This window comes from Christiangramia gaetbulicola (assembly GCF_003054225.1).
In the GTDB taxonomy this organism is placed as follows: Bacteria; Bacteroidota; Bacteroidia; order Flavobacteriales; family Flavobacteriaceae; genus Christiangramia; species Christiangramia gaetbulicola.
Window position 1 is genome coordinate 345,446 of record NZ_QBKQ01000003.1, and the last position, 57,671, is coordinate 403,116.

At 39.1% G+C, this 57,671-nt stretch carries 55 protein-coding genes and 8 tRNA genes (2 of these 63 running past the window's edge); 44 read left to right on the forward strand and 19 right to left on the reverse strand.

Translation table 11 applies throughout. The features are described 5' to 3' along the window. The 6 genes from C8P64_RS13060 to C8P64_RS13085 all read left to right on the forward strand — a co-directional run. Window positions 1-49: the 3' portion of a LysE family translocator gene (locus C8P64_RS13060; RefSeq protein WP_108172528.1), read on the forward strand. Its footprint begins 566 nt before the window's first position; 49 of the gene's 615 nt are visible here — the last part of the coding sequence; its start codon lies beyond the left edge, outside the window; it ends in the stop codon at window positions 47-49. A 109-nt stretch (window positions 50-158) separates the two neighbouring features. Then, window positions 159-1,022 (forward strand): hydroxymethylglutaryl-CoA lyase, encoded by an 864-nt coding sequence (locus tag C8P64_RS13065; protein WP_108172529.1) that lies wholly within the window; start codon window positions 159-161, stop codon window positions 1,020-1,022. A 288-nt stretch (window positions 1,023-1,310) separates the two neighbouring features. Beyond that, window positions 1,311-2,519, forward strand: a complete 1,209-nt coding sequence (locus tag C8P64_RS13070) for a DUF4856 domain-containing protein (protein ID WP_108172530.1) — start codon at window positions 1,311-1,313, stop codon at window positions 2,517-2,519. Window positions 2,520-2,575: 56 nt separating this feature from the next. Next, on the forward strand, window positions 2,576-3,679 hold the full coding sequence (locus tag C8P64_RS13075; protein WP_108172531.1) for an imelysin family protein: 1,104 nt from the start codon (window positions 2,576-2,578) through the stop codon (window positions 3,677-3,679). 10 nt (window positions 3,680-3,689) lie between these two features. Further along, window positions 3,690-5,054: an HTTM domain-containing protein gene (locus C8P64_RS13080; protein WP_108172532.1), complete on the forward strand. Its 1,365-nt coding sequence runs from the start codon at window positions 3,690-3,692 to the stop codon at window positions 5,052-5,054. Continuing rightward, the gene (locus tag C8P64_RS13085) at window positions 5,035-7,500 is read left to right on the forward strand and encodes a TonB-dependent receptor (RefSeq protein ID WP_108172959.1); all 2,466 of its coding nucleotides are present in this window, start codon (window positions 5,035-5,037) and stop codon (window positions 7,498-7,500) included. Before C8P64_RS13080 ends, C8P64_RS13085 begins: the two co-directional genes overlap by 20 nt. Before the next feature lies 1 nt (window position 7,501). Here the strand turns inward: C8P64_RS13085 and C8P64_RS13090 are convergent, their stop codons facing one another. Then, entirely contained in the window at window positions 7,502-7,744 is a 243-nt protein-coding gene (locus C8P64_RS13090; protein ID WP_108172533.1) for a hypothetical protein, read from the reverse strand. A gap of 229 nt (window positions 7,745-7,973) precedes the next feature. Here C8P64_RS13090 and guaB point away from each other — a divergent pair, with 229 nt between their 5' ends. Then, complete coding sequence (gene guaB / locus C8P64_RS13095) at window positions 7,974-9,446, forward strand: IMP dehydrogenase (protein ID WP_108172534.1); 1,473 nt, start codon at window positions 7,974-7,976, stop codon at window positions 9,444-9,446. A gap of 66 nt (window positions 9,447-9,512) precedes the next feature. On the opposite strand, the gene C8P64_RS13100 is transcribed toward guaB, so the two are convergent. Together C8P64_RS13100 and C8P64_RS13105 are read right to left on the reverse strand one after the other, a co-directional pair. Then, window positions 9,513-10,046, reverse strand: coding sequence for an OmpH/Skp family outer membrane protein (locus tag C8P64_RS13100; protein ID WP_108172535.1), 534 nt, complete (start codon window positions 10,044-10,046; stop codon window positions 9,513-9,515). Window positions 10,047-10,115: 69 nt separating this feature from the next. Next, window positions 10,116-10,568 carry an SRPBCC family protein gene (locus C8P64_RS13105; protein WP_108172536.1) on the reverse strand — a complete coding sequence of 151 codons (453 nt, stop codon included), beginning with the start codon at window positions 10,566-10,568 and terminating at the stop codon, window positions 10,116-10,118. A 196-nt stretch (window positions 10,569-10,764) separates the two neighbouring features. Between C8P64_RS13105 and C8P64_RS13110 the strand changes: the two genes are divergently transcribed. The 7 genes from C8P64_RS13110 to C8P64_RS13140 all read left to right on the forward strand — a co-directional run bounded on the left by C8P64_RS13110 (window position 10,765) and on the right by C8P64_RS13140 (window position 18,766). Next, entirely contained in the window at window positions 10,765-11,625 is an 861-nt protein-coding gene (locus tag C8P64_RS13110; protein WP_245889704.1) for a peptidyl-prolyl cis-trans isomerase, read from the forward strand. Beyond that, a complete protein-coding gene (locus tag C8P64_RS13115) occupies window positions 11,588-13,036 on the forward strand; it encodes a peptidylprolyl isomerase (protein ID WP_108172538.1) in 1,449 nt (482 codons plus the stop codon). Before C8P64_RS13110 ends, C8P64_RS13115 begins: the two co-directional genes overlap by 38 nt. Before the next feature lie 8 nt (window positions 13,037-13,044). Continuing rightward, on the forward strand, window positions 13,045-13,995 hold the full coding sequence (locus C8P64_RS13120; RefSeq protein ID WP_108172539.1) for an AAA family ATPase: 951 nt from the start codon (window positions 13,045-13,047) through the stop codon (window positions 13,993-13,995). A 173-nt stretch (window positions 13,996-14,168) separates the two neighbouring features. Further along, complete coding sequence (locus C8P64_RS16760; RefSeq protein WP_479873406.1) at window positions 14,169-14,318, forward strand: hypothetical protein; 150 nt, start codon at window positions 14,169-14,171, stop codon at window positions 14,316-14,318. A gap of 177 nt (window positions 14,319-14,495) precedes the next feature. Beyond that, a complete protein-coding gene (locus C8P64_RS13130; protein WP_108172541.1) occupies window positions 14,496-16,763 on the forward strand; it encodes an aconitate hydratase in 2,268 nt (755 codons plus the stop codon). 620 nt (window positions 16,764-17,383) lie between these two features. Then, on the forward strand, window positions 17,384-18,154 hold the full coding sequence (locus tag C8P64_RS13135; RefSeq protein ID WP_108172542.1) for an XRE family transcriptional regulator: 771 nt from the start codon (window positions 17,384-17,386) through the stop codon (window positions 18,152-18,154). A 51-nt stretch (window positions 18,155-18,205) separates the two neighbouring features. Next, window positions 18,206-18,766: a TlpA family protein disulfide reductase gene (locus tag C8P64_RS13140; RefSeq protein WP_108172543.1), complete on the forward strand. Its 561-nt coding sequence runs from the start codon at window positions 18,206-18,208 to the stop codon at window positions 18,764-18,766. 3 nt (window positions 18,767-18,769) lie between these two features. Here the strand turns inward: C8P64_RS13140 and C8P64_RS13145 are convergent, their stop codons facing one another. From C8P64_RS13145 to C8P64_RS13180, 8 genes are all read right to left on the reverse strand, one after another. Beyond that, a complete protein-coding gene (locus C8P64_RS13145) occupies window positions 18,770-19,906 on the reverse strand; it encodes a lycopene cyclase family protein (protein ID WP_108172544.1) in 1,137 nt (378 codons plus the stop codon). A gap of 12 nt (window positions 19,907-19,918) precedes the next feature. Continuing rightward, window positions 19,919-20,368 carry a sterol desaturase family protein gene (locus tag C8P64_RS13150; protein ID WP_108172545.1) on the reverse strand — a complete coding sequence of 150 codons (450 nt, stop codon included), beginning with the start codon at window positions 20,366-20,368 and terminating at the stop codon, window positions 19,919-19,921. A gap of 12 nt (window positions 20,369-20,380) precedes the next feature. Continuing rightward, window positions 20,381-21,220: a phytoene/squalene synthase family protein gene (locus tag C8P64_RS13155; RefSeq protein WP_108172960.1), complete on the reverse strand. Its 840-nt coding sequence runs from the start codon at window positions 21,218-21,220 to the stop codon at window positions 20,381-20,383. Between the two features lies 1 nt (window position 21,221). Continuing rightward, window positions 21,222-22,688: a phytoene desaturase family protein gene (locus tag C8P64_RS13160; protein WP_108172546.1), complete on the reverse strand. Its 1,467-nt coding sequence runs from the start codon at window positions 22,686-22,688 to the stop codon at window positions 21,222-21,224. Window positions 22,689-22,697: 9 nt separating this feature from the next. After that, the gene (locus C8P64_RS13165) at window positions 22,698-23,600 is read right to left on the reverse strand and encodes a MerR family transcriptional regulator (RefSeq protein WP_108172547.1); all 903 of its coding nucleotides are present in this window, start codon (window positions 23,598-23,600) and stop codon (window positions 22,698-22,700) included. A gap of 202 nt (window positions 23,601-23,802) precedes the next feature. Further along, a tRNA-Leu gene (locus tag C8P64_RS13170) sits at window positions 23,803-23,886 on the reverse strand. 143 nt (window positions 23,887-24,029) lie between these two features. Further along, window positions 24,030-24,102, reverse strand: a tRNA-Lys gene (locus C8P64_RS13175). Window positions 24,103-24,134: 32 nt separating this feature from the next. Continuing rightward, window positions 24,135-24,207: transfer RNA gene (locus tag C8P64_RS13180), tRNA-Lys, on the reverse strand. 126 nt (window positions 24,208-24,333) lie between these two features. Between C8P64_RS13180 and C8P64_RS13185 the strand changes: the two genes are divergently transcribed. After that, complete coding sequence (locus C8P64_RS13185; protein ID WP_108172548.1) at window positions 24,334-24,855, forward strand: shikimate kinase; 522 nt, start codon at window positions 24,334-24,336, stop codon at window positions 24,853-24,855. Here the strand turns inward: C8P64_RS13185 and C8P64_RS13190 are convergent. The 3 genes from C8P64_RS13190 to C8P64_RS13200 are packed head-to-tail and all read right to left on the reverse strand — an operon-like array spanning window position 24,847 to window position 26,326. Then, window positions 24,847-25,347 (reverse strand): phosphoribosyltransferase family protein, encoded by a 501-nt coding sequence (locus C8P64_RS13190; RefSeq protein ID WP_108172549.1) that lies wholly within the window; start codon window positions 25,345-25,347, stop codon window positions 24,847-24,849. The two genes, C8P64_RS13185 and C8P64_RS13190, sit on opposite strands and share 9 nt — an antisense overlap. A gap of 3 nt (window positions 25,348-25,350) precedes the next feature. After that, window positions 25,351-25,926, reverse strand: coding sequence for a methyltransferase domain-containing protein (locus C8P64_RS13195; RefSeq protein ID WP_108172550.1), 576 nt, complete (start codon window positions 25,924-25,926; stop codon window positions 25,351-25,353). Beyond that, entirely contained in the window at window positions 25,919-26,326 is a 408-nt protein-coding gene (locus tag C8P64_RS13200; protein ID WP_108172551.1) for an RNA-binding S4 domain-containing protein, read from the reverse strand. The genes C8P64_RS13195 and C8P64_RS13200 overlap by 8 nt, the downstream gene beginning before the upstream one ends. 80 nt (window positions 26,327-26,406) lie before the next feature. Between C8P64_RS13200 and C8P64_RS13205 the strand changes: the two genes are divergently transcribed. After that, on the forward strand, window positions 26,407-27,351 hold the full coding sequence (locus C8P64_RS13205) for an FKBP-type peptidyl-prolyl cis-trans isomerase (RefSeq protein WP_108172552.1): 945 nt from the start codon (window positions 26,407-26,409) through the stop codon (window positions 27,349-27,351). Window positions 27,352-27,421: 70 nt separating this feature from the next. Here the strand turns inward: C8P64_RS13205 and C8P64_RS13210 are convergent, their stop codons facing one another. Then, the gene (locus C8P64_RS13210; protein WP_108172553.1) at window positions 27,422-28,192 is read right to left on the reverse strand and encodes a hypothetical protein; all 771 of its coding nucleotides are present in this window, start codon (window positions 28,190-28,192) and stop codon (window positions 27,422-27,424) included. Between the two features lie 98 nt (window positions 28,193-28,290). Beyond that, window positions 28,291-28,998 carry an SAM-dependent methyltransferase gene (locus tag C8P64_RS13215; RefSeq protein ID WP_108172554.1) on the reverse strand — a complete coding sequence of 236 codons (708 nt, stop codon included), beginning with the start codon at window positions 28,996-28,998 and terminating at the stop codon, window positions 28,291-28,293. On the opposite strand from C8P64_RS13215, the gene C8P64_RS13220 reads away from it, so the two are divergent. After that, window positions 28,998-29,489 (forward strand): YkgJ family cysteine cluster protein, encoded by a 492-nt coding sequence (locus C8P64_RS13220; protein WP_108172555.1) that lies wholly within the window; start codon window positions 28,998-29,000, stop codon window positions 29,487-29,489. The genes C8P64_RS13215 and C8P64_RS13220 overlap by 1 nt on opposite strands. Window positions 29,490-29,514: 25 nt before the next feature. Here C8P64_RS13220 and C8P64_RS13225 read toward each other — a convergent pair whose 3' ends face one another. Next, window positions 29,515-29,703, reverse strand: coding sequence for a hypothetical protein (locus C8P64_RS13225; RefSeq protein ID WP_108172556.1), 189 nt, complete (start codon window positions 29,701-29,703; stop codon window positions 29,515-29,517). Window positions 29,704-29,708: 5 nt separating this feature from the next. Continuing rightward, window positions 29,709-30,947, reverse strand: coding sequence for an exo-beta-N-acetylmuramidase NamZ family protein (locus C8P64_RS13230; RefSeq protein WP_108172557.1), 1,239 nt, complete (start codon window positions 30,945-30,947; stop codon window positions 29,709-29,711). A gap of 6 nt (window positions 30,948-30,953) precedes the next feature. Here C8P64_RS13230 and C8P64_RS13235 point away from each other — a divergent pair, with 6 nt between their 5' ends. The 9 genes from C8P64_RS13235 to C8P64_RS13275 all read left to right on the forward strand — a co-directional run bounded on the left by C8P64_RS13235 (window position 30,954) and on the right by C8P64_RS13275 (window position 41,033). Continuing rightward, entirely contained in the window at window positions 30,954-32,186 is a 1,233-nt protein-coding gene (locus C8P64_RS13235; protein ID WP_108172558.1) for an ABC transporter permease, read from the forward strand. 83 nt (window positions 32,187-32,269) lie between these two features. Next, on the forward strand, window positions 32,270-33,250 hold the full coding sequence (locus tag C8P64_RS13240; protein WP_108172559.1) for a PLP-dependent cysteine synthase family protein: 981 nt from the start codon (window positions 32,270-32,272) through the stop codon (window positions 33,248-33,250). Between the two features lie 128 nt (window positions 33,251-33,378). Then, a complete protein-coding gene (locus C8P64_RS13245) occupies window positions 33,379-34,074 on the forward strand; it encodes an SGNH/GDSL hydrolase family protein (protein WP_108172560.1) in 696 nt (231 codons plus the stop codon). A gap of 48 nt (window positions 34,075-34,122) precedes the next feature. Beyond that, window positions 34,123-35,406 (forward strand): DUF2851 family protein, encoded by a 1,284-nt coding sequence (locus tag C8P64_RS13250; protein WP_108172561.1) that lies wholly within the window; start codon window positions 34,123-34,125, stop codon window positions 35,404-35,406. Between the two features lie 9 nt (window positions 35,407-35,415). Further along, window positions 35,416-35,646 carry a PspC family transcriptional regulator gene (locus tag C8P64_RS13255; protein ID WP_108172562.1) on the forward strand — a complete coding sequence of 77 codons (231 nt, stop codon included), beginning with the start codon at window positions 35,416-35,418 and terminating at the stop codon, window positions 35,644-35,646. Then, window positions 35,643-36,653, forward strand: a complete 1,011-nt coding sequence (locus C8P64_RS13260) for a potassium channel family protein (RefSeq protein WP_108172563.1) — start codon at window positions 35,643-35,645, stop codon at window positions 36,651-36,653. The genes C8P64_RS13255 and C8P64_RS13260 overlap by 4 nt, the downstream gene beginning before the upstream one ends. A 149-nt stretch (window positions 36,654-36,802) precedes the next feature. Continuing rightward, window positions 36,803-38,887 carry an amino acid carrier protein gene (locus C8P64_RS13265; RefSeq protein ID WP_108172564.1) on the forward strand — a complete coding sequence of 695 codons (2,085 nt, stop codon included), beginning with the start codon at window positions 36,803-36,805 and terminating at the stop codon, window positions 38,885-38,887. A gap of 11 nt (window positions 38,888-38,898) precedes the next feature. Further along, a complete protein-coding gene (locus tag C8P64_RS13270) occupies window positions 38,899-39,774 on the forward strand; it encodes a ComEA family DNA-binding protein (protein WP_108172565.1) in 876 nt (291 codons plus the stop codon). Window positions 39,775-39,866: 92 nt separating this feature from the next. Continuing rightward, the gene (locus tag C8P64_RS13275; RefSeq protein WP_108172566.1) at window positions 39,867-41,033 is read left to right on the forward strand and encodes an acyl-CoA dehydrogenase family protein; all 1,167 of its coding nucleotides are present in this window, start codon (window positions 39,867-39,869) and stop codon (window positions 41,031-41,033) included. A gap of 214 nt (window positions 41,034-41,247) precedes the next feature. Here the strand turns inward: C8P64_RS13275 and C8P64_RS13280 are convergent, their stop codons facing one another. Then, window positions 41,248-42,138 carry an MBL fold metallo-hydrolase gene (locus C8P64_RS13280; protein ID WP_108172567.1) on the reverse strand — a complete coding sequence of 297 codons (891 nt, stop codon included), beginning with the start codon at window positions 42,136-42,138 and terminating at the stop codon, window positions 41,248-41,250. Window positions 42,139-42,287: 149 nt separating this feature from the next. Here C8P64_RS13280 and rpsU point away from each other — a divergent pair, with 149 nt between their 5' ends. From rpsU to C8P64_RS13370, 18 genes are all read left to right on the forward strand, one after another. After that, window positions 42,288-42,482 carry a 30S ribosomal protein S21 gene (rpsU, locus tag C8P64_RS13285; protein ID WP_026933820.1) on the forward strand — a complete coding sequence of 65 codons (195 nt, stop codon included), beginning with the start codon at window positions 42,288-42,290 and terminating at the stop codon, window positions 42,480-42,482. 97 nt (window positions 42,483-42,579) lie between these two features. Continuing rightward, a complete protein-coding gene (locus C8P64_RS13290) occupies window positions 42,580-43,470 on the forward strand; it encodes a tyrosine-type recombinase/integrase (RefSeq protein ID WP_108172568.1) in 891 nt (296 codons plus the stop codon). 33 nt (window positions 43,471-43,503) lie between these two features. Then, window positions 43,504-43,806, forward strand: coding sequence for a ribosome hibernation-promoting factor, HPF/YfiA family (gene hpf, locus C8P64_RS13295; protein ID WP_108172569.1), 303 nt, complete (start codon window positions 43,504-43,506; stop codon window positions 43,804-43,806). A gap of 103 nt (window positions 43,807-43,909) precedes the next feature. Beyond that, a tRNA-Thr gene (locus C8P64_RS13300) sits at window positions 43,910-43,983 on the forward strand. Window positions 43,984-44,182: 199 nt separating this feature from the next. Continuing rightward, window positions 44,183-44,265 (forward strand) — tRNA-Tyr (locus C8P64_RS13305). 126 nt (window positions 44,266-44,391) lie between these two features. Continuing rightward, a tRNA-Gly gene (locus C8P64_RS13310) sits at window positions 44,392-44,464 on the forward strand. Between the two features lie 197 nt (window positions 44,465-44,661). Then, window positions 44,662-44,733 (forward strand) — tRNA-Thr (locus C8P64_RS13315). Between the two features lie 57 nt (window positions 44,734-44,790). Next, window positions 44,791-45,978 (forward strand): elongation factor Tu, encoded by a 1,188-nt coding sequence (gene tuf, locus C8P64_RS13320; RefSeq protein WP_108172570.1) that lies wholly within the window; start codon window positions 44,791-44,793, stop codon window positions 45,976-45,978. A gap of 57 nt (window positions 45,979-46,035) precedes the next feature. After that, a tRNA-Trp gene (locus tag C8P64_RS13325) sits at window positions 46,036-46,108 on the forward strand. 18 nt (window positions 46,109-46,126) lie between these two features. Continuing rightward, on the forward strand, window positions 46,127-46,324 hold the full coding sequence (secE, locus tag C8P64_RS13330) for a preprotein translocase subunit SecE (RefSeq protein ID WP_108172571.1): 198 nt from the start codon (window positions 46,127-46,129) through the stop codon (window positions 46,322-46,324). Window positions 46,325-46,335: 11 nt separating this feature from the next. After that, a complete protein-coding gene (gene nusG / locus C8P64_RS13335) occupies window positions 46,336-46,887 on the forward strand; it encodes a transcription termination/antitermination protein NusG (RefSeq protein WP_026933825.1) in 552 nt (183 codons plus the stop codon). 73 nt (window positions 46,888-46,960) lie between these two features. Further along, the gene (rplK, locus tag C8P64_RS13340; protein WP_108172572.1) at window positions 46,961-47,398 is read left to right on the forward strand and encodes a 50S ribosomal protein L11; all 438 of its coding nucleotides are present in this window, start codon (window positions 46,961-46,963) and stop codon (window positions 47,396-47,398) included. A 19-nt stretch (window positions 47,399-47,417) separates the two neighbouring features. After that, window positions 47,418-48,116, forward strand: coding sequence for a 50S ribosomal protein L1 (rplA, locus tag C8P64_RS13345; protein ID WP_108172573.1), 699 nt, complete (start codon window positions 47,418-47,420; stop codon window positions 48,114-48,116). Window positions 48,117-48,125: 9 nt separating this feature from the next. After that, window positions 48,126-48,647: a 50S ribosomal protein L10 gene (gene rplJ, locus C8P64_RS13350; protein WP_108172574.1), complete on the forward strand. Its 522-nt coding sequence runs from the start codon at window positions 48,126-48,128 to the stop codon at window positions 48,645-48,647. A gap of 57 nt (window positions 48,648-48,704) precedes the next feature. Then, window positions 48,705-49,079, forward strand: coding sequence for a 50S ribosomal protein L7/L12 (rplL, locus tag C8P64_RS13355; RefSeq protein ID WP_108172575.1), 375 nt, complete (start codon window positions 48,705-48,707; stop codon window positions 49,077-49,079). Window positions 49,080-49,212: 133 nt separating this feature from the next. Further along, a complete protein-coding gene (gene rpoB, locus C8P64_RS13360) occupies window positions 49,213-53,025 on the forward strand; it encodes a DNA-directed RNA polymerase subunit beta (RefSeq protein ID WP_108172576.1) in 3,813 nt (1,270 codons plus the stop codon). 71 nt (window positions 53,026-53,096) lie between these two features. After that, entirely contained in the window at window positions 53,097-57,398 is a 4,302-nt protein-coding gene (gene rpoC, locus C8P64_RS13365) for a DNA-directed RNA polymerase subunit beta' (protein ID WP_108172577.1), read from the forward strand. Between the two features lie 73 nt (window positions 57,399-57,471). Then, window positions 57,472-57,671, forward strand: partial view of a DinB family protein gene (locus C8P64_RS13370; RefSeq protein ID WP_108172578.1) — the 5' portion only. Its footprint extends 256 nt past the window's final position; 200 of the gene's 456 nt are visible here — the first part of the coding sequence; the start codon lies at window positions 57,472-57,474; its stop codon lies beyond the right edge, outside the window.

Consider the following 57,671-nt stretch of genomic DNA (forward strand, 5'->3'; position numbering starts at 1 on the left):
GATGCAGGTAGTGATATTCATACTTATTGCGGTGCTAATTCTTCTTTGATCGGTTAAGGAATCTATAGTCTGAAATCTAAAAACCAGTGTTGAAATTTAATATTATCAATAAAACTATATTCTTTTTCAATTTTCTCTAAAATGCTATCTTTGGCCATATGGCGAAAGTAAAACTAATCGAATGTCCCAGGGACGCTATGCAGGGTATCAGGGAATTTATCCCTACCGAAAAAAAGGCTCAGTATATTCAGTCTCTGCTAAGATGCGGTTTTGATACCATCGATTTTGGGAGCTTTGTATCGCCAAAAGCCATACCTCAAATGAAAGATACCGCTGAGGTACTTTCCATGCTTGATCTTTCAAGGACCAGGAGTAAACTTCTTGCCATCGTAGCGAATACCCGTGGGGCAGAAGACGCTTCAAAGTTTCAGGAAATAGATTATCTGGGTTACCCTTTTTCTATTTCTGAGAACTTTCAGATGCGTAATACCCATAAGACCATTGCAGAATCTGTAGAGGTGCTTCAGGAGATCCTGGACATTGCTCACAAGACCGATAAGCAAGTAGTGGCTTACTTGAGTATGGGCTTTGGGAATCCATATGGTGATCCATGGAATGTGGAGATCGTAGGGGAGTGGACCGAAAAACTTTCGGCGATGGGAGTGAAGATCCTTTCGTTATCTGATACGGTGGGGACCTCAACACCTGAAATTATAGATTACCTGTTCTCAAAACTTATCCCGAAATATCCAAATATTGAATTCGGTGCACATTTACATACCACACCTTCCAAATGGCATGAGAAAGTAGATGCAGCCTATAAAGCGGGTTGTCATAGGTTTGATGGTGCTATACAGGGATTTGGCGGCTGCCCGATGGCTAAAGATGAACTTACCGGAAATATGCCTTCAGAGCGTATGCTTTCATACTTCAACGCAGCCAAAGCAGATACGAATATCAAAATGACCAGTTTTGAATCTGCCTATAATGAAGCCTCAAAGATATTCCAGGCCTATCATTAATATTCAAAATTACCTTCCATGTTTTCTTTAAATGAGGTTGAAATGAATGTTTCAGTTTTTATTTATTGCACACTTATTTTTCTTTTATCCTTTTTATCAGCTTCATTTTGAGAGTTTTTCTTACAAATTCCACAGTCTCTTAAGCCTCACTATTAATAAGAATTATAGCTTTTTATAGTACTATTGGAAAAAGTTATTTAAAATTAATCTAAATAAACTTGCTGCAACAAAAGCGGGTTTTTATATTTGCTGCCGGAAATTATTTTAAACTAGTCTAAATAAGCAAATATGAGAAAGCTGTTATTTTCAGCAATGATAGGAGGTCTAACCTTAGTTTCATGTACTTCAGATGATGCTCCTACCCCCGGAGGAAACGAAATTGAAATTCCCGTAAATTATACATTCGAAAGAGATAATAGTTCTACCGTGAGCTACGATGGTCAAACGACCAGACTGCAAATGACTTCAGAGTTATTATCGAATTTCACCGATTTTGATAATGCCTCAGAAGAATTATTATTAAACATGTTCGCAAACGAGAATGATCCATTCTCTAATGCGAGTCTTAACGAATCATCTAAAAGCGTAAGATCTAAAGTTGCAGCTTCTAACATTTACTTCTCTGCAAATACGGTAGAAGGAACTCAGATCAAGAATGATTTTGATGGTTTTATTTCAGAGCAGTTTTCTACGGTAAAAGATAATAGAGATATGCTGGCCGAAGCCGGTGTTGCTGGACAGATCGCTCAGGGATCAAGTATTCGTTACGTAAACGAAAAAGGTCTTGAGTTGAACCAGGCTTTTGCGAAAGGATTAATAGGAGGTTTGCTTGCAGACCAGATGCTTAACAATTACCTGTCTCAAGCGGTACTGGATGAAGCAGATAACCGTATGACCAATGACGAAGGTATGGTTGAAGAAGGTAAGGTTTATACTACTATGGAACACAAGTGGGATGAGGCTTATGGATACCTTTATGGAGATCCTTCAATTCCGGCAGGAGATCCTAATTCTGTGCTAAATGAAAGTGAAGATCATTTACTATTCAATTATCTAGGTCAGGTAGATAAAGACGAAGATTTTGCAGGAATTGCAGAAACTGTTTTCGATGCTTTTAAAACAGGTCGTGCTGCGATCGTAGCTGGAGATTATGATACTCGTGACGAGCAGGTAGCTATTATTCGTGAGAACATTTCTAAAGTGATCGCCGTAAGAGCAGTACATTATCTGCAAGGAGGAAAAGCTGCTTTAGCTGATAATAATATGGGAGCTGCATTTCATGAGCTTTCTGAAGGATTCGGATTCATTTACAGTTTAAGATTTACAAATAAGCCGGGCACTAACATGCCATACCTGTCTAAAGAAAAAGTAGACATGTTCAAAGAGCAATTATTAGATGGAAACGGTTTTTGGGATGTAACTCCTGAAACACTGGATAGTATTTCTGAAGAAATTGCCGCGGCATTTGACTTTAGCGTTGCAGAAGCAGCAGAATAAAACAATTAGCCGGAGTTAGACTTATATCTGCTCCGGCTTTTTAAAAAAAAATATCTATGATAAGGATTTCGAAAATTTTATTGATCGCTACACTTGTTTTCACAGCCTGTTCTACCGAAGATGATGGACCAGGAACCGATGGAGGTGGGGAAACCACTTCTTTTGATCGTGGAGCCATGTTGGAGAACTGGGCAGATAATATTATCGTACCTGCTTTCAGTAATTTTAAAAGCTCAACTCAGCAGTTAGAAGACCTCACGCTTGCCTTTACGGCAGAGCCAACCGAGGAAAATCTGCTGGCATTAAGGAGTCAGTTTGAAAGCTCTTACATAGATTTTCAAACCGTAGCGATGTTCGATCTTGGGAAGGCAGAGGAGTTAAGTTATCGTCGATTCTTGAATACTTACCCTTTGGCAGCTTCTGAAGTTGAGAATAAGATCGCCAGCGGTACTTACAATCTGGAATTACCGTCAAGCTTTAAGGAGCAGGGATTCCCGGCACTGGATTATCTTCTTTACGGAATTGGTGAAACCAATGCTGAGATCGTTGGGAAGTATTCTTCAGAAAATTACAGGAACTATCTTTTAGATGTTTCAAAAAGGATCAATGCACTTACTGCAGAAGTGAATGCTTCGTGGCAGGGTGATTACAAAGATACTTTTGTTTCTAATACCAGTTCTTCCAGTACAGGTTCGGTAGACAAGTTGACCAACAAATACATCATGTATTTCGAGACTTTTCTTCGTTCAGGTAAAATAGGATATCCTTCCGGAGTATTTACCGGTACACCTTCACCTATTAATGTTGAAGCTTATTATTCTAATGATCTTTCCAAAGAGCTTTATATGAAAGCACTGGAAAGCACTCTGAATTTCTTTAACGGAAGATCATTTAATGGAGGACAAACAGGAAAGAGCTTTAAGCAATACCTTGAATTTCTTGAACGTGGAGATATTGCTACAGATATCAACAATCAGTTCAATGGAATAATGTCTCAGGCTACTAATTTAAATGCCAGTCTTAAGAGTCAGGTAGAAACCAATAATACGGTTATGCTTGCGGCTTATGACGAACTACAAAAAGCGGTGGTTCTTCTAAAATTAGATATGGTACAGGCACTATCCATCAGTATAAACTACGTAGACTCAGACGGAGACTAGTTGGTGGTAGATGAGATCGGCCATCACTAAATATTTCAATTCATATACCGAAGCGGCCCCGCTGGCTGTATTTCGCATAGGTTTTGGAATAATGATGCTCGCCAGTATCATTCGTTTCTGGCTCAATGGATGGATCGAAAAACTTTATATAACACCGAAATTTCATTTTAGTTATTACGGATTTGAATGGGTGAAACCGCTTGGCGATTTCACCTATTTACTTTTTGTGATCTGCGGGATTTCGGCATTTTTTGTAGCTATAGGCTATAAATACCGAATAGCGATCATTACATTTTTCCTGAGTTTCACCTACATCGAACTCATGGATAAGACTACTTACCTGAATCACTATTATTTCATAAGCATTCTTAGCTTTTTGATGATATTTCTTCCTGCCAGTGTTTATTATTCTGTAGACGCCTGGAAGAATACCAAGCAGTCATTCCAGAGAATTCCTCGCTGGTGTATTGATGCAATTAAATTGATGCTGGGAATTGTATATTTCTATGCTGGTTTGGCCAAGATCAATTCAGACTGGTTATTCCGGGCGATGCCATTAAAAATATGGTTGCCTTCAAAATATGATATTCCTTTCCTGGGAGACTTCATGCAGCAGGAATGGGTGGCTTATGCTTTTAGTTGGAGCGGAATGTTATATGACCTGTTTATTCCCTTTCTTTTACTCTGGAAGCGAACCAGGCTTTTTGCATTTATCATGGTGATTATTTTCCATGTGATGACCCGGGTTTTATTCCCGATCGGGATGTTCCCCTATATCATGATCGTGAGTGCTTTGATCTTCTTTAGTCCTGAAGTTCATCATAAGATCCTTCAGAAGATCTCCAGATGGTTTAGGATTAGAAAAGAGAAATTTGATAATGAGCTGTCTTTAATTTACAAACCTTTCAAACGAAAAATATTGACCAGTATAGTAGCGGGATTTTTCGTTATTCAGATCTTATTTCCATGGAGGTATTTGTTGTATCCTGGCGAATTATTCTGGACAGAAGAAGGTTTCAGGTTTTCATGGAGAGTGATGCTCATGGAAAAAGCGGGCTATGCCGAATTTAAAGTTGTAGATGCAGAGACAGGCAAAAGATTCTATGTGAATAATTCAGATTTTCTCACTCCTTTTCAGGAAAAACAAATGTCTTTTCAGCCCGATTTTATCCTGGAATACGCACATTTCCTGGCAGATCATTTCAGAAAAGATGGTCATGAAAATATCGAGGTTTACGTGGAAAGCTATGTGGGTCTTAACGGGAGAAAAAGCGTGCCCTATATAAGTCCCGATGTTAATTTGCTTAATTTCGCGGACACTTTTAAACATAAAACATTCATTTTACCATTTAATGATGAAATTAAAGGTCTTTAGTATACTCTTCTTTTTTACCATGATCGTGAATGCGCAGTATTCATTAACTGGTAAGATCACGTCTTCAGCTTCTGGTGAACCAGTTCCCAATGCAGAGGTCTGGAACAAAACAACAGGTAAATTAACCGTGGCTAACGAAAATGGAGAATACCAGGTTTCTTCTTTAAAAGAAGGAACTTATGTTTTCGCGGTCTTTAGCTATGAATACGAGATCATTGAGCGCGAGATCAACATCACTCAAAATACCGAAGTTGATTTTCAGCTTTCACCTTTAGCCGAAAGTCTTAGTGAGGTGATGATCACTAATAGAAGGGAGCAGATCTTTGCTTTAAGAAAGTTGCGAAAAGTAGAAGGGACCGCGATCTATGCTGGTAAGAAAAGTGAAGTGATCTTAATGGACAAGGTTGCCGGAAACCTGGCTGCCAACAACGCCAGGCAGATCTATAGCCAAGTGGTTGGATTGAATATTTATGATAACGGTGATGCTGGTCTGCAGCTGAATATTGGTGGACGTGGACTTGATCCTAACCGAACCCAGAATTTCAACACCCGCCAGAATGGATATGATATTTCGGCAGATGTACTTGGTTACCCTGAAAGCTATTATACTCCACCGCCAGAAGCCTTAAGAGAGATCCAGGTGGTTCGTGGAGCTGCTTCTTTACAATATGGGACCCAGTTTGGTGGTCTTATCAATTTCAGGTTCAAGGAACCTGTACCAGATAAAAAAATAGAGTTGGTCTCCAGGCAAACGGTTGGATCTTACGATCTTTTTACCAGCTTCAACAGCCTTAGCGGTACCGTGGGTAAATTCAGTTATTATACCTATTATAATTATAAAGGAGGGAAGGGATTCCGTCCGAATTCAGAATATGATTCCAATAATGCCTTTGCGCATTTGGGATGGAAGTTCAATGAGAAGACCAATATTAGCTTTGAATATACTTTCCTGGATTACCTTGCGCAACAGCCGGGTGGTTTAACAGATTTCCAGTTTTATGAAGATCCGGATTTCAGCAACAGGGAAAGGAACTGGTTCGATGTGAACTGGAATCTTTTTAATGTGAAGCTGGAACACCAGTTTTCAAACCGAACAGATTTCAGCCTTAATGTTTTTGGTCTTAATGCGACCAGGAAGGCTTTAGGATTCAGGCAGAACAGGGTAGCACAGGCCGATGATCCTAATGAGCCAAGAGAACTTCTGGTAGATGATTTCTCTAACTGGGGAGCAGAAGCAAGGGTCTTGACCAGGTATGATCTTTTTGGTGAGGAATCGGTTTTGTTGCTGGGAAGTAAATATTACCAGGCATCCAATCAACAGCAACAAGGAGCGGGAAGTGCCGCTTCAGGTCCCGATTTTGAATTTGCAAATTCGGAATTTCCCGATTATGAAAGACAATCAGAATTTGAGTTCCCGAACAGGAATCTCGCGTTCTTTGGAGAAAATATTTTCAATATTACCAATAACTTTTCGGTAACCCCGGGTTTTAGATTTGAATATATCAATACCGAAGCAGATGGATTTTATAAGAACATCATCAAGGATAACGCGGAAAATACCTTGCTGAACGAAACCATAGAAGATGATAGAAAATTCGAGAGAAGCTTTATTCTTTTAGGTGTAGGAAGCAGTTATAATCTGAATGCATCTAATGAACTATACGCGAATTTTTCTCAAAATTACAGGTCGGTAACCTTTAATGATATCAGGGTGGTGAACCCAAGTTTTCAGGTAGATCCAAATATCAGCGATGAAGAAGGTTTTACTTCAGATCTTGGTATCCGCGGAAGGTTGAAGAACTTTCTATCTTATGATCTAAGTGTTTTTGCTTTAAAGTACAATGACAGGATCGGAGAAGTATTAAGACCTGAAGAACGGGTTAATGCGCAAGGTGAACTTGAAGAAACCGGAAGATTGGTAAGATTCCGAGGAAATATAGGAGACGCTTTTATTTACGGAGTGGAAACTTTCGCTGAATGGAATATTAGAAATAGCTTTTTTGAAACAGCGAAAGATTACCAGTTGAACGCTTTTGTAAATGCCGCTTTCACCAAGTCTGAATATATCGAATCAGACCAGGTGAATGTTGAAGGGAATGAAGTAGAATTTATACCGGAAGTCAATTTAAAGACCGGGCTGAATTTTGGATATAAGAACTTCCTGGCCGGGCTTCAGTATACTTATCTGTCCAGTCAATATACAGATGCGACCAATGCACCACAGGATAAAGATGAAAATAACAGGGGGATAGAAGGAGAAGTTCCTGCTTATGGTATCATGGACTTTTCAGCCTCATATACCTTAGGGAAATTCAGGCTGGAGGCTGGTATCAATAACCTTCTGGATAATTCATATTTCACGAGGAGAGCCACAGGATATCCAGGTCCCGGAATAATACCGGCACAACCTATAACCTGGTATACTACTTTACAAATCAGGCTGTAATCTAAGCTGAAGCTTGTGGAGCCCAGTGATTACAGAGCATTCCCGGTGCTGCCTTTTTAGGATTGGCACAGGTTGGTGAATGGTACCTGCTGCAATTAAGGCAATTCGGTTCATTCTTGATCGCCGCTTTCATCTTAAAGCTATCGCAGGTATGCTGGTAACCTACATTGGTTTCATGTTTTGTGCAGTAATTGTTCTTGAACCTTTCGCAATTCATGCAGCTGTTTCCTAATCTTATGCTCATGGCCTTTAATTTTATAGATAAATAAATTTACGACCACAGTTTTTAAGAAGCAATATAAATAACTTTACATCAGTGTGTTAAGTTGATGATTTGTTCTGAATTCAGTGATGCCGGGAGCTAGGAAACTTTAAAAAATGGATCCCGTAAGTTTATCTTCTCTTAACATATAAGAACCTCATTTTCTCACTTATTAACCCTATATTTGCATGCAATTAAATCCTTAATTGCAATGACCGCACACGAATCAAAAATACTTGGCGACGGACTTACCTACGATGACGTACTTTTAGTACCTGCGTATTCAGATGTTCTCCCAAGAGAAGTAAGCATTCAATCCAAATTCACACGTAATATCCCGATCAACGTTCCAATCGTTTCCGCAGCGATGGATACAGTGACCGAATCCCGCATGGCGATCGCTATGGCCAGGGAAGGCGGTATTGGGGTACTTCATAAGAACATGACTATAGAGCAGCAGGCTTTAAAAGTTCGTAAAGTGAAACGTGCCGAAAGCGGAATGATCATAGATCCCGTAACCCTTTCTATTACGGCGAAGGTTCGTGATGCTAAAGAATCCATGAAAGAGCACAGTATTGGTGGCATACCAATCATCGATGAAGATGGAAAACTTCTTGGTATAGTAACCAACAGGGACCTTAGGTTCGAAAAGAATTTAAATCGTCCTATCTCTGAAGTGATGACCTCTAAAAACCTGGTAACGGTTTCAGAAGGTACTTCTTTAGATGAGGCAGAAGATATATTACAGGAAAATAAGATCGAGAAATTACCGGTTATCAATAAGGATAAAAAACTGGTAGGTCTTATCACTTTTCGTGATATTACCAAGCTAACCCAGAAGCCAATGGCTAATAAAGATACTTTCGGAAGATTGAGAGTAGCTGCCGCGGTTGGTGTTACCGGTGATGCTGTAGACAGGGCAGAAGCTTTGGTGAATGCAGGTGTAGATGCAATTATTATTGATACAGCCCATGGTCATACCAAGGGAGTTGTATTGGTTTTAAAAGAGATCAAAAAGAAATTCCCAGACCTGGAAGTGGTAGTTGGGAATATAGCTACCGGTGAAGCTGCGAAATACCTGGTTGAAGCCGGAGCAGATGCAGTTAAGGTTGGAATAGGACCTGGTTCTATTTGTACAACCCGTGTGGTTGCAGGAGTTGGTTTTCCTCAGTTCTCTGCAGTGCTTGAAGTTGCTGCGGCAATCAAGGGATCTGGAGTTCCGGTAATAGCCGATGGAGGTATTCGTTATACGGGAGATATTCCTAAAGCGATCGCTGCCGGTGCAGACTGTGTTATGTTAGGTTCACTACTTGCAGGTACCAAAGAATCTCCGGGTGAAACCATCATTTTTGAAGGACGAAAGTTCAAGTCTTACCGCGGAATGGGATCTGTGGAAGCTATGGAAAAAGGTTCTAAAGATCGTTATTTTCAGGATGTGGAAGATGATATCAAGAAACTGGTTCCTGAAGGTATCGTTGGTAGAGTACCTTACAAAGGAGACCTGGAAGAAAGTATCCACCAGTTCATAGGTGGACTTAAAGCAGGTATGGGCTATTGCGGTTCCAAGGATGTGGAGACTTTAAAAGAGACTGGTAAGTTCGTAAGAATTACAGCGGCAGGGGTACATGAAAGTCACCCACACGATGTGACCATTACCAAGGAATCTCCAAATTATAGCAGATAAGAATTTATCATATATAAAAAAAGCCCTGAAGTTATTCAGGGCTTTTTTATTTGTTGTGGTTTGATCTTAATTCGAAGCGGCGCCTTGCGGAGCTGGTTTAGCTTCTATACCAAGTTCTTTCATTACCTTCTCGGTGATATCATCTTCAGATCTTGAAAAAGCAAGACCGTTTGCACCAGCGTGAAAGATCTGGGTGTAGCCACCTTCATTGATCACTTTCTTCATGGCAACATCTATCCTGTCATATAAAGGGCCATTTAATTCGTTCCTTTTCATCTGTAGCATTACCGAAGCTTTTTGACGGAAACCTTTGATGTCATTTTCTAATTCAATAATCCTGTCTTCTTTCTGTTTTTTTACCGTATCGGTTAGATCTGCCACAGTTTTCTGGTATTCCTGAACCATAGCTTCGTATTCCCCGATACTGGTTTTTAATTCTGTCTGCAGTTCCTGGTTATAAGTCTCAAGTCCCTTATTCACTTCAGCAGTTTCGGGCATTTGAGCAAGTATATATTCAACATCTATAGTGCCAATCTTAGATTGAGCATTTGATGAGAATGCGATGAACATCAATAAAATTCCTAAACTTATTCGTTTCATTTTGTGTTATTTTTTCGCAAATATAACTGGCTGAGTAGAATATATCTAGAATTTTGAATCAAAAAATAACTAGTGGTCCTTTACGCTTTTTCCTTCTTCCACAAAAGCTTTAAAATCTTCCATGTATTTTCGGGATTGTTTTTTAAAGGCTCCCGGCATGAACCATCCAAATAGTTTCATGAATCCGCTAAACTGAAATTCATTATCTGTAGTCCATAAGGTTGCAGATTCCATAGTAGGGGAAAACCTGTTTACCTGGTAGTTGTAAACACCTTTAGCTTCGTAAGTGGCGCTGTACTCGTCAGGGAGATTGTTCTTAATTATGGTTTCGGTCATTTCTATCTCGCGCTTGCCCATTTCGTATTTCAACAGATTCTGTGAGCCTTCGTCCCCGAGATTACCATTAATAGGCTTCATAAAAATAAAACCGCGCTGCCAGTGCTTCATATTATCGGGATCAGAGAACTTGGCAACCACTTCTTTTCTGGGTTTATTTATAGTGATCTGCTGCTGGTATTTCATAACTGATTGGTTTATCGTCTTTTAAAGATAATGTAGAATTTATTATTGCAGAAATTTATAATTTAAATCTGCTGTTTTCGTTATGGCTTTAGCTTGCAGAACCTTAACTAATTCTTATTTTTGCCCAGATAGAGAAATTAGGTTTATCCATTTTGTCTTCTGGCATTTAAATTGAGAGGTGCTAAAAAAATTGATTTTGAGGAAAAATTTTAGCAGATTTATTTTAGTTCTTTTTTCCCTGATCCTGGTCAGCTGTGAATATTTTCAGCAAACCGATGATCGTAAAGTGGTTGTAAGAGTCAATGAAACGTATTTATATGAAGACGATATTCAGGCGCTTATCAATGAGAATACTTCAGCAGAAGATAGCGCGGTTATAGTTTCTAATTATATCACCCGCTGGGCTACACAGCAATTACTTATAGATCGTGCAGAGTTAAATCTACCTCAGTCTCAGCAAAAGGAATTCAATGAACTCGTGAACAATTATAGAAACGAGCTTTATACGAATGCTTATACAGATGCTGTAGTTTCCCGCGCTCTTGATACTGCTCTTAATCGTGCGGAAATTGAAGAATATTACGAGCAAAATAAGCAGAACTTCATTTTGGGTGAAGACCTGGTAAAGCTCAGGTATATTAACCTTGCGAAGAATAGCAACAATATTGAAGAGATAAAAAAGAAATTCACCAGGTTCAATGAAGAGGATCAACAGGATCTTTTGAACATGGCCATACAGTTCAAGAATTATTCGATGAATGATTCTGTTTGGGTAAAATCTAAAACTGTATATAATAAAATTGGTCCGCTTACTGCGGAAGATAGATCAAGCTTGCTTAAGAAATCTAATTTTATGGAATTACAGGATTCACTAAATGTGTATCTTGTGTACGTAAATGACGTTCTAAGCCGGAATGAGCAGGCGCCTATTGAATATGCTTCGGCAACCATACGAGAGATTTTGCTGAATAAGCGAAAACAGTCGTTAATTAAGGAATTAGAAAAAGATATTACTAAAGATGCAATTAAGAATAATGAATTTGAAATTTTCAATTAAACCTGTTTTAGCAGGCTTCGGTGTTATGCTTTCTACTTTTGGTTACGCCCAGGAAGTGATCGTAACAGACAGCACATCCATTCAGCCAGACGCAGAGGTAACCAAAACTGAGGTTACGAAACAGGGAAGTCAGAGAAAAAAGGTTGATGGTATTGCGGCAGTGATAGGAGAGTATATTATTCTGGAGAGTGATATAGATCTAATGTATAAAGATATGCAGAGCCAGGGAATGTCTACTTCTGAAGTGACCGATTGTAATCTGGCAGGTTCTCTTATGGAGAACAAATTATATGCGCATCATGCCATACAGGATAGTATCATTATTGCAGATGCCCAGATCAACAGTATCGTAGATCAAAGGATCCAGGGACTGGCTCAGCAGGCTGGTTCCATGGAAAAGATCCTGGAATTCTACAATAAGGAAAGTGAAGAAGAACTTAGACAGGAGATCTTTGATCTTACCAAGCAGAGTCAGTTGACTCAAAGAATGCAGCAAAAGATCATCGAGGAGATTGAAATTACCCCGGAAGAGGTAAGACAATATTATAACAAGATGGAAGAGAAGCCGATGTTTGGTACAGAGGTGGAGCTTTCTCAAATCGTTATAGAACCTGAAATTCCGGAGTCTGAAAAACAAAAGATTATAGACAGGTTAAATGAGTTTAAGGCAGATATTGAAGAAAACGGAGCTAGTTTTTCTACAAAAGCCGTACTTTATTCTCAGGATCCTGGAACTGCTTCAGATGGAGGTAGAGTGACCTTAACGAGAAAAGATCCTTTTGTAAAGGAATTTAAAGACGTAGCATTCAGTCTTCAGGAGGGAGAGATAAGTGAACCTTTCGAAACTGAATTTGGATACCATATCATCCAGATCGATAAGATTAGAGGACAATCTGTAGAATTGAGACATATACTTTTGATCCCAGATGTTACTAACGCTTCAGTTCAGGAAGCTAAAAAGGAAATCGATACTTTAAGGAGTAAGATCGTAGCCGGAGATCTTGAATTTGCTGCTGCGGCCAGAGAGGCTTCAGATGAGGAGGAAACCAAGAATGAAGGTGGGAAACTTATCAACCCAAGAACCGGAGATACAAGATTCGAATTAACCAAGATAGACCCTGAATTGTTTAAGCAGGTGGAAGATCTTGATGAAGGTGAGATCTCTCTAGTTCTTACTCAAAAGGATAGAACAGGTAGACCTCAGTTTAAAATTATTCAGGTTACCAAAAAGATATCTGAACATGAGGCAGATTATGCCACAGATTATCAGAAAATTAAAGAACTTGCCCTTCGTGATAAGCAGTTAGATGCGATCGAAAAGTGGCAAAAGGAAAAGATAAATGATACCTATATCAAAGTGAATGGTAAATATCGTGATTGCGATTACACCAGCGATTGGGTTAAAAATTAAAACATAATATGAGTGATGTAGCACTGGTAGAAAAATTGGTAGATAAGCACCGCGATCTAAAAAGAGAGATCGCAAAAGTTATCGTAGGTCAGGATAAGGTTGTAGATCAAATCCTGCTCTCCATTTTTTCCGGTGGTCATTCATTATTAATTGGTGTTCCCGGCCTGGCCAAAACCTTAATGGTAAACACCATTGCCCAGGCCTTAGGATTGAATTTTAAAAGGATTCAGTTTACTCCAGATCTTATGCCAAGTGACATTCTTGGTTCTGAGATCCTGGACGAAAACAGGAAATTCAAGTTTATAAAAGGTCCCATCTTTACCAATATTTTGCTGGCAGATGAGATTAACAGAACACCGCCAAAGACCCAGGCCGCGCTATTAGAAGCGATGCAGGAAAGAGCTGTTACGGTTGCCGGTCATCATTACAAACTTGATCTACCTTATTTTGTACTGGCTACGCAAAACCCGATAGAACAGGAAGGAACTTATCCTTTACCTGAGGCCCAGTTAGACCGGTTCATGTTCGCCATTAAACTGGATTATCCGAGTTTTGAGGAGGAGGTAGATGTGGTAAAGACGACAACTTCAGATGATCCTCAAACGGTAAATCCACTTTTTAGCGCACAGGAGATTTCAGATATTCAGCATGTGATTCGAAGGATCCCGGTGCCAGATAATGTCGTAGAGTACGCGGTAAGGTTAGTAGGAAAAACAAGACCGCTTAATGGTGCGCCAGATCTCATCAAGAATTATGTTGATTGGGGTGCAGGACCCAGGGCTTCTCAAAATTTGATCATGGCTGCCAAAACCCATGCTGCTGTAAATGGTAAATTCTCACCAGATATTGAAGATGTTCAGGCAGTTGCTTTTGGTATACTTCGTCATAGAATCATTAAAAACTATAAAGCAGAGGCCGAAGGAATTACCGAGGAAGAGATCATCAGGAAACTCTTTTAATCTTCATGGAAATTCTCGTTAAGAATAAAATTTTAATAAGCATAGCCTTCTATTTTTTGTGGGGATCGTCCTTTTTCACAAATGTTCTGGATCTCGAAGAATCTACATCACAGATCATCATCTGGACCTGCAATGCAGTACTCTTTCTTTTCTGGTTATTTGTGTTACTTGATATGGTCAGAACAAAGATCAAGGACAAAACTTTTTGGATATTATCTATGTTCCTGCTTCCTTTTTTCGCTCCTGTAGTATACATTTTCAGGAGGAAAAATCTCTTTCATTTAGAGAATAACAAATTTAAATCTGCCCAGAGATTTAAGTAAATTTTGACAAATTCTCATTTTTCTATCCTTATATTGAGTTTTACTGAATTTTTAGAGGTGTAAATTATAATTTTGGAAATTATTTATACTAAATTCTGAGTATCACTTGTAATTTTCAAATTCCCTTTAAAATCCCTATTTTTGCAAGACTTTTTTAGAACATAAATTAAACAGAATATGGCATACGATATTGATATGATTAAAAAGGTGTATAGCCAAATGGCTGAGCGTGTTAATACAGCACGGGAAGTTGTTGGAAAGCCTTTAACACTTTCAGAAAAGATCCTTTATTCTCACTTATGGGATGGCAATGCTAAAGAGGCATTCACCAGAGGTAAGGATTATGTAGAATTCTCACCAGATAGAATTGCTTGTCAGGATGCGACTGCGCAGATGGCTTTATTACAATTCATGCAGGCGGGTAAAAAACAGGTTGCAGTTCCAACGACTGTTCACTGTGATCACCTTATACAGGCGAAAATGGGAGCGGCGATAGATCTACAGTCAGCTAACAAGAGTAGTAGCGAGGTTTTTGATTTTCTGGAATCGGTATCTAATAAGTATGGAATTGGATTCTGGAAACCGGGTGCAGGTATTATTCACCAGGTAGTTCTTGAAAATTATGCCTTCCCAGGTGGAATGATGATTGGTACAGATTCTCACACTGTAAATGCAGGTGGATTAGGAATGGTTGCCATTGGAGTTGGTGGAGCAGATGCTGTAGATGTGATGGCAGGTATGCCTTGGGAGCTTAAATTCCCTAAACTAATTGGGGTAAAGTTAACTGGAAAACTTTCCGGATGGACTTCCTCTAAAGATGTTATTCTTAAAGTTGCCGGTATCTTAACTGTAAAAGGTGGTACAGGTGCAATTATTGAATATTTTGGTGAAGGAGCACGTAATTTATCATGTACCGGTAAAGGTACAATTTGTAACATGGGAGCTGAAGTTGGTGCAACTACTTCTACTTTTGGGTATGATGACTCAATGGAGCGTTACCTGAGAGCGACCAATCGTGCAGATGTTGCCGATGCTGCCAACGAAGTACGTGAGCATTTAACTGGTGATGATGAAGTTTATGCAAATCCAGAGCAGTATTTTGATGAATTGATCGAGATCAATTTAGATGAATTGAAGCCTCACTTAAACGGACCGTTTACTCCAGACCTTGCGACTCCTATTTCAGAAATGAGCGCAAAAGCTAAGGAGCACGACTGGCCAATCAATGTAGACTGGGGTCTAATTGGTTCCTGTACTAACTCTTCTTACGAAGATCTTACCAGGGCAGCTTCTATCGCTAAACAGGCCGTAGATAAAAAAGTAAAAGCAAAATCTGATTTCGGAATTAACCCGGGATCTGAGCAAATTAGATATACTGCAGAGAGAGACGGATTACTTAAGATCTTTGAAGATCTTGATGCAACCATCTTTACGAACGCATGTGGACCATGTATTGGCCAGTGGGATCGTTCAGATAGAAAAGGTGAAGAAAAGAACACGATCGTTCACTCTTTCAACCGTAACTTCTCTAAAAGAGCAGATGGTAACCCAAATACCCACGCCTTTGTAGGTTCACCAGAAATGGTTGCTGCAATCGCAATTTCTGGTAGACTGGATTTCGATCCTACTCGTGACAAATTGATGAATGAGGATGGTGAGGAAGTAATGCTAGACGAGCCACAGGGAATTGAACTTCCAACAAAAGGTTTCGCTGTAGAGGATGCTGGTTATATTGCTCCAAACGAAGATGGAAGTACTGTAGAGGTTAAAGTTGCCGAAGACAGTGAAAGACTGCAATTGTTAACTCCATTTGAGCCATGGGATGGTAAAAATCTTACTGGTGCGAAACTTCTTATCAAAGCATGGGGTAAATGTACTACAGACCATATCTCTATGGCTGGACCATGGTTACGTTACAGAGGTCACCTTGATAATATTTCTAACAACTGTTTGATTGGAGCTGTAAACGCTTTCAATAAGAAAACAAACTTTGTTAAGAGTCAGATCACTGGTGAGTATGATGGTGTACCTGCAGTACAAAGAGAATACAAAGCAAAAGGTATCCCTACAGTTGTAGTAGGAGATCATAACTATGGTGAAGGTTCTTCCAGAGAGCACGCGGCCATGGAGCCAAGACACTTAGGTGTTAAGGTGGTATTGGTGAAATCTTTCGCTCGTATCCATGAGACAAACCTTAAGAAACAAGGAATGTTAGGTCTTACTTTCGCAAATGAGAATGATTACGATCTTATCCAGGAAGATGATACCTTCAACTTTATAGATCTTGAGAGCTTTGCTCCAGACAAGCCATTAACGATCGAGATCGTTCATGCAGATGGAAGTAAAGATACGATCAAGGCTAATCATACTTATAATGCTCCACAGATCGAGTGGTATAAGCATGGTTCAGCTCTTAACCTTATTAAGAAGCAGAACGCGGCTTAATTCAAGCAGCCTTTTTAATATCAAAAACCTCCAGATTTTTAGATCTGGAGGTTTTTTTATGCTAGTTATTAAACCCCATTAATAATTAGCCCTAGGCAAAAACTCAACTTGATGTATGTTGAATAAAATCCAACCAATCAATTACCCGGACTCCCTACAAATCCAGGCTTGAGTTCTTGCTTTAGATTCTTTGTACACTCATTCATTTTTTCTCATCGTATAAATAAGATGGTACTAAAGGGCTATAAAATTTTAATTTGGGGAAGTAGGCTGTTTCGAAATTTCCTTAAGAAATTAAAAGAAGCTGGAACAACCTAAAGACCATTATCATTTCGTACCTTAACAATACTCTTGTCGAAGTCTTAAGCATCTAAAGCTAATTTCTTATCCAGTTTGAGACATTTTTGCCTTCCCTGTATAACTTCAAATGAACTGGAAGGCTTAAGAATCAATTCAAATTTAATTCCTAATAAGGACAATTTTGGACTTTCAATAGCATTAAAAATTATGACCTGGATGCTAATTATCATTTATAATTATAATCCATTTTAAACTAAAAACTATACCCGTTATTTGGGGGTAGTTAGTCTAATTTTATTCAATAAGAAGTAGCTTTTAAAATGAGTCATAGAGCCGAAATAGGTAAAAGATTAAGGACGTTGAGAAATAATAACAATCTTTCTCAAACGCATGTGGCGAATATTTTATTTATTTCACAAGCGGCCTACTCTCTTATTGAAAATTCCCAAAATGGTATTGTTGTAGATCATATTATAAAGTTGAGTAAGCTTTATGATATTTCTACAGATTATATTCTTAAGGGTGAAAACAATTTCATCAAGGTGGAAAGAGGAAATGGTTTTGTGCCCCTGATCCGTGCTCATCATCATTCCACGTTCGTTAAAAATCTGAGCGATGATTTCTTTACAGATCTTGAAGACTGGTTTCGTGTGCCTGGATTTACACCTGTTGAAGACCATAGGCTTTTCGAGGTAAATTCTAATAATTTAACTCCTACGATTTTACCAGGTGATATCCTGGTTTGTCAAAATCATCAAAAACTAGATGAAATTTTAGATGGGACCGCTGTAATTGTGGTTACTGGGGAGCAAATCTATATGAAACGATTCAAAAGGTCTTCAGAAGAAGATTATTTGCTACTTGAAAATGATAATGAATATCCCTCTGAAACAAGTTCGCGAATCAAGATCGAAGATATAAGAGAATTGATGATCATTAAAGGTAAGATTAGCAGTGGGCTTGTTCAATACCACGAGATTTCTGGAAAAGGAAAAATAAATGCTCTGGAAAAGGATCTGGAAATTCTAAAAAAGGAACTCTTCAGTATGAATAAAAAGCTGACCATTCTTAGTTCCAAAAACGACTCATAGAATTTGAGGTGATTAGGTTTTTTCCGTTCTTTACATAGAATAATACAGGAAATGAAAATCTTCAAAAATCAGTGGTCTAATATCATCATTATTGTGCTAGTATTGGCCATGGTGATTCCCCAGACCAGGAAACCTATACAAATCTTCGTTAATAAGCTTATTTCATTCGCTCCATCGATCAATGATGAGGAAGACCGGGTGAAGATCGCAGATTATAACTGGGTTCTTGAAAGTAACCGTGGAAAGAGAACAGAATTTTCTCAATTTCAGGGAGAAGTAGTGATCGTTAATTTCTGGGCTACCTGGTGCCCGCCATGTATTGCAGAAATGCCGAGTTTCCAGGAATTGTATCAGGACTACCAGGGTAAGGTTACCTTTCTTTTCGTTTCAGGAGAACAGCATCAGACCGTAGAGAATTTTATGAAGCGCAAAAGATTCGATCTTCCGGCCTATAAAATGCTTACAAAAGCTCCCGAGCCTATGGATGGCAGGACTTTGCCTACAACATATGTTATTTCTAAAGATGGCAGTATTGTCGTGGATAAAGTTGGATCTGCCGATTGGAATAGCGAAAGTTTCCGCGGTACGCTGGATCAACTTATAGCTGAATAAGAATTACAGTTTTTTAAAAAAGGCTTTTAAGAATTCAGGATGATACAGGGAAAGCATGATCTTGATATCCTCAGAAAAGCTGGTCTCCTCATCCAAAAACCTGAAAATATCCTGAATAGAATTCCTGGTGTAGAATTTCGTAAACAGTGATTCGCCAAGATCATTTCGATTGCTTAATACCTCCAGAAAAATGGAGTCGTACTTCTGAAATTTTTTATTGAATAGTTCTTTTGATGGTCTTCTGCCACTTTTGATATTCTGGATAAGAAGATCTATCTTTCTTTCAGTATTTTTAAAGGAATATCCTGATGAAGCCTTCACCCATCCTCCTGCAGTACCTATTTTAGTGATCTTTCCTGTGCTTTTTTCATGAAAAGGGTAGTCTGTCATGGGAATCATCCCGATCTCTTCCTCTATGATCTCAAATGAAGTGACCTTTAGGATCTCCCTGATATATCTGTTCAGATATTTGTCGTAAGTCTTTTCGTTGGTAAGAAAAGGAGTGAAAAAAGTGAATTCCACCAGTGCCTCATTTGCTGAAAGCGGCAAAACATAGGTGAAACTGGCCGAATCTTTATAATTGATGCGATAATCCATCATCGTAAAAGATTCTGGATCGAAAATGTCCTCTTCAGTTTTAATATACCAACCCTTAAAATGTTGATAGATCAATGTCGCATTTTCACTCTTCTTATAATCTTTTGGAGGTCTGCTATCGAAGAAATGGGTAGCGGTATAATCCTGCTCTTTTCCTTTCGCGGTACGAGTTACCGGATCTATGGCTGTTATCTCATCTTTTATGAAAACAATATCTCCAGAGGCTTCAAGATCAGACTTTACATGTTCATAAAAGTCTAGCGAACGAAGCATTTTATAGGTATAAGGAGCTAGGTCAAGATCTTTGTTGATTTCCGAAGAAATGAATTTTCCCTTTTGCCAGGTTTTGGTTGTTAAATGGTCCCAGGCACCGGCGCCTTTTTCCCAGAAACACCAGGTTTTATCATTTATTGATTTGTCATCAGGCTCGATAATCGCGATTTTTTTTCCTCGGAAGAAAATATCATTATTGATCCTGGAAGCTAACTGAAGACCAGCCATACCACCGCCTACAATGACGTAGTAATAATCTGGTGTTAACATGAAGTTAGGGGATTATTTTCTGAAATATTTGAAAGGTACGAATAGCATTCCGAAACATTCACCATCATCTTTTCCAAGATGTTTATGGTGCATTTTATGAGCTCGTCTAATTCCTTTCGCATATTTGTTATTTGCATTTCTGAAGATCTTAAATCTTTGGTGTATAAAAATATCGTGTACGGTAAAATAGGTGATGCCATAGGCTAGAATTCCAAGTCCTATTGGCAAACCAATCCAAATGTCTTCATATTTCCATAATAGAAAACATCCAATACTCACCAGGGCGTAGAAAACAAAGAATAAATCATTGCGTTCCCACCAGCTGCTGTGGTCTTTTCTATGATGATCTTTATGAAGTTTCCATAAAAATCCATGCATCACATATTTATGCGTAAACCAGGCCATTCCTTCCATGATCATGAAAGTTCCAAGAAATACTACGATCCACAATAAGGTATTCATTTTTAAAGTAATTTATATAAGGTTCAATCTATAAGAAATATAAGATTTTGCAAGTAAACCAGCCTTTTGATAGTTAGGCACTCTTACTCTGCGCTTTCTTATTTCTAACGACGGAATCCTCTTTAATTTTTGTAATAATTTTCGATAATAGATATAAGCGGTATAGACACCAAATTTAGCTTCTACCGGCAAATGAGCAATACCATGAAGACCTTTTCTAAAATCTTCTTCTATTTCTTCAATGATCTGCTGCTTATTTTCTTCGTTTAGCTGTGCAAGGTCCATATTAGGAAAATAACTTCTGCTCAGGTCTTCATAATCTGCTTTAAGATCTCTCAAAAAGTTGACCTTCTGGAAAGCAGAACCTAAACTCATCGCGCTCTCTTTAAGTTCCTCATATTTCCCCTGATCTCCATTTACAAAGACCTTAAGGCACATTAACCCAACAACATCTGCACTGCCGTAAATATACTGCTTAAATTCCTCAATACTCAGGTATTCAGACTTGTGTAGATCAAGTCGCATACTATCCATAAAAGAATCATATAGTTCCTTATCTATATTGTATTCATGCACGGTTTCCTGAAAAGAGTTCAATATCGGATTCAATGATATTTTAGCTTCAATGGCCTTGTGCAGGTCTTTTTCAAAATCATTGAAGAGAGTTTCCTTGTCATAATCGTGAAATGTGTCTACGATTTCATCTGCGAATCTAACAAAGCCATAAATATTATATATATGCTGCCTAATCGAAGGAGCAAGCATCTTAGTTGCCAAAGAGAAAGAGGTACTGTAAGAGTTTGTGACTGTTCTGCTACAGGACCTGGATACGATGTCAAAAATAGCTTTCATATTACTTTTTTTCATTTTTTTCAATTAGACCTGCGGCTAGTTTTCCTGATATCAGGGAAGGAGGGACTCCTGGTCCTGGTACGGTTAATTGTCCCGTGAAATAAAGATGCTCTACTTTTTTACTTCTTAATTTAGGCCTTAAAAAAGCAGTTTGAAACAGTGTATTCGCCATTCCATAAGCATTTCCTTTATAGGAATTGTAGGCTTCTTTGAAGTCATTAACGCAAAAGGACTCTTTAAATATAATATTACTTTTTAATTTTTGACCGGTAATTCTCTCAAAACGGTCTAGAATAATATTAAAATAATGTTCTCTAATCTCTGGAGTATCTTCGAGATCTGGCGCAAGGGGTATTAAAAATATACCGGCTTCCTTGCCTTCAGGTGCACAAGAATCGTCGGTTATAGAAGGAAAACTGGCATAAAACAAGGGGTTGTCTGGCCATCTTGGATCATCATAAATGTCTTTAGCATGATCTTCAAAATTGCTATCGAAGAAAAGTGTATGATGAGAAACGTTTTTTATTTTCTTGTCGAAAGCTACATAAAAGAGCAGGGAAGAGGGGGCAAAAGTCTTTTTCTCCCAGAAATTAGAAGAATATTGTCTTAGTTTTTCCGGTAATAACTGCTCAGAGTGGTGATAATCTGCTCCGGTAAGAACGATATCAGCAAAATGTTCTTTGCCGTTTACAACCAAACCCTTCGCTTTTCCTTTTTCGGTAATGATCTTTTCTACCGGTGAATTGAGATGAAATATCACACCATAGGATTCTGCTAGATCTTTGATGCCTTCTATCACCTTGTACATACCTCCTTTTGGATGCCATGTTCCCAAACCGAAATCGGCATAATTCATAAAGCTGTAAAACGCCGGAGTATCGCTTGGTTTTGCTCCAAGAAATAAGACCGGGAACTCCAGTATCTTCCTTAATTTTTTATTGCTGAAGTCTTTCCTTACTTCCTGGCTTATATTGGTGAAAAACCTGCCAAGTCTCTTGGCGGTTTCGGGAGTTACGAGTTCCATTGGGGAAACGCCGGGTCTATATACAAGATCCTTTATGGCAATATCATAATTGTCTCTCGCCTTGGTAATAAATTTCTCCAGTTTATCTGCGCTCCCTGCTTCCTCTTTTTCGAAATTATCATAGATCTCGTTAAGATTCCCAGGTATCAGGATAGAATCATCTTTATCAAAATATACCTGATAGGCAGGGTCTAATTTTTCCAGCTGATAATAATCGGAAGTTTTCTTGTCGAAATCTGCAAAAAACCTTTCAAAGACATCGGGCATCCAATACCAGGTTGGGCCAATATCGAAGGTAAAACCTTCTTTCTTGAATTGTCTTGCGCGACCGCCAACCGTGCTATTCTTTTCGAACACTTCGACCTGGTATCCGGCTTTTGCCAGATAACATGATGCCGCAAGCGACGAAAAACCGGAACCGATAATATTTATTTTTTGGGACATTTAGGGGGGTTATAGGGAGTTTGCGAAATCAAAAGCAGAGGTGTAAACCTTGACATTATCTGGAATTGAGTTTCTATCTATTTCTTTGGTTCTTTGTCCAAAAAGCAGCAATTCATGTTGTTTTTCCTTACAAACGCTTTCTTGGAAATCCTTAATAAATTCTTCTACATCTGTATTTACAGGAGATATGGTTAGATAACTTACGAAAACCAGGTTCTTATGGATTTTCATTAAATAATCCAGATCGCTTAGAGGTAAGCTAGGTCCAAGGTAAATAGCGTTCTTACCCGCATTGAGTAATTCGTAATTAAGGTAAAGGATGCCTATATCATGAATTTCATTCTCAGGAAGAAAAAGCACATAAAGAACTTCATCATCTTCTTCGGGAATTTCAGCTTTTAGATCGGCTATGTTGATATAGATCTTTTGTTTGATAAGTTCCACGATATAATGCTCGTGGATAGGCTTTATAGTATCTGTTTGCCATAACAGGCCGATCTCCTCAAGAAGGGCCAGGAAAACATCCTGAAATACCTCTCTAAAGGTTCTTTTCTCCCGTAGCTTATTGTAGGTTCTTTGGAATAGCCTGTCGTCAAAATTCATCATGGCCAATTTGAAGGAGTTCTTCGCTCGGTTCTCTTCACTTGATGATGCTGAAATTCTTTTGACCAGGTTATTGATCTCATCCTCTTCCATCTTGGAAATTCTGGAGATCTTATAGCCGTGACTGTTCAGGAAAGAAATGTTTAACAATTTCTGGAGGTTCTCTCCATTGTAAGTCCTGATGTTGGTATCTGTTCGTTCCGGATTCAGGATATCATATCTCTTTTCCCATATCCTTATGGTGTGAGCCTTGATTCCACTTAAGTGTTCCAGATCCTTTATACTAAAATTTTGTTTAATGTGTTCCATGATATGTTATAGGAGTTAAACAAAACTAAACAATAATCAGAAGTAAAATGATTATTAAAATGTTAAAATGTTTAATTTAATAACACATTTATTAAACAAAAGATTTTTGGGCAAAAAAAATGCCTTCCTGAGATTTGTTGAATCCTGGAAGTTCTATTGCTAAAGAAAAATTTGAAAAGTGAAGGGAGAGAGGGTTAAATAGTACCCGGAGCGGGACTTGAACCCGCACGCCCTAATGGACACATGGCCCTCAACCATGCCTGTCTACCAATTCCAGCACCCGGGTAAAAGAAGCGGAATTAAAATTCCACTGGCTGGTAAAAAAAAACCGGAAAATATCCGGTGTTGAACTTAGTAGTGATCTTGGCATGAATTCCTTTGGTATAACTCAGGAATGATTTCTCGCGCAACAGGATCAAAACTGTTTAGTGATCTGGCTGGGGCTCGAACCCAGGACCCTCTCCTTAAAAGGGAGATGCTCTACCAACTGAGCTACCAGATCTAGAACAAAATCAAATTTTGAACATCTTTTAGTGATCTGGCTGGGGCTCGAACCCAGGACCCTCTCCTTAAAAGGGAGATGCTCTACCAACTGAGCTACCAGATCATTAAAAAGCATCCGTCTTTTTGCGAATGCGGGTGCAAATATACATTCATTAATTTATTTTTCAAGCCTTATTTGCTATAATTTTATCATAGTTTTGCCTTTCACTCATTTTAAGCGATTTAAGACATGAAAATTTTTCTATTAGGATACATGGGATCGGGAAAATCTTATATCGGAAAGCGACTTTCTGATAAATTAGGCTACGATTTCCTGGATATGGATAATCAGATAGAAGAAAAAGAGGGAAAAAGTATTTCTGAGATCTTCGATAAAAAGGGAGAGGTCTATTTCAGAAAGCTCGAAAGAAGAACTCTGGAAGAATTGATCCAGCGAGAGGAACCGGCTGTGATATCCCTGGGAGGTGGAACACCATGTTACGGTGATAACATGGAATTAATAAAAAATGCCTCAGATATAACTTCTTTTTATTTGAAACTTAACATAACTAATCTTACCGATCGTCTCGATAAGGAAAAAGAGCATCGCCCTATGATTAGTCACCTAGAGGACAGAGAGAAGCTGGAAGAATTTATTAGAAAGCATCTGTTTGAAAGAGGTTTCTACTATAATCAAAGCAATCATGTGATCTCTTGTGATGAGAAATCTGCCAAGGAGATCATCGAAGAGATCTCTGAAAAACTAGGATAATTCTACCCGTTCTTTATTTTTTTCGAAGATAACCTTTACGGTTTCGCTAAGGGAAGTAGAAAGAGAAATACCTTTAAAATCTACTTTTACCGGGTATTTTTTATGGTTCCTGTCTACCAATACAGCCGTATTAAAATGCTTTAAGGGAACTTTTAAGAAATGACGTACTCCGTAGATGAGGGTTGTGCCAGAGTTAAGTACATCATCCACAAGAATGATGGCTTTATTCTCATATTGATCTGGGGAAAGTGATGTTTCGATCTCTCCAAGGGGATTCTTTTTATCGATCTTTACTTCGCAAAGGGTTATTTGGATAGGCGAGATATCTTTTAATTCAATTTCCAGTTTCTGGGCCAGCACAAAACCATTTTTAGCGATCCCGGCAATAATGATCTCTTTTTCTTCGACATTGCTTTCATAAATCTGATAGGCAATTCTTCGAATCTTATGTTTGATCTGTTCCTGGTTTAAAATGGGATGATTTTTCTTCATCTTTTACTTTTTTCTGAATTTAAAAAACAACTCGTTCCCCTTTCTCGGAGGTATGGAATTGTAGCACCTTTCAAAAATATCAATTTTGAAGTACGGGCTAAAATACGTCAAATATTCTTCTTTATTTCCACCGAAGGGAGGGCCATCTGCATTAAGTTTGAAATCAAAAAATAAACCTGCTATTCTTCCATTTTGATCCAGTAATTCTGAAGTTTTTCTGGCATATTCCTGTCTCATCTCTACAGGGATCGCGCAAAAGAAAGTTTGTTCCAGAATAAGATCATAAGTTCCCTCAAGCTTGAAAAAATCTGAGTTGATCATTTGTTCCTCGGGAAATTCAGGCAGCCTTTCTTTCAGGTTTTGTAGAGGTTCCCTGGCGATATCGCAGATCGTAACATTTTTAAAGCCGCTTTTAAAAAGGTATTCAGCTTCATAAGAGTTTCCCGCGCCAGGTATAAGGATCTTCAACTCTTTACTGGTTAACTGATCTGTGTATTCTTTGATCGGGGTAGAAACAGAGCCTAAATCCCAGCCGGTCTTATTTTCCTTATAACGTTGCGACCAGAATTCCTCATTCATCCTTTTTGTCTTTAGGCGTATTTATGTCATCTTCGGCATTCTCAAACCAGTCATCAATATCCCGGCGGTCTTTTTTGGTAGGCCTTCCAGTACCTTTTTTCCGGTAGTAATCTTTAGAATATTTGAGCAGGTCAAGTTTTTCAAAAGCTTCCTTAGGGGTAACATCATGAACATAGAGATTTACCAATTTTGCGCCCACCCGGCTTTTCGGAATATCCAGGATCTCGATCTCATAATTGATCTGGTTCTTTCTAACTCTTAATTTATCACCGGGAAACACCTCTTTTGATGGTTTCAGGATCTCTTCTTCCAGTCTCACTTTTCCTTGTTTGCATGCGTTCGTTGCTATACTTCTGGTCTTGAAATACCGAACACACCACAAAAACTTATCAACTCTCATAATTTGACCTCTAAATCAGCGTTCATATTGAAACAAAAATACAAGATTATTGTATCTTGCGGCTCCAAAATAAAATTCTGATGAGATTAAACAAAATAATGATGATCTGCCTTACGGCATTTCTTATTTATTCATGTGATAATGATGATGATAATGGCCCTGAGGTAATTCCGCCGAGAGATAGGGGTGAGCAGGCTATTGAAGATGATCAGGCCCTGATAGATTACCTTTCTACGCATTTTTACAATTATGAGGAGTTTGAAGAGCCTGCAGAAGGTTTTGATTACGTGGTAAGACTGGATACTATTGCCGGAGAAAATATCGATAAGACTCCAATTATCGAATCTGAAAAATTAATTACCAAAACGGTTAATTTTCAGGGAGTAGATCAACAGTTATACATTTTGGTAGAAAGAGAAGGAGAGGGTAAAAAGCCAACTTACGCCGATTCTACTTATGTGGCTTACGAAGGAGAATTACTTAGTGATGATGTTTTTGATAGCAGATTAAAATCGCCTTTATGGTTCAACCTTACTTCTTACTACGAGGTTGGTCCACAGGGACCTTCTTTAAGACCAGGACCGGTAAAAGGATTTACCGAAGGTTTAGAAGAATTTCGCGCTGCTACAGGATTCAAAACGAATCCAGATAACACGGTGACCTGGAATAACGATTACGGGGTTGGAGCTATCTTTATGCCTTCGGGGCTGGCTTATTTCAATTCTGCTCAAAATAGTATACCGGCATATTCGCCGCTCATTTTCAAGGTGAACCTGTATAAGGTGAATGTTGCGGATCATGACAGGGATGGTATTGAGTCGTATCTAGAAGATCTTGACGGTGATGGAAACCTCTTCAATGATGATACCGATGGGGATGGCCTGCCTAATTTCTCTGATGCAGATGATGATGGTGACGGTACTCCTACCAAAGATGAAATTGAAATTAATGCAGACGGTAGTATAACGTATACCGATTCTAATGATGATGGAACTCCAGATTACCTGGATCCGGATGTTTTTTAAACAATCATCTATATTTAAAACATAAAAAAACCCGGAGAATTCTCCGGGTTTTTTTATGTCTAAGTTTTAATTATTTTCCTCCTATAGATTGAAGATCTTCTATACAGGCGTCATCTAATTGCGGAACTCCGCCGCCGTCCAATCCATTAACCAAACCGCTTCTAAATTCAATAGATGCTCTCATTAAGCAGCCGTCTGTATTACAATGACCTTCTTTTTCTGGATCTTCATGGTCTGATACTGGTTCGATGCCTAGATCTACCAGCCCAAATAAATGACCAAATTCGTGATTTAAAGTAGATGCCTCTATAATTGCTCTTGATGGTGCTCCGTTTCTGGCAGCGAATTCTCTAATTGTCTTTTCATAGATAATGATCGAGGTATTTCTAAAAGCCGTACCCAAAGTGACCAGATCATCAGATCCTTCTTCCTTTTCGCCATCTGCAAAATAGATCCATATTGCGATCTCATCACCAACATTATATAATGTCCTGGTTTCTTCTTCTACTGCTTTTAAATCATCTTCATCAAATGGGGATCTTCCTGAGGGCTCTACAGATCTAAGGTTGATCTTAATACCATCGGGTTTATAAACTCTAGATTCCAGGAAATTTTGAAAAATGCTTATTGCTTCACTGGTAGGTCTGTTCCCATCTGCATACACAATTTCAATATTCATGGAAGTGAACTCCATGTCGCTTATCAAGTCTGCACCAGAAGAACCTGTAAGTTTAAGATTAGCAGATTTACCATTATCCTTTCTATCAACGCTCTCTGTGGTACAGGAGAATACAAAAGCCGTTGAAATAAAAAGTAGTAGTATTTTTTTTATTCTTATCATGTCAAAGTTTAAGCAGTGCTTCAAAAATATGAAAAATAGTGAGTTAGACGGTTATTTTCAAAAGTTCAACAACAAACAGGAGGATCTGTTATAAATATTTAATTCTTTTTTACGGTTAGGGAGGCCAGAAAATCATAGTTATCTCCCTGATGTATTATTTCACAATCGAATCCATTAGATTCAGCATATTCACTTAAGAGGTCCGGACTTATAAAGAGCCAGTCAAAATCGTCGGACTGCAGATTCTTGTAGCTTATGCTATAAGTGAATTCACCGAAATAATTTTCAGGATCTTCAAATTCGTCCTCGAACAGGTAAATAAGATCTGAGGAATCCATAAGGATTTTTCCGCCTTCAGCCAGAAGGGAACGGGAATGCTCAAAAAAAGATTTAAGGTTTTCCAGTTTACCTATGATGCCGCTGCCATTCATCAGCATAAGGATGGTGTCAAATTTCTGATCCTTTAATTTGAAGAAATCTTCAGAAACTGCATTTTTCAAACCTCTTCTTTTAGCGATCTCAATCGCTCCGGTAGAAGTGTCTATAGCCTTTACCTTTAAATTTTTCTTTTTCTGAAGATGTAAAGCATGGCTGCCGGCACCACAGCCAACATCAAGAACTTTACCTTCGCAGAGCTCCAGCGCTTTTTGTTCGATTTCTGGCATATCTTCAAATTTCCTGAAAAGATATGCTATGGGAATCACATCATCCTCGAAATCTGGAGAATGAACAATGATGTCTGTTTTGTCTTTTTCTTCGTAAAATGCTTTGATGGCCGTGCCGAATATATCCTTATTTTTGTCCAATGGAAGAGATTCTTAAGAGTTTACCTGATAGGGCCAAAGATAAGAAGAAGGAGAATAGAAAGTTCTTTTCTAAGCTAAAGAAACGTCCGCCAAAAGATCTCGATGCTCTAATGGTTGAGCTTCATGAAGATGAGTTCTCCAGGACCGATTGTCTTAACTGTGCTAATTGCTGCAAAACAACCGGCCCGTTATTTACTCAAAAGGATATAGAAAGGATCAGCAAACACTTTAGGATGAAGCCGGGCGAATTCATCGATACCTATTTAAGGCTGGACGAAGAAAATGATTTTGTATTACAGCAGGTTCCCTGTCCTTTTTTAGGATCAGATAATTATTGCTCTATCTATGAAAAACGACCAAAAGCCTGCCGGGAATATCCGCATACCGATAGAAAGGATTTCCATAAGATCTCTAGTATTACCATTAGAAATACCGCCGTTTGCCCGGCCGCTTATAATATCGTGGAAGAGATGAAGCGCAGGTTGAAATAGGTTTTCTTATTTATAGAAACTTCTATTAACTCTGACTTTTTCCATGATCTGAAATAAAATATAAGGTTGCTCCAAAAAGAGTAGTGGATAGAATGACCAGGGACCATATAATTTTAGCCAATACGCTTAGCTGGCTATTCAATACATGCAGAAACATTTTGATAGTGAAGCCAAGTGCTAAAAGTACCAGGGCGATGAGGAATACTTCTTTCATTTCTACTAGTTGTAAATCAAGTATTGCTTTCTTTTAGACTGGAAATTTTCCAGGCCTTCTTTCCAGCTATCTTTTATTTCCTGAAAAGACTTTCCGCTTTCTATTTGCTGCTGAAGTTTTTTAGTTCCCGCGAGTTTGGTAAAAAACTGGTTGAAGAATTCATCTTTTCCAGAGGTATTATTATATGCTTCTATAAGCCATTCCAGATTCAGTGAATTCAAATATTCTGAATCGGTAAGATCTTTACCAAAACATTGCAAGCCCGAATGTTTTGGGTTAGTCGCGCCTGGCATTGGTTCTGGCTTGTATAAATACTTGAAGTGGGTTTTGTGTAGGTAAGGCGATCCAAAAACCTGGAATTGTTTATTGGTTCCCCGTCCTGCATTTACATTGGTTCCCTCAAAGAAGCACAGGCTAGGGTACAGGTTGATAGATTTATCATTGGGCAGGTTTGGAGAAGGTTTCACCGGTAGGGAGTATTTTTTCTCATGATCATAATTTGCCATTTCAATAACTCTGATTTCACATTGAATACCGTCTTTTAACCATTTTTCACCATTGATCATTTTGGCGTATTCCCCAATGGTAAGACCATGTACTACCGGAATTGGATGCATGCCCACGAAACTTTGATATTCCGGTTCCAGAATAGGACCATCTATATAGTGCCCGTTAGGATTTGGTCTGTCCAGGATTAAAAGAGGAATATTATTTTCAGCACAGGCTTCCATCAGGTAATGCAGAGTGGAGATATAAGTATAAAATCTCGCTCCGACATCCTGAATATCGAAGATCATCAGGTCTATACCTTTCAATACTTCAGAAGATGGTTTTTTATTTTTTCCATAGAGAGAAACAACCGGAAGTCCGGTTTTGGTGTCCAATCCATCCTTTATGACTTCTCCCGCATCGGCAGTACCACGAAAACCATGTTCTGGCGCAAAGACTTTTTCGATCCTGATGTTCAAACTCAGCAGAGAATCTACCAGGTGGGTGTAATCACCATTTTCGGTTTTGATGATCGAAGTTTGATTTCCCACAACTCCTATCTTTTTATCTTTCAGCAGGGGTAAATATTCTTCGGTACGATTTGCTCCCACAATTATTTCAGAATCTCCAGAATCTGATTTCTCTTTTTCTGAATTATTAGTCGAGGCTTCTTCAGATTGACTGTTACTGTTTCCGCAGGAAAGAATTCCGATAAGAAAGAATAAAAATGTACTTTTGAGCAATCTCTTAATCATAGGATATTGAATTTCGAGTATTTCGTTGTAAAGCGTTTAATCAGCGCTAAAAAGTATAAAAGTAGCATATCTGCCCCTATAATAAAAATAGCGATCACGGCGATCGCTATCGGGGTTATTATGATGCTTGTTTCCTTTGCGACCGGTCTTGGTCTGCAGGAAAAGATAAGAGATAAGATCGCTGCTTTTAACGGGCATATCAATATTTCCAGTTACGATAATAACAGTTCCAAGGTTTCTTTGATCCCGGTTTCTAAAGACCAGGATTTTTATCCGGAATTCACTACGGTTGAAGGGATTAAGCATGTACAGGCAGTAGCCACCAAATTTGCGGTTATCAGGACCGAAGATGATTTTGAAGGTATCATCGTTAAAGGTGTTGGGGATGATTATAACTGGGAATATTTTGAAGAATTCCTGATCGACGGAGAGCTGCCAGATTTTTCTGAAAATTTAAATGATGAGGTGCTTATCTCGCAATACCTGGCCAATAGATTGCAATTAAAGGTCGGGGATAAAGTTCCTACCTATTTTCTTAGAGATGATAGTGAACGCCCGCTAGCCAGAGGTTTTGAGATCACCGGGATTTACGAGTCTGGTTTTCAGGAATTTGATGAACTTTATCTGATATCAGACATTCGGCATATACAGCGGATCAATAACTGGGAAGATGATGAAGTAGGGAATTTTGAGGTTTTTGTCGAAGACTTCAATGAATTAGATCAAAAAGGAAACGAAGTATACGAGAATACCGGTTCTTTCCTGGATACTCAAACCATCAGCCAGAAATATTATTCAATTTTTGAATGGCTCTCGCTCTTTGATTTCAATATCGCCTTGATCATAGGAATTATGATCCTGGTGGCAGGAATAAATATGATCACCGCCCTGCTGGTACTAATTCTTGAAAGAACTCAAATGATAGGGGTGCTTAAAGCTCTTGGTGCTGGTGACTGGAGCATAAGGAAGATCTTCCTGTACAACGCGGGATATTTAATTGTTCTTGGACTCTTCTGGGGTAACCTTATTGGGATAGGAATTCTGGCACTTCAGAAATATTTTAAACTTGTTCCGTTGGATCCCCGTACTTATTACGTGACCGAAGTTCCTATCTATCTTAACTGGGATTACATATTAGCAGTTAACCTAGGAACCCTGCTATTATGTATGATCATGTTGCTGGTGCCTTCTCTTATTATCACCAAAATTTCTCCGGTGAAAGCTATTAAGTTCGAGTAAAAATACCGACCAAAATATAAGCAGCTGTAATCCTTGGTTTAAGGCTTCAGGATTTTTTACATTTGCACTCTTAAAAATTGAAAATGGAATACGTTGAAAATATACTGGGTACTATAGGGAATACTCCTCTTGTGAAAATGAACAAGATCGTTGAGGATATTGATGCCCTGGTACTTGCTAAATATGAAACTTTTAATCCCGGGAATTCTGTAAAGGACCGTATGGCCGTGAAAATGGTTGAAGAGGCTGAAAAAAAGGGTCTGCTAAAACCAGGGGGAACTATTATTGAAGGAACTTCCGGAAATACGGGAATGGGACTTGCTCTTGTTGCCATCGTTAAGGGTTATAAGATGATCTGTGTAATGAGTGATAAACAGAGTAAGGAGAAGATGGATATTCTTAAGGCTGTTGGTAGTGAAGTGATCGTGTGCCCTACAGATGTTGAGCCAGATGATCCACGCTCTTATTATTCAACTTCCAGAAGGCTGGCAGAAGAAACTCCAAATTCATGGTATGTGAATCAATATGATAACCTTGCCAATCGCCAGGCCCATTATGAATCTACAGGTCCAGAGATCTGGAGACAAACAGATGGGAAAGTAACCCACTTTGTAGTTGGAGTTGGAACCGGAGGAACAATTTCTGGTGTTGGAAAATATTTGAAGGAGCAGAATCCAGACATTAAAGTTTGGGGAATAGATACCTATGGCTCTGTTTTTAAGAAATACCATGAGACCGGTATTTTCGATGAGAAAGAGATCTATCCTTATGTAACCGAAGGAATAGGGGAGGATATTCTTCCGAAGAACGTAGACTTTAGTGTAATTGATGGATTCACCAAGGTAACAGATAAAGATGCAGCGGTCTATACACAAAAGCTTTCCAAGGAGGAAGGTTTCTTCCTGGGGAACAGTGCGGGCGCAGCTGCTAAAGGATTACTTCAGCTAAAAGAACATTTTAAGAAGGACGATGTGGTGGTTGTACTTTTCCACGACCATGGAAGCAGGTATGTTGGTAAGATGTACAATGATGACTGGATGCGAAAAATGGGATATATTGAATAGTATATTTCATCAAGAATAAATTAACCTCGCTTTCTGCGGGGTTTTTTTATGTCAAGGAAAGACTAAAAGCCGGGTAAAAATTTCAGATTAGTTTCAAATATTCTATTTTCAGAGCTTAAAATTAAATCATGAAGAAATTTTACCTGCTATTCATTAGTGTCATGCTCTTTTCCTGTAGCTCGACCCTGGATGTTGTTAATAACCCTGAACCTGAAAACCCTAATTATACTTATCTCGCCCTGGGGGATTCATATACCATTGGCGAAAGCGTAATTGAAACACAGCGATGGCCGGTGCAACTGGTAGAGCAATTAAGAGCTCGTGGATATAAAATGGCACCTCCAAAGATCATCGCGAAAACTGGCTGGACCACCCAGGACCTTCTACAGGGAATTGATAATGAACTAAGTATTCATCGTGATTTCGATCTCGTTTCAATTCTAATTGGGGTAAATAATCAATACCAGGGTAAGCTGATCACTGAATATGAAGAAGACCTGAGGACCATCTTCAGAAAGGCGATAAATCATTCCAAGACCAAAGAGAAAGGTGTTTTTGCGGTGAGTATCCCAGATTATGGATATACGCCTTTTGGTGCGGCCAGCCAGGAAGAGATTAGTGCAGAGATAGACCGATACAATGCAGTATTCAGACGCGTAGCGGCAGACTTTAATGTACCTTTTTATAATATCACCCCAATTTCCCGGGAGGCAAAAGAAAATCCTGATCTTGTGGCAAGCGATGACTTACATCCCAGTGGTTTAATGTATAAATACTGGGTAGATCAATTTGTAAACCAGGTAGCTGAGAAACTTCCGGAATAATTTTTTATCCCCTTCATTTTCAATTAGTTAATTTGATACATTTGAAGGGTGAGAGAGGATTTTTTATATCATGTCTGGAAGTTTCAGAAGTTTAATATCGAGGGTATTAAGACTGCTGAAAATGATGTTTTAGATATTATTCATCCCGGCTTTCAGAACGATCTTTCAGGACCCGATTTTTTCAATTCTAAAATTCAGATTGGCGATCAGCTATGGGCCGGAAATGTAGAAATGCATTTAAAATCTTCAGACTGGTATTTTCACAATCACGAAACAGATCCTAATTATGATAATGTCATTCTTCATGTAGTTTGGGATCATGATGCAGAGATTTACAGAAAGGACAATTCTGTAATTCCAACCCTGGTTTTAAAAGATAGAGTGGAAGCAGGTATTCTAGAGGCTTATGAAATACTGCTTGAGAAATCACATCTGGTTTTGAATTGTGAAAATGATTTCAAAGATTTTTCAGATTTCCAGGTTAATCATTGGCTTGAGCGTTTATACTTTGAGAGACTGGAGTCCAGATCTAAATTGATCATGGAACTACTGTCTAGCACCGGGAATAACTGGGAGGCAGTCCTTTTTATTTTGCTCTGCAGAAGCTTTGGCTCTAAAGTGAATGCCGATGCTTTCCAGAAACTAGCTGAGAGTTTTGATTTTAAGATCGTACAGAAATTTGGTGCAAACCAGTTTTCTCTGGAGGCACTATTGCTGGGGCAGGCCGGGTTGATCAGGGAAACAGATCAATACAGCCTGGACCTTAAAAAAGAATATGACTACCTGAAACATAAATTTTCCCTCGAAAACGAATTTCTGGAAAGTCCGCAGTTCTTTAGATTGCGACCAGATAATTTCCCCACGATCAGGTTAGCGCAGTTGGCCGCTATTTATGCAAAACATAAAAGTTTATTTCAAAATATAATATTGGAGAAAAACCTGGCTGAATTTTATAAGCTCTTCGAGATTGAAGTTTCAGAATATTGGAATAGGCATTATAACTTTGGAAAATCCCATTCAGTAAGGAAAAAGAAACTCACTTCAAATTTTATAGATCTGCTTTTGATCAATTGTGTGATCCCACTGAAACATTCTTATGCCAGTTATCTAGGGGAAGAAGATGAAGGAGTAATACAGGATCTTATTTCAGAAATTAAAGTTGAGAAGAATTCAGTAATCAGTATATTTAACCAGCTAAGGCCCGGAACAGCAAAAAATGCCATGGATTCCCAGGCTCTGTTGCAGCTAAAAACGGAATATTGTAATTTAAACAAATGCCTTCAATGTGAATTGGGGGCTTCTATATTGCGAAAGTCTGCCAAATACATCTAAATTTGTGACATGACAACTTTTGTTTCTAACATAAGGCATTACCTGGAAAAGCACGGCTTTTATGTATCTACGCGTCTTGCCGATAAACTTGGGATGCGCGCCAAGAATGTGAGGCTATTCTTTATATACGCTTCTTTTTTTACCATGGGAGTTGGTTTTATCGTTTATCTTATCCTGGCTTTCTGGCTAAGGCTAAAAGACCTTATTTATACTAAAAGAACCTCTGTTTTCGATCTATGAGAGAACTTTTAGATTCAAGAATTAGACTGGCTGTAGGTTTGATCATTCTGGTGTTTATTTCCGGGGTGGTTGGATTCCATTTTTTATACGATTATTCCTGGATAGACGCCCTGTATATGACCATTATTACCGTGAGTACGGTAGGTTATGGTGAGGTACAGCCTATGGGGCCCTATGGAAAAATTTTCACTTCAATATTTATTATTTCAGGTCTTTTTATCTTTGGTTTTGGCTTCTCAGTCATTACGGAATATATCCTGAACAAAAATAATATTGGTAATCTAAGACGAAATAAAATGAAAAAACGAATTGATTCTTTTAATGATCATGTGATTGTTTGCGGTTATGGACAAAACGGAAAGGAGGCTGTTCAAAAGCTGATAGATTACCGTAAGGATTTTGTGATCATAGACGAGAATGAGGAAGTTTTTCATGGTTTTGAAAATGATAACCTTAACTATATCGTAGGTAATGCGACCGAAGATGAGGTGCTAATGCTCGCTGGTATCGAAAGAGCTTCTACCCTTATTTGTGCCTTACCCAGGGATGCTGATAATCTATTCATCGTACTTTCTGCCAGGCAGCTGAAAAAGAGCTTAAAGATCATTAGCCGGGCGACCGAGGAGAACAGTTATAAAAAATTAAAGCTTGCCGGGGCAGATAATGTAATAATGCCAGATAGAATAGGAGGGAGTCATATGGCTTCCCTGGTGGTGGTTCCAGACCTTGTGGAATTCCTGGATAATCTATCTGTATCTGGAAGGCATGATAGTATTAATGTTGAACAGATACCTTTTTCTAAGGTATGTTCAGACGGCGTTGAGAAAACCATTGCAGAGACTGATATAAGAAAGAATACAGGTTGCTCCATCATTGGTTATAAGTCACCAACGGGTAATTACGTGGTGAATCCTGAGCCATCTTTAAAGCTGGAGAAGGAGTCTAAATTAATCATGATAGGAAGGCCGGAACAGATCGATACTCTTAAAAAATATTATTCGGTTTAATGCCGAAACTTAGGCTAGCAGCCGTTTGCAGAATGAACTTACATTTAACAGTTAATTCACATTTTAACTCCCAAAAGTTTGATTTAGCCTATTTTTTTAGCATATTCACCGGCTGAAATTTTAACTTTATTTAATAAACGAAAATCTATATGAGAAAGTATTTGCTTTCAATGTTCTTTTTATTTTCAATTTTTGGATTGTCTGCACAAGAACTAGACGTAAAAGCCAAGGTTGGTAATCCTTCTAATGTTATTAATAATGGGTTTATCGAATTGGATGTGACTGGGGGAACTCCTCCTTATCAGTACAAATGGTCTAATCAGGGAACAAGCCTGGAATCCAATAGAACTGAAGGACTAACTGAAGGTATTCCTTACAGTGTAGTAGTTTCTGATAGTGAGGGGAATTCGGTTGAAAAAACTTACACAGTAGATGCAGAAGCTATTACAGAGCATTTCAACGGGACATTTGCTCCTATTGTTGCCAGTATGGGAAGTGTACTTTTTTGGGATCCGTTTTCAGCAATTGGAGTTTACGACCCGATCGTATATGCCGATCTAAAAAGAGTTGAGGCTCCGGAATGGGATCCTCAGGAAACCTCTAAATTCGTTCTTAAGGAATGGAAAATAGCCGAGGGGGAGCATGTGAATGAAGGTGATCCAATCGCTACCGTTTCAAAAAACGGAGAGGATATCGTCGCTTATGCTAATGCTAAAGGTACTTTAAAGCATTTCCTGGATGAAGGAGAGGTTATCTATAATTCAGAGAACAAAAAGGATGTTATCGAGCAAGGCGCTCAGTACTTTGCAAGCATCACTTATGATGAACCTATTCCATTACTTCACCCTAACGGTGATCCACAGCAAAAGAATATTCCTTTTATCGTGGTATGGCTTGTATTCGGAGCACTTTTCTTTACGCTTCGTTTAGGTTTTATCAATATCAGAGGATTTAGACATTCATTACAACTTGCTAAAGGTAAGTTTGATGATCCAAACGCTCCGGGACAGGTTACTCACTTCCAGGCCCTGGCCACTGCGGTTTCAGGTACTGTAGGTTTAGGTAATATCGCTGGTGTTGCCGTGGCTGTATCCTTAGGAGGTGCAGGAGCAACTATGTGGATGATCCTTGCTGGTTTACTGGGGATGTCTTCAAAATTTGTGGAATGTACTCTGGGTGTAAAATATAGATTTATTAATTCTGAAGGACGTGTATTTGGTGGACCAATGAACTACCTTAGATACGGTCTTGAAAAAAGAAATAAAAGAGGTTTAGGTAAATTCCTTGCCGGCTTCTTTGCAATTCTGGCTATTGGAGCTTCCTTTGGAGGAGGTAACATGTTCCAGGCTAACCAGTCGTTTTCTATACTTGCAGGAGAATTTCCTATGCTTGCCGGAAACGGATTCTGGTTCGGAATTGTAGTGGCAATTCTTGTTGGAATTGTGATTATTGGAGGTATTAGCAGTATTGCTAAGGTTACTGGAAAGATCGTTCCTATCATGGCAGCGGTTTATGTGATTGGTGCTTTAGTGGTAATTGGAGTGAATTTTGGAAATATTGGTCCTGCTTTTAGCGCGATCTGGGATGGAGCATTCAGTCCTAGTGCCTTAAAAGGTGGAGTAATTGGAGTTCTTATCGTAGGTTTCCAGCGTGCCGCCTTCTCGAATGAGGCAGGTGTTGGATCTGCTGCGATCGCTCACTCTGCAGCGAAAACGAATCATCCGCCTTCTGAAGGTTTTGTTGCCCTATTGGAGCCATTTATCGATACGGTAGTAGTTTGTACACTTACAGCACTTGTATTGATCTTTACCGGTATGCACGAAGTTGAAGGTGTTGGAGGAGTTGAATTAACATCAACCGCTTTTGGTAGTGTGATCTCCTGGTTCCCTTATGTACTTGCAACCGCGGTATTCCTTTTCGCATTCTCTACGATGATCTCATGGTCATATTACGGAATGAGAGCCTGGACTTACCTTTTTGGAAAGAGCAAAAGAAATGAGATCGCTTATAAGGTTCTTTTCCTTGTATTTGTTGTAATCGGTGCATCGGTTAGTTTAGGTGCGGTATTGGATTTCTCAGATATGATGATCCTGGCGATGTCTTTCCCTAATATTATAGGATTATACTTCATGATTGGTGAAGTAAGCACAGATCTAAAAGAATATACGCACAGGCTTAAGGCTGGTGAGTTATTCAAAAAAACAGAACCTAAAAAGGCTGAAGCAGCCTCTTAGGTTTTTATAAAATGAAATTTCTTAAATCCCATTTTGCACTTTCCAGAAGTCAGCAAAATGGGATTTTTGTTTTAGTACTATTAATTATAATTCTACAGGCTGTTCTGATTTTTGATCTCTTTATTTCTGACTCAGAATATGAGGTGCCAAAAGATCAGCAGGCACAAATAGAGTCTTTTCAGAAGGAACTGGATTCTTTAAATCGTAGTTCCAAAAAATTGAAAAAGGACACGATATATCCTTTCAACCCAAATTTCCTCACAGATTTCAAAGGATATCAACTTGGATTGAATGTAGAGGAGATCGACAGGTTTCTTGAATATCGTTCCCAGGGTAAATGGGTTAATTCTGCCGAGAAGTTCCAGGAGGTGACCGGTGTTTCAGATATTCTACTGGCAAAGATATCTCCCTCGTTTAGATTTCCTGAATGGACCAAAAAGGAGACAACTGCTAGTCCAAACCAAAAAATAGTTCCGGCTGAAGTTAAGATCACAGATCTTAATATTGCCTCTGCTGAGGATCTGAAAACTGTAAATGGAATCGGAGAAGTTTTATCTGAGAGGATCGTGAAGTATCGCACCTCTATTGGAGGTTTTGTAGATGTAGTTCAGCTGAAGGATATTTACGGACTTTCTCCAGAAGTCATAGAAAGAGTAGAGCAGAAGTTTCAAATACTTACCCGGCCTGATGTTACCATAAAGAATATCAATTCAATAAGCAGTTCAGAGCTTGCTGAAATTCCTTATTTTAACGCTGCTTTGGCTAAGGAAATTATTAGTTATCGTAATCTTCATGAAGGCATATCTTCTTTTGATGAATTAATAAAAATCAAGGGGTTTCCTTCAGATAAAATCGATAGAATTAAATTATATTTGGCCATAGAGTAAAATTTGGGAAAAAATCTGTCCTAAATTCCTAATAATATAATTACAAAATCAGGTTCCAAATTCAGGAATCTTTTAAAATATAAGAAATAATTATGAGTAGATATTTTACCGAGGAGCATGACCTTTTCAGGAAAAGTTTTCAGGAATTTTTGCAAAAGGAAGTAGTGCCTCACGTTGATAAATGGGAGGAAACCGGTACGATCGAAAGATTTATCTGGGAGAAGTTTGGTGAGATGGGATATTTCGGCTTAAACCAGCCTGAAGAATATGGTGGAATGGGGCTGGATCTTTTCTATACGGTGATTTTTCTGGAGGAACTTCAGAAGATCAACTCTGGAGGATTTGCAGCAGCAATGTGGGCGCATGCTTATTTAGCGATGACCCATTTAAAGGTTGAAGCAAGTCACGAATTAAAAGAGAAATATCTTACGCCGGCAATTAATGGTGAAAAGATTGGATGTCTTTGTGTTTCTGAACCTTTTGGAGGTTCAGATGTGGCCGGGATGAAAACTACTGCCGTTAAAAAAGGTGATAAATATGTGATCAATGGTTCCAAGACCTTTATTACAAATGGAGTCTATGCCGATTTTTATGTAGTAGCAGCGAAAACAGATCCTGATAAAGGGAATAAGGGAATGAGTATTTTTCTTTTAGATAAAGAGTTTAAAGGAATTTCGGCTACAAAGCTTAATAAACTTGGGTGGAGAGCATCAGATACTGCAGAACTGGCTTTTGATAATGTGGAGGTGCCGGCAGATTATTTACTGGGAGAAGAAGGAAAAGGATTCAGTTATATCATGCAGCATTTCGCTATGGAGCGCCTTATTATGGGTATCAATGCGCATGCGAGATCTGAATTTGCCCTGGATTATGCGATGGGATACATGAAGGAGAGAGAGGCCTTTGGTAAAACTCTGGATAAATTCCAGGCTTTGAGACATTCGGTTGCCGAAATGGTGAGTGAAGTAGAGGTGATCAAGGAATTTAACTATGCTACTACCCAAAGATTGAATGACGGTGAGTACGTGGTAAAAGAGGCGAGTATGTCTAAGCTTCTAGCTACTAAGATTGCAGATGAGGTGATGTATAAATGTCTGCAGTTGCTAGGCGGCTATGGTTATATGGAAGATTACCCAATGGCTCGTATGTTTAGAGATAGTAGGCTGGGACCTATTGGTGGTGGAACTTCTGAAATTTTGAAAGAAATTATCGCCAAAATGGTGATCGATCAAAAAGAATACAAGCCAGCTGCGAAGTAAGACAGAAAGATCACTTTGGCGAAAATGGTTTTCCCATTCGCCAAAATGGTGATCGATCAGAAAGAATACAAGCCAGCTGCGAAGTAAGACTGAAAGATCACTTTAGCGAAAATGGTTTTCCCATTTGCCAAAATGGTGATCGATCAGAAGGAATACAAGCCGGCAGCGAAATAGTTATTACGCAAAAGAATATAATTTTAAATAAACCATGGAGCTAATCCGGGGTTTGTTTTTTCAGGCTTTTATAGAAAGTTCCGCGTATTTTGGGTCCGTTGATAAAGAATTCAGAGGCTTCCTGGTCTGTAAAGAATTCAGAGGTAAGTTCTTCATTCTTAATGATCTCGTCTTCAGTCGCACCGTCTTCAATCGCTTTCTGTACATTCTCCCGGATAGTCTTCAGCATATTCAGGTAAGCTTTGTAATCAGATCTTTTAGCGATCGCCCCATGACCGGGAATGATTTTCGTGTTATCATTGATCAGGGAAATTCCTGTTTCAGCTGCTTTGATATCCCCATCTACACTTCCGCCGCTTTCCAGGTCGATATATGGAAACATACCATTAAAAAAGGTGTCTCCTGTATGTAAAACGTTGCTCTGCGGAAAATAGATCAATGCATCACCATCGGTATGCGCATTATGAACATGGGCAATTACGATATCATTGTTATTTATATGCAGGTTCATCATGTCATTAAAGGTTAGGATGGGCAGGCCGTTGTTTTCCGGGTCTGTACCTTCTTTGTTCAATCTTTTTCTAACGTTCTCGTGAGCCATAACCAGGGCGCCATCATTTTTGAAATTGGTATTTCCGCCGGTGTGATCGCCATGGTGATGCGTATTTACCAAAAAGCGGATAGGTTCATTGCTAATGGTTCCTATCGCATTTTTAATTTTTTCGGTAAGCAGCGCAAACTGGTCGTCTATCATGAATACTCCGTCGTTACCTGTAAGTACTCCAATATTTCCTCCGGCACCCTTTAGCATATATACATTATCATTTACCGGGATAACCTCGATCGTCACATCCTGCATGTCCTGAAAGGCAAATAGGGAAGAGGTGGACAGGATTAAAAAGGAGAAAAGGGCTTTTATAGTAGTTTTCATGCGCTTTAATTTTTAGACCCTAATTTACAGAATTGATTCTTTACTTGCCTGAAAAATACTTTAGTAGAAATAAATAGTAAAAGTATTGGGGTTTTACAGAAATCATTTATCTTTGCAGCCGATTCCAAAAGAGAGGAGGTTATGACACTATGTTAATTATACCAGTTAAAGACGGAGAAAATATAGATAGAGCTCTTAAGCGTTTCAAGCGAAAGTTCGACAAGACAGGAACTATGCGTCAGCTAAGAGATCGTCAGCATTTTACTAAGCCATCTGTGGAGCGTAGAGCTCAGATTCAGAAAGCTGAATATATCCAGCACCTTAGAGACGCAGAGGATATCTAGTATTTAAACTAGATGGGCGATTGTAAAATAGCTCAATAATTTTAAGAACTGTTGGTAGTCTAAAGTTTAGTAACTTTGTCTATCAACAGTTTTTTTTATGCCCTTTTCTGACTTTTTGGATTACCTTGAGCTCGAAAAAAAATATTCCTCTCATACCATTACTGCGTATTCCCGGGACCTTCGCGATTTTCAGGATTTCCTAATAAAAACATTTGAACAGGACTCTCTGGTGGAGGTGAACTACTCCCAGATTAGAAGCTGGATCGTAGACCTGTCTGAATTCGGTATTACCAATAGAACCATCAACCGTAAGCTTTCTTCTCTTAAATCTTATTACCGTTTCCTTTTGAAAACCGGGCAGATCGAATCTTCTCCCTTGATTAAGCATAAAGCCTTAAAGACATCTAAAAAGGTGCAGATACCTTTTTCTGAAGCAGAGATCGTAAAAGTCCTCGAGAATATCGATGATTCTAATTTTGAGGGGATACGGGACAGGTTTATTGTAGAATTGTTTTATTCTACTGGAATAAGAAGGATAGAACTAATAAATATAAGATTGCAGGATCTGGATCTCGACTCTGGTGTTCTAAAGGTTCTGGGGAAGAGAAATAAGGAAAGGTATATTCCTTTGATCAATTCTGTAGTAAAAACCGGACGGGCTTATTTAGAGCAAAGAACCGCTAATCACGGAGCCCTGCTGGGGGACCATCTTTTTTTAACTTCCAGGGGAGATAAAATCTATGAAAGTTTTGTTTATAGAGTTATAAATAATTATTTTAGTGAGGTGTCTGGCAAACTAAAAAAGAGTCCGCATATACTGCGACATTCGTTTGCCACTCATTTATTGAACCAGGGAGCTAATCTAAATGCGGTAAAAGAATTATTGGGTCATTCCAGTCTGGCAGCGACTCAAGTCTACACTCATAATAGTATCGCCGAATTGAGCAAAATACATAAACAGGCTCATCCCCGGAACAATAAGGATTAACTAATCATTTTGTTTAATTAAATTCTACAGGATATGAAAATGAATCTGCAGTCCGTAAACTTCAATGCTGATCAAAAACTGATTGATTTCACCCAAAAAAAACTTGATAAACTAGAAAACTATTTTGATAAGATAATCCATGCCGATGTATTCTTCAAGGTGCAGAACACAAGTGCCAAAGAGAATAAAATTACAGAAATATTAATAAGTGTACCAGGAGGTGATCTCATGGTGAAAAAGACCTGTAGTAAGTTCGAAGCCTGTGTAGATGAGTGTGTTAATTCATTACAGCGACAGTTGATTAAACGAAAGGAAAAAATGAGTGCTCATGTTTAGCTGATTTTTTTTAAAATTATTTTTTGATAAAGGAATAATTTATATACATTTGCAGTCCGTTAGAAATAGCGGACTTTTTTATGCTGAAAAAGTTAGCATAAAGGCCGATGTAGCTCAGCTGGCTAGAGCAGCTGATTTGTAATCAGCAGGTCGTGGGTTCGAGTCCCTCCATCGGCTCTTGAAATACTGAAATACCGAAGTTTCGGAGATTTTTTAAAATTTAAAACCTTAAGGTTGAAACGATTGAAAAATAATCTTCAGAAATTTTAAAAAATGCTTTGGATGGTGCTTTAAAATTGCTTTAATTTGCACCCGTTTTAAAAACCATTGGAAGCTTAGCTGTTTCAGCTACGGTTCTATGAAATAGTGTAAAATTGGGGAGATACTCAAGCGGCCAACGAGGACAGACTGTAAATCTGTTGTCTTTCGACTTCGCAGGTTCGAATCCTGCTCTCCCCACAAAGATTTTTATAGAGACCGCGTAGAAAATTTATTTTCTAAAGCGGGTGAGATAAAAATCTTGGTAAGGGGTCACCCTTACAGGATCATCAAATTTATTTGATAACCCTATTAAAAATATGAAATGCGGGAGTAGCTCAGTTGGTAGAGCGTCAGCCTTCCAAGCTGAATGTCGCCGGTTCGAACCCGGTCTCCCGCTCTAAATAAATTGAATCAGGATATTCCCCGGTCGTAAGATAGTTCAAGATTAAAGGTTTTTTACTCCTTTTGAATTGTTGAGCTATTTATTAGGTTACTAATAATGGGTTATTTCGGCTGTATTACCTCACTCCTGATCTTTTCCATAAACCCTTGATAGGTTTATGGATATCGCTGTTTAAAACAGTCAATTGTCTGGCCGACGTAGCTCAGGGGTAGAGCGTTTCCTTGGTAAGGAAGAGGTCACGGGTTCAATTCCCGTCGTTGGCTCTAGTTTTGTATAAAATTGAACACTAATATATAACTAAGATTAAATAAGTATTAATTATGGCAAAGGAAACTTATGATCGTTCCAAACCGCACCTAAATATTGGTACAATTGGACACGTAGATCACGGAAAAACTACTTTAACTGCAGCTATTACTAAAGTAATGGCTGATGCTGGATATTCAGAAGCTAGTGCGTTCGACCAAATCGATAACGCTCCAGAAGAAAAAGAAAGAGGTATTACAATTAACTCTTCTCACGTAGAGTATTCAACTGCAAACCGTCACTACGCACACGTTGACTGTCCTGGTCACGCCGATTACGTAAAGAACATGGTAACTGGTGCTGCTCAGATGGACGGTGCTATCCTTGTTGTGGCTGCGACTGATGGTCCTATGCCTCAAACTCGTGAGCACATCCTTCTTGGACGCCAGGTAGGTATTCCAAGAATCGTTGTATTCTTAAATAAAGTTGACCTTGTTGATGATGAGGAGCTTCTTGAACTAGTTGAGATGGAAGTAAGAGATCTTCTTTCTTTCTACGAGTATGATGGTGATAACGGTCCTGTAATTTCAGGTTCTGCACTTGGAGCTTTAGAAGGAGATGAGAAATGGTCTAAGACTGTTCTTGATCTTATGGAAGCTGTTGATAACTGGATTGAACTTCCACAGCGTGATGTAGATAAGCCTTTCTTGATGCCTATCGAAGATGTATTCTCTATTACAGGTCGTGGTACTGTTGCAACTGGTCGTATCGAGACTGGTGTTGCTAACACTGGAGATCCTGTAGAGATCATTGGTATGGGAGCTGGAAAACTTACTTCTACTATTACTGGAGTTGAGATGTTCCGTAAGATCCTAGATAGAGGTGAAGCTGGAGATAACGTTGGTATCCTATTAAGAGGTATCGAGAAAACTCAGATCTCAAGAGGTATGGTTATTACTAAGCCTGGATCTGTAACTCCTCACGCTAAATTCAAAGCAGAGGTTTATATCCTTAAGAAAGAAGAAGGTGGACGTCACACTCCATTCCATAACAACTACCGTCCTCAGTTCTACGTACGTACAACTGATGTAACAGGAACAATCAACCTTCCTGATGGAGTAGAAATGGTAATGCCTGGTGATAACCTTACTATTACAGTAGAGCTTATCCAGCCAATCGCAATGAATGTTGGACTACGTTTCGCTATCCGTGAAGGTGGTAGAACTGTAGGTGCTGGTCAGGTAACTGAAATTCTAGACTAAGAATTATTATATATAAAAAGGTATCCCGTTAAAAGCGGGATGCCTTCACTTATATTTACGGGTTTAGCTCAGTTGGTAGAGCACTGGTCTCCAAAACCAGGTGTCGGGAGTTCGAGCCTCTCAACCCGTGCAAATATTTTTTTTGAAAATGGCAGGAATTGTTAATTACGTATCAGAATCATATAACGAGTTAAGAAACCACGTTACCTGGACAAGTTGGACTGAGGCTCAAAAGCTAACAGTGCTTGTGGCTGTGTTCTCGATTATTTTTTCATTGGCTATTTGGGGTGTTGACACGCTTTTTAGTGGAGCGATTGAGCAATACTTCGAATGGGTTAAATCTTAAAATAAATGGCGATGGCAGAAGCAAAGGAAAAAAAATGGTATGTGGTTCGTGCCGTTAGTGGACAGGAGAACAAAGTCAAGGATTATATCGAGAAAGAGATCGAATATTTAGGTCTTCAGGATGCGATAGATCAGGTTTTGGTTCCTACTGAAAAAGTTATCCAGATTCGTAATGGTAAGAAGGTAAACAAAGAAAGAGTTTACTTTCCAGGATATGTAATGATCCAGGCGAATATCGCCGGGGAAATTCCTCATATTATTAAAGGAATCAACGGAGTTATTGGATTTCTAGGTGAAACAAAAGGAGGAGATCCTGTGCCGCTTAGAAAATCTGAGGTGAATAGAATGTTAGGTAAGGTTGATGAGCTTTCTGTGAAGGCTGATAATGTTGCGATTCCGTTTACTATAGGAGAGACCATTAAAGTAATTGACGGACCGTTCAATGGCTTTAACGGTACAGTAGAAAAGATTAATGAAGAGAAGCGTAAACTTGAGGTAATGGTTAAGATCTTCGGAAGAAAGACGCCATTAGAATTAAGTTATATGCAGGTAGAAAAAGTATAATAATAACTGTTACATATTTTTTGATTGTTTTTTAAGCTTCCACTCAACAAACGATCATTTAAAAATTTGAAAAATGGCAAAAGAAGTAAGTAAAGTTGTAAAACTACAAGTTCGCGGAGGTGCTGCTAACCCATCACCACCAGTTGGACCTGCTTTAGGTGCTGCCGGAGTAAACATCATGGAATTCTGTAAGCAATTCAATGGTAGAACTCAGGATAAGCAAGGAAAGGTACTTCCAGTTGCAATTACTGTTTACACGGATAAGTCTTTCGATTTCGTTATCAAGACTCCACCTGCGGCAGTACAATTGATGGAAGCGGCAAAAACTAAAAAAGGTTCTGGTGAGCCGAACAGAAAAAAAGTAGCTAGTGTTTCTTGGGATCAGGTTAAAGCGATTGCAGAAGACAAGATGCAGGATCTTAATGCATTTACTGTAGAGTCTGCAATGAAAATGGTTGCCGGAACAGCTCGTTCGATGGGAATAACTGTAAAAGGTGATGCACCGTTTTAATCCAAAAAGAAATTAGAAAATGGCAAAATTAACTAAAAAGCAAAAAGAAGCTCAGTCTAAGATTGAGAACGGCAAGACTTATACAGTGGCCGAAGCTTCTGCTTTGATAAAAGAAGTTTCCAACGAGAACTTTGACGCTTCTGTAGATCTTGCAGTTCGTTTGAACGTAGATCCACGTAAAGCTAACCAGATGGTGAGAGGTGTAGTAACACTTCCTCATGGAACTGGTAAGGACGTTAAGGTTTTGGCTCTTGTAACTCCAGATAAGGAAGAAGAAGCTAAAGAAGCTGGTGCCGATTACGTTGGATTAGATGAATACCTTGAGAAGATCAAAGGCGGTTGGACAGATGTTGATGTGATCATCACTATGCCAAGCGTAATGGGAAAACTTGGACCGCTAGGACGTGTTCTAGGACCAAGAGGTTTAATGCCTAACCCAAAGACCGGTACTGTAACTATGGATATCGCTAAAGCGGTTTCTGATGTGAAGGCTGGTAAGATCGACTTTAAGGTTGACAAAACTGGTATCGTGCATGCAGCAGTTGGAAAAGCATCTTTCGATGCTGAGAAAATTGCAGGTAACGCGAGAGAATTATTAACTACGCTGGTAAAATTGAAGCCTCAGGCAGCTAAAGGTGTTTATATTAAGAGTATTTATATGACCACTACTATGAGCCCGAGTGTAGCAATAGATACTAAAAGGTTTACTGAGCAATAATTTAAGATTATGACAAGAGAAGAAAAATCACAAGTTATAGAAGATTTAACTGCCCAGTTAGCCGGATTCCAAACTATCTATTTGGCTGACATTTCTGGCCTTGATGCTGGAAGTACTTCTAACTTACGTAGAGCTTGTTTCAAAGCTGATGTAAAGTTATCGGTAGTTAAAAATACATTGCTTGCAAAAGCTATGGAAGCAGCTGATAAAGATTTCGGTGACCTTCCAACTGTTTTAAAAGGCAATACCTCAATCATGCTTTCTGAGACCGGAAATGCTCCGGCGAAAGTAATTAAGGATTTTAGAAAGAAATCTAACAAGCCTCTACTTAAAGGAGCTTTCGTAGAAGAAGCAATTTATGTAGGTGATGACTATCTTGAAACACTTGTTAACATCAAGTCTAAAGAAGAAGTTATCGGGGATATCGTTGGATTGCTTCAATCTCCTGCTAAAAACGTTGTTTCAGCACTTAAATCAGGTGGTGGAAAGATCGCAGGAATCCTTAAGACCCTTTCAGAAAAGGAAGGATAACATAGTACGCACTTTTTAACAATTATAAATTAAAGAACTTTTTAAAAACGATAGAAAATGGCAGATTTAAAAGATTTCGCAGAACAATTAGTTAACCTTACAGTAAAAGAAGTAAATGAGTTAGCTGATATCTTAAAAGAAGAATATGGTATCGAGCCTGCTGCTGCTGCAGTAGCTGTTGCTGGTGGCGCTGCTGCTGGTGGTGAAGAAGCTGAAGAGCAAACTGAATTCGACGTAATTCTTAAAGCTCCAGGTGGATCTAAATTAGCTGTAGTTAAACTTGTAAAAGAACTTACAGGACTAGGTCTTAAAGATGCTAAAGAATTAGTAGATGGTGCTCCAAAACCAGTAAAAGAAGGAGTAGCTAAAGACGAAGCAGAAGCTCTTAAAAAGCAATTAGAAGAAGCAGGAGCTGAGGTTGAGCTTAAATAAGCTTAACACAAGCAATATTATTTAGGTTTAGACCTCAGGATTCACTCCTGGAGGTCTAAACCATTTTGCGTATATAGAACCGAACGTTTAAAAAGCGCAGTTTTTTTTATATAAATTATAATCCCGTCCATTGATGTTAGCAAAGCAAACTGAAAGATTGAGTTTCTCTTCTGTTAAGAACAAGCCTGCTTATCCGGATTTTCTGGATCTGCAGATTAAGTCTTTTCAGGACTTCTTTCAATTAGAGACAAAATCAGAAGAGCGGGGAAATGAAGGTCTTTACAACACCTTCCTCGAAAACTTCCCCATTACGGACACCCGTAATCAATTTGTACTAGAATTCTTAGATTATTTTGTGGACCCGCCAAGATATTCCATTCAGGAATGTATCGAGCGCGGATTGACCTACAGTGTACCACTTAAAGCCAGACTTAAGTTATACTGTACCGACCCTGAACACGAAGATTTTGAAACCATCGTACAGGACGTATACTTGGGAACTATCCCATATATGACACCTAGCGGAACTTTCTGCATCAACGGTGCCGAGCGAGTAGTAGTATCTCAGCTACACCGTTCACCTGGGGTTTTCTTTGGACAGTCTTTCCATGCAAATGGAACTAAATTATATTCAGCCCGTGTAATTCCTTTCAAAGGATCATGGATTGAATTTGCTACCGATATTAACAGCGTAATGTACGCGTATATCGATCGTAAGAAAAAATTACCTGTTACTACTCTTTTCCGTGCTATTGGATTTGAGCGTGATAAGGATATCCTTGAGATCTTTGACCTCGCAGAAGAGGTTAAAGTTTCTAAGACAGGACTTAAAAAATATCTTGGACGTAAACTAGCGGCCAGGGTACTTAATACATGGTATGAGGATTTCGTAGATGAAGATACTGGTGAAGTTGTTTCTATCGAGCGTAACGAGATCGTTCTAGACCGTGATACTGAACTTGAAAAAGATCACATAGAAGAAATTCTTGAAACCGGAAGTAAGACTATCCTTCTTCATAAAGAGGATAACCAGACCGGTGACTATGCGATCATTCATAATACTTTGCAAAAGGATCCTACCAACTCTGAAAAAGAAGCGGTAGAACATATCTATCGTCAGCTTCGTAATGCTGAACCACCAGATGAGGAAACTGCTCGTGGAATTATCGACAAGCTTTTCTTCTCAGACCAGCGTTACAGCCTTGGAGAAGTAGGTAGATATAGAATGAACAAAAAACTTGGTCTTGATGTTGAGATGGATAAGCAGGTGCTTACCAAGATCGATATCATTACCATCGTTAAATATCTTATTGAGCTTATCAACTCTAAAGCTGAGATCGATGATATTGATCACTTATCTAACCGTCGTGTTAGAACTGTAGGTGAGCAGTTGTCTCAGCAGTTTGGTGTTGGTCTTGCCCGTATGGCGAGAACCATCCGTGAGAGAATGAACGTTCGTGATAACGAGGTGTTTACTCCTATTGACTTGATCAACGCGAAGACATTATCTTCAGTGATCAACTCTTTCTTCGGAACAAACCAGTTATCTCAGTTCATGGACCAGACCAACCCTCTTGCAGAAATCACGCACAAGCGTAGACTTTCGGCATTAGGACCAGGTGGTCTATCCAGAGAAAGAGCAGGTTTCGAGGTACGTGATGTTCACTATACTCACTACGGAAGACTTTGCCCGATTGAAACTCCTGAAGGACCAAACATTGGACTTATATCTTCACTTTCTGTGTACGCTAAAGTTAACGGAATGGGATTCATTGAAACTCCATACCGAAGTGTAACCGATGGAAAGATCAACATTTCTGAAGAGCCTATTTATTTAAGCGCTGAAGAAGAAGAAGGTAAGAAGATAGCTCAGGCTAACATTCCATTAAAAGACGACGGAACTATAGATACAGATCGTGTAATTGCACGTATGGAAGGTGACTTCCCGGTAGTGGATCCTAAAGAGGTTCATTATACCGATGTTGCACCAAACCAGATCTCATCTATTTCGGCTTCATTAATTCCATTCCTGGAACATGATGATGCCAACCGTGCACTGATGGGATCAAACATGATGCGTCAGGCAGTACCACTATTAAGAACAGATTCTCCTATCGTTGGAACTGGTCTTGAAAGACAGGTAGCTACAGACTCGAGAGTATTGATCAATGCAGAAGGAGAAGGAGAAGTAGAATATGTAGACGCTAATAAAATCGTAATTAAGTACGATCGTACAGATGAGGAAAGAATGGTAAGTTTTGATGATGATTCAAAATCTTACAACCTTATCAAATTCCGTAAGACTAACCAGGGAACCTGTATCAACCTTAAGCCAATCGTAAGTGTAGGTGACAGGGTAACAAAAGGACAGGTACTTTGCCAGGGTTATGCTACCGAGGCTGGGGAACTTGCTCTAGGTAGAAACATGAAGGTTGCCTTCATGCCTTGGAAAGGTTACAACTTTGAGGATGCGATCGTAATTTCAGAAAAAGTGGTTAGAGATGATATTTTCACCTCTATTCATATAGATGAGTACTCTCTTGAAGTTAGAGATACAAAACTAGGTAACGAAGAATTGACCAATGACATTCCAAACGTTTCAGAAGAGGCTACAAAAGACCTTGATGAGCATGGTATGATTAGAGTTGGTGCTGAAGTGAAGCCTGGTGATATTCTTATTGGTAAGATCACTCCTAAAGGAGAAAGCGATCCAACGCCAGAGGAAAAACTTCTACGTGCGATCTTTGGAGACAAAGCTGGTGATGTAAAGGATGCTTCTCTAAAAGCTTCTCCATCATTAAGTGGGGTTGTGATTAACAAGAAGTTGTTCGCAAGAGCTATCAAAGATAAGCGTAAGAGAGCACAGGATAAAGAGGATGTTGCAGCATTAGAGAAAAAGTACGATGCTAAATTTGCCAATCTTAAGGCTGAACTTGTTGAGAAATTATTCGCTATCATAGGTGGTAAAACAGCTCAGGGAGTACAGAATGACCTTGGTGAAGAAGTAATGCCAAAAGGTAAGAAGTACACTCTTAAGATGTTAAACGCTGTAGACGATTATACTCACTTAACCAGTGGTACATGGACTACAGATGATCACCTTAACGAGCTTGTTGCAGATCTTATACATAATTATAAAATCAAGGAAAACGATCTTCAGGGTAACCTAAGAAGAGAGAAATTCACCATTTCTGTTGGAGATGAGCTTCCATCAGGAATTCTTAAACTGGCTAAAGTTTACATCGCTAAGAAACGTAAGCTTAAAGTTGGTGATAAGATGGCAGGACGTCACGGTAACAAAGGTATTGTTGCCAGAATCGTTCGTCAGGAAGATATGCCATTCCTTGAAGACGGAACTCCGGTTGATATCGTGTTGAACCCACTTGGGGTACCTTCACGTATGAACATCGGTCAGATCTACGAAACAGTACTTGGTTGGGCTGGACAGAAGAATGGAACCAAATATGCGACTCCAATTTTCGACGGTGCAACAATCGATGAGATCAATGATCTTACAGATAAAGCAGGTATTCCGCGTTACGGTCACACTTATCTTTATGATGGTGGAACCGGAATGAGATTTGACCAGCGTGCGACTGTTGGTGTTATCTACATGCTTAAACTAGGTCACATGATCGACGATAAGATGCACGCACGTTCTATTGGACCATACTCACTTATTACTCAGCAGCCGCTTGGTGGTAAGGCACAATTTGGTGGTCAGAGATTTGGAGAGATGGAGGTTTGGGCTCTTGAAGCTTACGGAGCATCTAGTACTCTAAGGGAAATCTTAACTGTGAAGTCAGATGACGTGATCGGTAGAGCCAAGACCTATGAGGCTATTGTTAAAGGTGAGCCAATGCCAGAACCAGGATTGCCGGAATCTTTCAACGTACTTATGCACGAATTGAAAGGTCTTGGATTGGATATAAAACTTGAAGAATAACATTCTGTTGATCGGGACGCCACCGGCGTCCCAATTAAACGGAATATTCACAATAATTAGCAGCATTTATTATGGCTAGAAATAATGATAAAAATACAGTACAGAGGTTCAACCAGATCTCTATAGGTTTAGCTTCTCCAGAGTCCATCCTTGCGGAATCTCGTGGTGAAGTTCTTAAGCCTGAAACGATCAATTACCGTACGCACAAACCAGAGCGTGACGGATTGTTCTGTGAGCGTATTTTTGGTCCTGTAAAGGATTATGAATGTGCCTGCGGAAAATATAAAAGAATCCGTTATAAAGGAATCGTTTGTGACCGTTGTGGAGTTGAAGTTACCGAGAAAAAGGTTCGTAGAGATCGTGTAGGTCACATTAACCTTGTAGTACCTGTAGCTCATATCTGGTATTTCCGTTCTTTGCCTAACAAAATTGGTTATTTGCTAGGTCTTCCTTCGAAGAAACTTGACATGATCATCTACTACGAAAGATACGTAGTGATCCAGCCAGGTAACGCGAAGAATGAAGAAGGGGAGCCATTAAAGAAAATGGATTTCTTAACTGAAGAAGAGTATCTGAACATCTTGGATGAACTTCCTCAGGAAAATCAATATTTAGAAGACAGCGACCCAAATAAGTTTATCGCTAAGATGGGAGCTGAATGTCTTATCGAAATTCTTAAGAGAATAGATCTTGATGATCTTTCGTACGAATTGAGACACAAGGCAAACAACGAAACTTCCAAGCAACGTAAGACGGAGGCTCTTAAGAGACTTCAGGTTGTGGAAGCACTTCGTGACGCGAACAAGAACCGTGAGAACAATCCAGAATGGATGATCATGAAGGTAGTACCGGTTATTCCACCGGAACTTAGACCTCTTGTACCTCTTGATGGTGGTCGTTTCGCGACTTCAGATTTGAACGATCTTTACCGTCGTGTAATTATTCGTAACAACCGTCTGAAAAGATTAATGGAGATCAAAGCTCCTGAAGTGATTTTACGTAACGAAAAACGTATGCTTCAGGAATCTGTGGATTCATTATTCGATAATACAAGAAAATCATCAGCAGTAAAAACTGACTCTAACCGTCCGCTTAAATCACTTTCAGATTCATTGAAAGGTAAGCAAGGTCGTTTCCGTCAGAACCTGCTGGGTAAACGTGTGGATTATTCAGCACGTTCGGTAATCGTTGTAGGGCCAGAATTGAAGATGTTCGAGTGTGGTCTTCCAAAGAATATGGCAGCTGAGCTTTACAAGCCTTTTATCATCAGAAAACTGATAGAAAGAGGTATCGTAAAAACAGTGAAGTCTGCTAAGAAGATTATCGATAAGAAAGAACCTGTAGTTTGGGATATACTGGAGAACGTTCTTAAAGGGCATCCGGTACTATTGAACCGTGCTCCTACGCTTCACCGTCTGGGTATCCAGGCATTCCAGCCTAAACTTATTGAAGGAAAAGCAATTCAGCTTCACCCGCTTGCGTGTACTGCATTCAACGCCGATTTCGATGGTGACCAGATGGCGGTTCACTTACCACTTGGGCCAGAAGCTATTTTGGAAGCACAGTTATTAATGCTTGCTTCTCACAATATATTGAACCCTGCAAACGGTTCACCAATTACAGTACCTTCTCAGGATATGGTACTTGGTCTTTACTATATGACCAAGCACAAGAAATCTACTCCTGAAGAGCCTGTAGTAGGTGAAGGACTTACTTTCTATTCTGCAGAAGAGCTTGTAATAGCTTACAACCAGAAGAGAGTAGACCTTAACGCAGGTATCAAGATTAGAACTAAAGATTTCAACGAAGAAGGTGAATTGGTTTATATGATCAAGGATACCACAGTTGGTAGAGTATTATTTAATGAAGCTGTGCCAGAGAAGGCAGGTTACATTAACGAAGTACTTACCAAGAAATCACTTCGTGAGATCATTGGTAAGATCCTTAAAATTACAAGTGTACCAGAAACTTCAGAATTCCTTGATAACATTAAGGAACTTGGTTATGGATTCGCATTCCGTGGTGGACTTTCTTTCAGCTTAGGTGATATTATCATCCCTGAAGAGAAACAAGCTATGATCGATGAAGCTAACGAACAGGTTGAAGGTATCATTGGTAACTATAACATGGGTCTTATTACCAATAACGAACGTTATAACCAGGTAATTGACATCTGGACTTCAACTAACGCAGGTCTTACTGAATTGGCTATGAAGCGAATTCGCGAAGACAAGCAAGGATTCAACTCGGTATATATGATGCTTGACTCTGGTGCGCGTGGTTCGAAAGAGCAGATCCGTCAGCTTACTGGTATGCGTGGTCTTATGGCTAAGCCGAAGAAATCTAACTCTGGTGGAGGTGAAATTATCGAAAACCCGATTCTTTCTAACTTTAAGGAAGGTCTTTCGATTCTTGAATACTTTATCTCTACTCACGGTGCTCGTAAAGGTCTTGCCGATACCGCACTTAAAACTGCCGATGCAGGTTACCTAACCCGTCGTCTGGTAGATGTTTCTCAGGATGTGATCGTTAATGAAGATGACTGTGGAACATTAAGAGGAGTAGAAGTTAAGCCACTTAAGAAGAACGAAGAAATCGTAGAATCATTAGGAGAGAGAATCCTTGGACGTATTGCTCTTAATGATGTTGTAAATCCTTCAACAGACGAATTAATTGTTGCTGGAAACGAAGAAATAACTGAAGAGATCGTTGCTAAGATCGAAGCTGCGCCAATCGAAAGTGTTGAAGTACGTTCACCACTTACCTGTGAGGCGAAGAAAGGTATCTGTATCAAGTGTTACGGTAGAAACCTTGCAACCAACAAGATCGTACAAACAGGTGAAGCTGTTGGTGTTGTTGCTGCACAGTCTATTGGAGAACCTGGTACACAGCTTACACTACGTACGTTCCACGTGGGTGGTATTGCTGGTAACATTTCTGAAGATAACAAACTTGAAGCAAGATTTGATGGTATTGCAGAGATCGAAGATCTAAAAGTTGTTAAAGGTGAAGCCCCAGATGGTGGAACTGCAGACATCGTGATCTCTCGTACTGCTGAACTTAAGATCAAGGATAAGAAAACAGGAGTTGTATTAAGTAACAACAACATTCCTTACGGTGCACAGATCAATATCAATGATGGTGCTAAAGTAAGCAAGGGAGATGTGATCTGTACTTGGGATCCATATAACGGTGTGATTATTTCAGAATTCGCCGGTAAGATCAAGTATGAGAACGTTGAACAAGGTGTTACTTATCAGGTAGAGATCGATGAGCAGACAGGATTCCAGGAAAAAGTAATTTCTGAATCTCGTAACAAGAAATTGATCCCAACCTTACACATCCTAGGTAAGAAAGACGAAGTAATTCGTTCTTATAACCTTCCGGTAGGTGCTCACCTTATGGTGGACAACGAAGAGAAGATCGGAGTTGGTAAGATTCTGGTTAAGATTCCACGTAAATCATCTAAAGCAGGGGATATTACGGGTGGTCTTCCAAGGGTAACCGAGCTTTTCGAAGCGCGTAACCCATCTAACCCTGCGGTAGTATCTGAGATCGATGGTGTTGTATCTTTTGGTAAGATCAAAAGAGGTAACCGTGAGATCATCGTTGAGTCTAAACTTGGAGAGGTTAAGAAATACTTGGTTAAGTTATCCAATCAGATCCTTGTTCAGGAAAATGATTACGTAAGAGCTGGTATGCCACTTTCAGATGGTTCTATCACTCCAGAGGATATCCTGAACATTAAAGGACCAAACGCTGTACAGCAGTATCTTGTGAACGAAGTTCAGGAAGTATACCGTTTACAGGGTGTGAAGATTAACGATAAGCACTTTGAGGTTGTTGTAAGACAGATGATGCGTAAAGTAAGAATCGTTGATCCGGGAGATACTATATTCCTTGAAAACCAACTTGTTCATAAGGATGATTTCATCGATGAGAACAACAAGTTATTCGGAATGAAGGTTATCGAAGATGCAGGTGATTCAGAAAGGCTGAAACCAGGACAGATTATCACTCCAAGAGATCTAAGAGACGAGAACTCTATTCTTAGAAGAGAAGATAAGAATCTTGCTACTGCCAGAGATGTGATCACGGCTACTGCGAATCCGGTACTTCAGGGTATTACCAGAGCTTCACTTCAGACTAAATCATTCATCTCGGCTGCTTCCTTCCAGGAAACAACTAAGGTATTGAACGAGGCTGCGGTAAGCGGTAAGATCGATCAACTTGAAGGATTGAAGGAAAATGTAATTGTAGGACACAGAATTCCTGCAGGTACAGGTATGAGAAAATACGATAGCATTATCGTTGGTTCTAAAGAAGAATTCGACCAGATGCTTGAGAAGAAACAGGAAGTTAACTATAACTAATTCCTGATAATATTTCAGAAAAAAGGCTCCACGAACTGTGGGGCCTTTTTTTATTTATAACGATATTTGATATATGAAGGAGTACTTTAAACAATTACTGGAATATTCCCATTATTATAACCTGGAGATCATTAAGAAATTCAATGATGGGGATCTGCATTTTATGGTGCCAGACAGGGCCATAAATCTTTTATCACATACGCTAAATGCTCATAAGATCTGGAATTACAGGTTGGAGGGAAGCGAAGAGGAAGTTGAACTCTGGAAGAACCT

Excerpts from the sequence above, each read along its gene's own strand:
- C8P64_RS13265 (WP_108172564.1), top strand. The coding sequence starts at position 36,803 with ATGAGAAAGTATTTGCTTTCAATGTTCTTTTTATTTTCAATTTTTGGA.
- C8P64_RS13100 (WP_108172535.1), bottom strand. The coding sequence starts at position 10,046 with ATGAAACGAATAAGTTTAGGAATTTTATTGATGTTCATCGCATTCTCA.
- C8P64_RS13115 (WP_108172538.1), top strand. The coding sequence starts at position 11,588 with ATGCAATTAAGAATAATGAATTTGAAATTTTCAATTAAACCTGTTTTA.
- hpf (WP_108172569.1), top strand. The coding sequence starts at position 43,504 with ATGAAAATGAATCTGCAGTCCGTAAACTTCAATGCTGATCAAAAACTG.
- C8P64_RS13145 (WP_108172544.1), bottom strand. The coding sequence starts at position 19,906 with ATGTTAACACCAGATTATTACTACGTCATTGTAGGCGGTGGTATGGCT.
- C8P64_RS13090 (WP_108172533.1), bottom strand. The coding sequence starts at position 7,744 with ATGAGCATAAGATTAGGAAACAGCTGCATGAATTGCGAAAGGTTCAAG.
- C8P64_RS13225 (WP_108172556.1), bottom strand. The coding sequence starts at position 29,703 with ATGAAAGAAGTATTCCTCATCGCCCTGGTACTTTTAGCACTTGGCTTC.
- C8P64_RS13280 (WP_108172567.1), bottom strand. The coding sequence starts at position 42,138 with ATGAAAACTACTATAAAAGCCCTTTTCTCCTTTTTAATCCTGTCCACC.
- C8P64_RS13165 (WP_108172547.1), bottom strand. The coding sequence starts at position 23,600 with ATGGAACACATTAAACAAAATTTTAGTATAAAGGATCTGGAACACTTA.
- C8P64_RS13070 (WP_108172530.1), top strand. The coding sequence starts at position 1,311 with ATGAGAAAGCTGTTATTTTCAGCAATGATAGGAGGTCTAACCTTAGTT.
- C8P64_RS13135 (WP_108172542.1), top strand. The coding sequence starts at position 17,384 with ATGAGTCATAGAGCCGAAATAGGTAAAAGATTAAGGACGTTGAGAAAT.
- guaB (WP_108172534.1), top strand. The coding sequence starts at position 7,974 with ATGACCGCACACGAATCAAAAATACTTGGCGACGGACTTACCTACGAT.
- rpoC (WP_108172577.1), top strand. The coding sequence starts at position 53,097 with ATGGCTAGAAATAATGATAAAAATACAGTACAGAGGTTCAACCAGATC.
- C8P64_RS13240 (WP_108172559.1), top strand. The coding sequence starts at position 32,270 with ATGGAATACGTTGAAAATATACTGGGTACTATAGGGAATACTCCTCTT.
- C8P64_RS13260 (WP_108172563.1), top strand. The coding sequence starts at position 35,643 with ATGAGAGAACTTTTAGATTCAAGAATTAGACTGGCTGTAGGTTTGATC.
- C8P64_RS13085 (WP_108172959.1), top strand. The coding sequence starts at position 5,035 with ATGAAATTAAAGGTCTTTAGTATACTCTTCTTTTTTACCATGATCGTG.
- C8P64_RS13245 (WP_108172560.1), top strand. The coding sequence starts at position 33,379 with ATGAAGAAATTTTACCTGCTATTCATTAGTGTCATGCTCTTTTCCTGT.
- C8P64_RS13150 (WP_108172545.1), bottom strand. The coding sequence starts at position 20,368 with ATGAATACCTTATTGTGGATCGTAGTATTTCTTGGAACTTTCATGATC.
- C8P64_RS13290 (WP_108172568.1), top strand. The coding sequence starts at position 42,580 with ATGCCCTTTTCTGACTTTTTGGATTACCTTGAGCTCGAAAAAAAATAT.
- C8P64_RS13185 (WP_108172548.1), top strand. The coding sequence starts at position 24,334 with ATGAAAATTTTTCTATTAGGATACATGGGATCGGGAAAATCTTATATC.
- nusG (WP_026933825.1), top strand. The coding sequence starts at position 46,336 with ATGGCAGAAGCAAAGGAAAAAAAATGGTATGTGGTTCGTGCCGTTAGT.
- rpoB (WP_108172576.1), top strand. The coding sequence starts at position 49,213 with ATGTTAGCAAAGCAAACTGAAAGATTGAGTTTCTCTTCTGTTAAGAAC.
- C8P64_RS13200 (WP_108172551.1), bottom strand. The coding sequence starts at position 26,326 with ATGAGAGTTGATAAGTTTTTGTGGTGTGTTCGGTATTTCAAGACCAGA.
- C8P64_RS13190 (WP_108172549.1), bottom strand. The coding sequence starts at position 25,347 with ATGAAGAAAAATCATCCCATTTTAAACCAGGAACAGATCAAACATAAG.
- C8P64_RS13120 (WP_108172539.1), top strand. The coding sequence starts at position 13,045 with ATGAGTGATGTAGCACTGGTAGAAAAATTGGTAGATAAGCACCGCGAT.
- C8P64_RS13065 (WP_108172529.1), top strand. The coding sequence starts at position 159 with ATGGCGAAAGTAAAACTAATCGAATGTCCCAGGGACGCTATGCAGGGT.
- secE (WP_108172571.1), top strand. The coding sequence starts at position 46,127 with ATGGCAGGAATTGTTAATTACGTATCAGAATCATATAACGAGTTAAGA.
- C8P64_RS13210 (WP_108172553.1), bottom strand. The coding sequence starts at position 28,192 with ATGATAAGAATAAAAAAAATACTACTACTTTTTATTTCAACGGCTTTT.
- rplK (WP_108172572.1), top strand. The coding sequence starts at position 46,961 with ATGGCAAAAGAAGTAAGTAAAGTTGTAAAACTACAAGTTCGCGGAGGT.
- C8P64_RS13230 (WP_108172557.1), bottom strand. The coding sequence starts at position 30,947 with ATGATTAAGAGATTGCTCAAAAGTACATTTTTATTCTTTCTTATCGGA.
- C8P64_RS13155 (WP_108172960.1), bottom strand. The coding sequence starts at position 21,220 with ATGAAAGCTATTTTTGACATCGTATCCAGGTCCTGTAGCAGAACAGTC.
- tuf (WP_108172570.1), top strand. The coding sequence starts at position 44,791 with ATGGCAAAGGAAACTTATGATCGTTCCAAACCGCACCTAAATATTGGT.
- C8P64_RS16760 (WP_479873406.1), top strand. The coding sequence starts at position 14,169 with ATGGTCAGAACAAAGATCAAGGACAAAACTTTTTGGATATTATCTATG.
- C8P64_RS13220 (WP_108172555.1), top strand. The coding sequence starts at position 28,998 with ATGGAAGAGATTCTTAAGAGTTTACCTGATAGGGCCAAAGATAAGAAG.
- rpsU (WP_026933820.1), top strand. The coding sequence starts at position 42,288 with ATGTTAATTATACCAGTTAAAGACGGAGAAAATATAGATAGAGCTCTT.
- C8P64_RS13195 (WP_108172550.1), bottom strand. The coding sequence starts at position 25,926 with ATGAATGAGGAATTCTGGTCGCAACGTTATAAGGAAAATAAGACCGGC.
- C8P64_RS13105 (WP_108172536.1), bottom strand. The coding sequence starts at position 10,568 with ATGAAATACCAGCAGCAGATCACTATAAATAAACCCAGAAAAGAAGTG.
- rplJ (WP_108172574.1), top strand. The coding sequence starts at position 48,126 with ATGACAAGAGAAGAAAAATCACAAGTTATAGAAGATTTAACTGCCCAG.
- rplL (WP_108172575.1), top strand. The coding sequence starts at position 48,705 with ATGGCAGATTTAAAAGATTTCGCAGAACAATTAGTTAACCTTACAGTA.
- rplA (WP_108172573.1), top strand. The coding sequence starts at position 47,418 with ATGGCAAAATTAACTAAAAAGCAAAAAGAAGCTCAGTCTAAGATTGAG.
- C8P64_RS13075 (WP_108172531.1), top strand. The coding sequence starts at position 2,576 with ATGATAAGGATTTCGAAAATTTTATTGATCGCTACACTTGTTTTCACA.
- C8P64_RS13080 (WP_108172532.1), top strand. The coding sequence starts at position 3,690 with ATGAGATCGGCCATCACTAAATATTTCAATTCATATACCGAAGCGGCC.
- C8P64_RS13270 (WP_108172565.1), top strand. The coding sequence starts at position 38,899 with ATGAAATTTCTTAAATCCCATTTTGCACTTTCCAGAAGTCAGCAAAAT.
- C8P64_RS13275 (WP_108172566.1), top strand. The coding sequence starts at position 39,867 with ATGAGTAGATATTTTACCGAGGAGCATGACCTTTTCAGGAAAAGTTTT.
- C8P64_RS13160 (WP_108172546.1), bottom strand. The coding sequence starts at position 22,688 with ATGTCCCAAAAAATAAATATTATCGGTTCCGGTTTTTCGTCGCTTGCG.
- C8P64_RS13130 (WP_108172541.1), top strand. The coding sequence starts at position 14,496 with ATGGCATACGATATTGATATGATTAAAAAGGTGTATAGCCAAATGGCT.
- C8P64_RS13140 (WP_108172543.1), top strand. The coding sequence starts at position 18,206 with ATGAAAATCTTCAAAAATCAGTGGTCTAATATCATCATTATTGTGCTA.
- C8P64_RS13255 (WP_108172562.1), top strand. The coding sequence starts at position 35,416 with ATGACAACTTTTGTTTCTAACATAAGGCATTACCTGGAAAAGCACGGC.
- C8P64_RS13205 (WP_108172552.1), top strand. The coding sequence starts at position 26,407 with ATGAGATTAAACAAAATAATGATGATCTGCCTTACGGCATTTCTTATT.